Annotated in this window: 52 protein-coding genes (1 of these 52 cut by a window edge); 26 read left to right on the top strand and 26 right to left on the bottom strand. The window is 71.6% G+C overall.

Translation table 11 applies throughout. The annotated features are described in order from the left end of the window. The 4 genes from E4T13_RS19910 to E4T13_RS19895 all read right to left on the bottom strand — a co-directional run. On the bottom strand, window positions 1-152 hold the start of the coding sequence (locus E4T13_RS19910) for a TRAP transporter small permease (RefSeq protein WP_206030256.1). Its footprint begins 370 nt before the window's first position; only the first 152 of its 522 coding nucleotides appear in the window; its start codon is at window positions 150-152; its stop codon lies off the left edge, out of view. Then, window positions 152-1,135 (bottom strand): DctP family TRAP transporter solute-binding subunit, encoded by a 984-nt coding sequence (locus E4T13_RS19905; protein WP_137180103.1) that lies wholly within the window; start codon window positions 1,133-1,135, stop codon window positions 152-154. Before E4T13_RS19905 ends, E4T13_RS19910 begins: the two co-directional genes overlap by 1 nt. A 123-nt stretch (window positions 1,136-1,258) precedes the next feature. Beyond that, a complete protein-coding gene (locus E4T13_RS19900; protein ID WP_137180102.1) occupies window positions 1,259-1,870 on the bottom strand; it encodes a hypothetical protein in 612 nt (203 codons plus the stop codon). A 69-nt stretch (window positions 1,871-1,939) separates the two neighbouring features. Next, window positions 1,940-3,094 carry a M20/M25/M40 family metallo-hydrolase gene (locus E4T13_RS19895; RefSeq protein WP_137180101.1) on the bottom strand — a complete coding sequence of 385 codons (1,155 nt, stop codon included), beginning with the start codon at window positions 3,092-3,094 and terminating at the stop codon, window positions 1,940-1,942. Window positions 3,095-3,206: 112 nt separating this feature from the next. On the opposite strand from E4T13_RS19895, the gene E4T13_RS19890 reads away from it, so the two are divergent. Continuing rightward, complete coding sequence (locus E4T13_RS19890; RefSeq protein ID WP_170985103.1) at window positions 3,207-4,202, top strand: TauD/TfdA family dioxygenase; 996 nt, start codon at window positions 3,207-3,209, stop codon at window positions 4,200-4,202. Here the strand turns inward: E4T13_RS19890 and E4T13_RS19885 are convergent, their stop codons facing one another. Further along, window positions 4,203-4,925, bottom strand: a complete 723-nt coding sequence (locus tag E4T13_RS19885) for an FkbM family methyltransferase (RefSeq protein WP_137180099.1) — start codon at window positions 4,923-4,925, stop codon at window positions 4,203-4,205. 63 nt (window positions 4,926-4,988) lie between these two features. On the opposite strand from E4T13_RS19885, the gene E4T13_RS19880 reads away from it, so the two are divergent. The 4 genes from E4T13_RS19880 to E4T13_RS19865 all read left to right on the top strand — a co-directional run bounded on the left by E4T13_RS19880 (window position 4,989) and on the right by E4T13_RS19865 (window position 9,006). Further along, a complete protein-coding gene (locus E4T13_RS19880) occupies window positions 4,989-5,723 on the top strand; it encodes an aspartate/glutamate racemase family protein (protein ID WP_137180098.1) in 735 nt (244 codons plus the stop codon). An 18-nt stretch (window positions 5,724-5,741) separates the two neighbouring features. Then, window positions 5,742-6,662: a neutral zinc metallopeptidase gene (locus E4T13_RS19875; protein WP_137180097.1), complete on the top strand. Its 921-nt coding sequence runs from the start codon at window positions 5,742-5,744 to the stop codon at window positions 6,660-6,662. A 236-nt stretch (window positions 6,663-6,898) separates the two neighbouring features. Continuing rightward, a complete protein-coding gene (locus E4T13_RS19870) occupies window positions 6,899-7,882 on the top strand; it encodes a tripartite tricarboxylate transporter substrate binding protein (RefSeq protein WP_137180096.1) in 984 nt (327 codons plus the stop codon). Then, the gene (locus tag E4T13_RS19865) at window positions 7,879-9,006 is read left to right on the top strand and encodes a hypothetical protein (protein WP_137180095.1); all 1,128 of its coding nucleotides are present in this window, start codon (window positions 7,879-7,881) and stop codon (window positions 9,004-9,006) included. Before E4T13_RS19870 ends, E4T13_RS19865 begins: the two co-directional genes overlap by 4 nt. Before the next feature lies 1 nt (window position 9,007). On the opposite strand, the gene E4T13_RS19860 is transcribed toward E4T13_RS19865, so the two are convergent. The 3 genes from E4T13_RS19860 to E4T13_RS19850 form a co-directional block, all read right to left on the bottom strand. Next, the gene (locus tag E4T13_RS19860) at window positions 9,008-9,982 is read right to left on the bottom strand and encodes a tripartite tricarboxylate transporter substrate binding protein (protein ID WP_137180094.1); all 975 of its coding nucleotides are present in this window, start codon (window positions 9,980-9,982) and stop codon (window positions 9,008-9,010) included. A gap of 67 nt (window positions 9,983-10,049) precedes the next feature. Next, a complete protein-coding gene (locus E4T13_RS19855) occupies window positions 10,050-11,105 on the bottom strand; it encodes a TauD/TfdA family dioxygenase (RefSeq protein WP_240791221.1) in 1,056 nt (351 codons plus the stop codon). Further along, window positions 11,102-12,100: a tripartite tricarboxylate transporter substrate binding protein gene (locus tag E4T13_RS19850; protein WP_170985102.1), complete on the bottom strand. Its 999-nt coding sequence runs from the start codon at window positions 12,098-12,100 to the stop codon at window positions 11,102-11,104. The genes E4T13_RS19855 and E4T13_RS19850 overlap by 4 nt, the downstream gene beginning before the upstream one ends. Window positions 12,101-12,279: 179 nt before the next feature. Between E4T13_RS19850 and E4T13_RS19845 the strand changes: the two genes are divergently transcribed. The 6 genes from E4T13_RS19845 to E4T13_RS19820 all read left to right on the top strand — a co-directional run bounded on the left by E4T13_RS19845 (window position 12,280) and on the right by E4T13_RS19820 (window position 18,258). Next, the gene (locus E4T13_RS19845) at window positions 12,280-14,043 is read left to right on the top strand and encodes a glucan ABC transporter ATP-binding protein/ permease (protein ID WP_137180091.1); all 1,764 of its coding nucleotides are present in this window, start codon (window positions 12,280-12,282) and stop codon (window positions 14,041-14,043) included. A gap of 181 nt (window positions 14,044-14,224) precedes the next feature. Further along, a complete protein-coding gene (locus E4T13_RS19840) occupies window positions 14,225-14,662 on the top strand; it encodes a CBS domain-containing protein (RefSeq protein ID WP_137180090.1) in 438 nt (145 codons plus the stop codon). A gap of 205 nt (window positions 14,663-14,867) precedes the next feature. Then, window positions 14,868-15,131: a hypothetical protein gene (locus tag E4T13_RS19835; RefSeq protein WP_137180089.1), complete on the top strand. Its 264-nt coding sequence runs from the start codon at window positions 14,868-14,870 to the stop codon at window positions 15,129-15,131. A gap of 80 nt (window positions 15,132-15,211) precedes the next feature. Continuing rightward, the gene (locus E4T13_RS19830; RefSeq protein ID WP_137180088.1) at window positions 15,212-16,198 is read left to right on the top strand and encodes a TRAP transporter substrate-binding protein; all 987 of its coding nucleotides are present in this window, start codon (window positions 15,212-15,214) and stop codon (window positions 16,196-16,198) included. A 186-nt stretch (window positions 16,199-16,384) separates the two neighbouring features. After that, window positions 16,385-16,924 (top strand): TRAP transporter small permease, encoded by a 540-nt coding sequence (locus E4T13_RS19825; RefSeq protein WP_137180087.1) that lies wholly within the window; start codon window positions 16,385-16,387, stop codon window positions 16,922-16,924. A 2-nt stretch (window positions 16,925-16,926) separates the two neighbouring features. After that, window positions 16,927-18,258 carry a TRAP transporter large permease gene (locus E4T13_RS19820; RefSeq protein ID WP_137180086.1) on the top strand — a complete coding sequence of 444 codons (1,332 nt, stop codon included), beginning with the start codon at window positions 16,927-16,929 and terminating at the stop codon, window positions 18,256-18,258. Window positions 18,259-18,322: 64 nt separating this feature from the next. Here E4T13_RS19820 and E4T13_RS19815 read toward each other — a convergent pair whose 3' ends face one another. The 3 genes from E4T13_RS19815 to E4T13_RS19805 all read right to left on the bottom strand — a co-directional run bounded on the left by E4T13_RS19815 (window position 18,323) and on the right by E4T13_RS19805 (window position 25,537). Beyond that, window positions 18,323-19,300: a peptidoglycan-binding protein gene (locus E4T13_RS19815; protein WP_137180085.1), complete on the bottom strand. Its 978-nt coding sequence runs from the start codon at window positions 19,298-19,300 to the stop codon at window positions 18,323-18,325. 111 nt (window positions 19,301-19,411) lie between these two features. Further along, complete coding sequence (locus E4T13_RS30910; protein ID WP_137180084.1) at window positions 19,412-23,956, bottom strand: DUF4011 domain-containing protein; 4,545 nt, start codon at window positions 23,954-23,956, stop codon at window positions 19,412-19,414. A 6-nt stretch (window positions 23,957-23,962) separates the two neighbouring features. Continuing rightward, a complete protein-coding gene (locus tag E4T13_RS19805) occupies window positions 23,963-25,537 on the bottom strand; it encodes a Na+/H+ antiporter (RefSeq protein ID WP_170985101.1) in 1,575 nt (524 codons plus the stop codon). A gap of 64 nt (window positions 25,538-25,601) precedes the next feature. Between E4T13_RS19805 and E4T13_RS19800 the strand changes: the two genes are divergently transcribed. Both E4T13_RS19800 and E4T13_RS19795 read left to right on the top strand, forming a co-directional pair. Then, on the top strand, window positions 25,602-26,549 hold the full coding sequence (locus E4T13_RS19800; RefSeq protein WP_137180082.1) for a S1C family serine protease: 948 nt from the start codon (window positions 25,602-25,604) through the stop codon (window positions 26,547-26,549). Window positions 26,550-26,716: 167 nt separating this feature from the next. Beyond that, on the top strand, window positions 26,717-27,763 hold the full coding sequence (locus E4T13_RS19795) for a patatin-like phospholipase family protein (RefSeq protein WP_137180081.1): 1,047 nt from the start codon (window positions 26,717-26,719) through the stop codon (window positions 27,761-27,763). A 93-nt stretch (window positions 27,764-27,856) separates the two neighbouring features. On the opposite strand, the gene E4T13_RS29970 is transcribed toward E4T13_RS19795, so the two are convergent. The 6 genes from E4T13_RS29970 to E4T13_RS19770 all read right to left on the bottom strand — a co-directional run bounded on the left by E4T13_RS29970 (window position 27,857) and on the right by E4T13_RS19770 (window position 32,708). Beyond that, window positions 27,857-28,018: a hypothetical protein gene (locus tag E4T13_RS29970; protein WP_170985100.1), complete on the bottom strand. Its 162-nt coding sequence runs from the start codon at window positions 28,016-28,018 to the stop codon at window positions 27,857-27,859. After that, window positions 28,015-28,494 (bottom strand): DUF1003 domain-containing protein, encoded by a 480-nt coding sequence (locus E4T13_RS19790; RefSeq protein WP_137180080.1) that lies wholly within the window; start codon window positions 28,492-28,494, stop codon window positions 28,015-28,017. Before E4T13_RS19790 ends, E4T13_RS29970 begins: the two co-directional genes overlap by 4 nt. A gap of 76 nt (window positions 28,495-28,570) precedes the next feature. After that, window positions 28,571-29,323, bottom strand: a complete 753-nt coding sequence (locus E4T13_RS19785; RefSeq protein WP_137180079.1) for an SDR family NAD(P)-dependent oxidoreductase — start codon at window positions 29,321-29,323, stop codon at window positions 28,571-28,573. A 97-nt stretch (window positions 29,324-29,420) separates the two neighbouring features. Continuing rightward, a complete protein-coding gene (locus tag E4T13_RS19780) occupies window positions 29,421-30,923 on the bottom strand; it encodes a tripartite tricarboxylate transporter permease (RefSeq protein ID WP_137180078.1) in 1,503 nt (500 codons plus the stop codon). Window positions 30,924-30,951: 28 nt separating this feature from the next. Then, window positions 30,952-31,551, bottom strand: a complete 600-nt coding sequence (locus tag E4T13_RS19775) for a tripartite tricarboxylate transporter TctB family protein (protein ID WP_137180077.1) — start codon at window positions 31,549-31,551, stop codon at window positions 30,952-30,954. A 239-nt stretch (window positions 31,552-31,790) separates the two neighbouring features. Beyond that, window positions 31,791-32,708: a tripartite tricarboxylate transporter substrate binding protein gene (locus tag E4T13_RS19770; protein WP_170985099.1), complete on the bottom strand. Its 918-nt coding sequence runs from the start codon at window positions 32,706-32,708 to the stop codon at window positions 31,791-31,793. A gap of 182 nt (window positions 32,709-32,890) precedes the next feature. Here E4T13_RS19770 and E4T13_RS19765 point away from each other — a divergent pair, with 182 nt between their 5' ends. Continuing rightward, complete coding sequence (locus E4T13_RS19765) at window positions 32,891-34,066, top strand: M20 family metallopeptidase (protein WP_137180075.1); 1,176 nt, start codon at window positions 32,891-32,893, stop codon at window positions 34,064-34,066. Window positions 34,067-34,241: 175 nt separating this feature from the next. After that, window positions 34,242-35,228: a ketopantoate reductase family protein gene (locus E4T13_RS19760; RefSeq protein WP_137180074.1), complete on the top strand. Its 987-nt coding sequence runs from the start codon at window positions 34,242-34,244 to the stop codon at window positions 35,226-35,228. On the opposite strand, the gene E4T13_RS19755 is transcribed toward E4T13_RS19760, so the two are convergent. From E4T13_RS19755 to E4T13_RS19745, 3 genes are all read right to left on the bottom strand, one after another. Continuing rightward, window positions 35,210-35,659 carry a hypothetical protein gene (locus E4T13_RS19755; protein WP_137180073.1) on the bottom strand — a complete coding sequence of 150 codons (450 nt, stop codon included), beginning with the start codon at window positions 35,657-35,659 and terminating at the stop codon, window positions 35,210-35,212. The two genes, E4T13_RS19760 and E4T13_RS19755, sit on opposite strands and share 19 nt — an antisense overlap. Further along, window positions 35,656-36,495, bottom strand: a complete 840-nt coding sequence (locus E4T13_RS19750; protein WP_306768505.1) for a hypothetical protein — start codon at window positions 36,493-36,495, stop codon at window positions 35,656-35,658. The genes E4T13_RS19755 and E4T13_RS19750 overlap by 4 nt, the downstream gene beginning before the upstream one ends. 98 nt (window positions 36,496-36,593) lie before the next feature. Then, window positions 36,594-37,304: a TenA family protein gene (locus E4T13_RS19745; protein ID WP_137180071.1), complete on the bottom strand. Its 711-nt coding sequence runs from the start codon at window positions 37,302-37,304 to the stop codon at window positions 36,594-36,596. Window positions 37,305-37,372: 68 nt separating this feature from the next. On the opposite strand from E4T13_RS19745, the gene E4T13_RS19740 reads away from it, so the two are divergent. Then, a complete protein-coding gene (locus E4T13_RS19740) occupies window positions 37,373-37,966 on the top strand; it encodes a cytochrome b (protein WP_137180070.1) in 594 nt (197 codons plus the stop codon). 246 nt (window positions 37,967-38,212) lie between these two features. On the opposite strand, the gene E4T13_RS19735 is transcribed toward E4T13_RS19740, so the two are convergent. Next, window positions 38,213-38,440, bottom strand: coding sequence for a hypothetical protein (locus E4T13_RS19735; RefSeq protein ID WP_137180069.1), 228 nt, complete (start codon window positions 38,438-38,440; stop codon window positions 38,213-38,215). Between the two features lie 146 nt (window positions 38,441-38,586). Between E4T13_RS19735 and E4T13_RS19730 the strand changes: the two genes are divergently transcribed. After that, window positions 38,587-38,919 (top strand): DUF1491 family protein, encoded by a 333-nt coding sequence (locus E4T13_RS19730; protein WP_137180068.1) that lies wholly within the window; start codon window positions 38,587-38,589, stop codon window positions 38,917-38,919. 12 nt (window positions 38,920-38,931) lie between these two features. Here E4T13_RS19730 and E4T13_RS19725 read toward each other — a convergent pair whose 3' ends face one another. After that, window positions 38,932-40,569, bottom strand: coding sequence for a mechanosensitive ion channel domain-containing protein (locus E4T13_RS19725; protein ID WP_137180067.1), 1,638 nt, complete (start codon window positions 40,567-40,569; stop codon window positions 38,932-38,934). A gap of 139 nt (window positions 40,570-40,708) precedes the next feature. On the opposite strand from E4T13_RS19725, the gene E4T13_RS19720 reads away from it, so the two are divergent. The 8 genes from E4T13_RS19720 (at window position 40,709) to E4T13_RS19685 (ending at window position 50,487) form a co-directional block, all read left to right on the top strand. Then, on the top strand, window positions 40,709-41,077 hold the full coding sequence (locus tag E4T13_RS19720) for a CrcB family protein (protein WP_137180066.1): 369 nt from the start codon (window positions 40,709-40,711) through the stop codon (window positions 41,075-41,077). Window positions 41,078-41,366: 289 nt separating this feature from the next. Continuing rightward, on the top strand, window positions 41,367-41,750 hold the full coding sequence (locus E4T13_RS29965) for a helix-turn-helix domain-containing protein (RefSeq protein ID WP_170985098.1): 384 nt from the start codon (window positions 41,367-41,369) through the stop codon (window positions 41,748-41,750). A gap of 66 nt (window positions 41,751-41,816) precedes the next feature. Continuing rightward, the gene (locus tag E4T13_RS19710) at window positions 41,817-43,019 is read left to right on the top strand and encodes a S9 family peptidase (protein ID WP_137180064.1); all 1,203 of its coding nucleotides are present in this window, start codon (window positions 41,817-41,819) and stop codon (window positions 43,017-43,019) included. Window positions 43,020-43,061: 42 nt separating this feature from the next. Next, complete coding sequence (locus tag E4T13_RS19705) at window positions 43,062-44,036, top strand: RluA family pseudouridine synthase (RefSeq protein ID WP_137180063.1); 975 nt, start codon at window positions 43,062-43,064, stop codon at window positions 44,034-44,036. A gap of 126 nt (window positions 44,037-44,162) precedes the next feature. Next, window positions 44,163-46,751 (top strand): AsmA family protein, encoded by a 2,589-nt coding sequence (locus tag E4T13_RS19700; protein ID WP_170985097.1) that lies wholly within the window; start codon window positions 44,163-44,165, stop codon window positions 46,749-46,751. A 54-nt stretch (window positions 46,752-46,805) separates the two neighbouring features. After that, on the top strand, window positions 46,806-47,537 hold the full coding sequence (locus tag E4T13_RS19695; protein WP_137180061.1) for a DUF533 domain-containing protein: 732 nt from the start codon (window positions 46,806-46,808) through the stop codon (window positions 47,535-47,537). After that, window positions 47,534-48,772 (top strand): 3-sulfinopropanoyl-CoA desulfinase, encoded by a 1,239-nt coding sequence (acdA, locus tag E4T13_RS19690; protein WP_137180060.1) that lies wholly within the window; start codon window positions 47,534-47,536, stop codon window positions 48,770-48,772. Before E4T13_RS19695 ends, acdA begins: the two co-directional genes overlap by 4 nt. Window positions 48,773-48,948: 176 nt before the next feature. Next, window positions 48,949-50,487 (top strand): arylsulfatase, encoded by a 1,539-nt coding sequence (locus E4T13_RS19685; protein ID WP_206030255.1) that lies wholly within the window; start codon window positions 48,949-48,951, stop codon window positions 50,485-50,487. A gap of 2 nt (window positions 50,488-50,489) precedes the next feature. Here E4T13_RS19685 and E4T13_RS19680 read toward each other — a convergent pair whose 3' ends face one another. After that, entirely contained in the window at window positions 50,490-51,071 is a 582-nt protein-coding gene (locus E4T13_RS19680) for a hypothetical protein (RefSeq protein ID WP_137180059.1), read from the bottom strand. An 82-nt stretch (window positions 51,072-51,153) separates the two neighbouring features. Between E4T13_RS19680 and E4T13_RS19675 the strand changes: the two genes are divergently transcribed. Next, window positions 51,154-52,599 (top strand): alginate export family protein, encoded by a 1,446-nt coding sequence (locus tag E4T13_RS19675; RefSeq protein WP_137180058.1) that lies wholly within the window; start codon window positions 51,154-51,156, stop codon window positions 52,597-52,599. A 195-nt stretch (window positions 52,600-52,794) separates the two neighbouring features. Here the strand turns inward: E4T13_RS19675 and E4T13_RS19670 are convergent, their stop codons facing one another. The 3 genes from E4T13_RS19670 to E4T13_RS19665 form a co-directional block, all read right to left on the bottom strand. Then, on the bottom strand, window positions 52,795-54,402 hold the full coding sequence (locus E4T13_RS19670) for a DUF2326 domain-containing protein (protein WP_170985096.1): 1,608 nt from the start codon (window positions 54,400-54,402) through the stop codon (window positions 52,795-52,797). Between the two features lie 191 nt (window positions 54,403-54,593). Next, window positions 54,594-54,737 (bottom strand): ABC-three component system middle component 8, encoded by a 144-nt coding sequence (locus E4T13_RS31020; protein ID WP_368773294.1) that lies wholly within the window; start codon window positions 54,735-54,737, stop codon window positions 54,594-54,596. Window positions 54,738-54,819: 82 nt separating this feature from the next. Further along, window positions 54,820-55,732, bottom strand: a 913-nt coding sequence (locus E4T13_RS19665; protein WP_206030254.1) for an ABC-three component system protein, incomplete at its 5' end; no start/stop codon positions are given.

Here is a 55,732-nt window from a genome sequence, read left to right as displayed (position 1 = left end):
ACGACGCCGGTCATCACCGCCAGCAGCAGCGACAGCAGCAGCAGCACCGCGACGACGCGCAGCGCGCCGTCGATCGCCTTGCCTACTCCCTCCCCCGCGCCCGCGGGGGAGGGTCGAGGTGGGGGAAGCCCGTCACCCGCCCCAAGCGCCACTACAGCGCCTTCAGCGCATCGAAGGCCCCGCGGCCCCAGCGGCTCTCGAACTGCGCGGGCACCTTCGCCAGCACCGGCGCGCTCCAGGCGGCAATGTCCGGCTCCACCACCGTCATCCCCGCGCCGCGCAGCTCCGCCACTGCGCCGGCTTCCTGCCTCAGCAGCTCCTGGTCCTGCCAGGCGGCGGCGGTGGCCATGGCGGCCTGCATCGCCTCGCGGTCCGGTCCGCGCAGCCCGCGCCAGAAGCCGTCGTTCACGATGATGATGCGCGGCGTGATGATGTGCTCGGTCAGCACCAGGAATTTCTGTACCTCGAACAGCTTGGCCGACTGGATCGTCGGCAGCGGGTTCTCCTGCCCGTCCACCGCGCCCTGGCTCAGCGCCAGATACAGCTCGGGGAAGGCGATCGGCGTGGCGCGCGCGCCCCAGGCCTCGGCCATGGCGCGGAACACGTCCACCGGCGGCACGCGCAGCCGGAAGCCCTGCATGTCCGCGGGGCTGCGCACCTGCCGGCTGCCGGAGGTGAGATGCCGCTTGCCGTAATAGGTGACGTTCAGCATCCGCATGCCGCGGCGGGAGACGAGGTCGTCGTTCATCCGCGCAAACACCGGCGTGCCCGCCACCTTCGCCAGATGCGCCGCGTCGCGCCAGAGATACGGCGCCTCGATCAGCGTCAGCGCCGGCAGGAAGGCGCCGAGCGCGCCCGCGCCATCGGTGGTGAATTGCAGCGCGCCGGCCGAGACCGCCTCCATCATGTCGCGCCCGCTGCCGAGCTGCCCCGCCGGGAACACCTGGATCTGCACGCGGCCGCCGGTCTTGTCGCGCACCTCCGCCGCGATGCGCTCGACCATCTGCACCTGCGGATGGTTCGCCGGCAGCAGATCGCCCCAGCGCACCACGGTGGCCTGGGCGCGCAGCGTGGTCGGTGCGGCGAGCGCGCCCAGCGCGGCGCCGGCGAGAATCGCGCGACGGCGGATCGTCATGTCCTGGCCCTTTCCATCCCTGATCGGGGCATCAGGCGCGCCCCCGCCGTCATCGCACTCCCGCAACGGCGCCGCGTCAACGTCCGCCCGCAACCGCGGCCCGCGCCAGGGGCGACCGGCCGATCAGGCCGCCCGGACGAAGAAGTAGAATCGCACCGTGTCGGTCGGACCCATCAGCTTGCGCACGCGCCGCGCCTCGACGAGCTGCTTCAGGTCCGCCCGGTAGGCAATGAAGCTCGTGTAGCGGAACAGGCCGAAATTCGGGTCCATGATGAAATACTCGCCCGAATACGCGCCGACCCCGATGCTGTGGCCCCAGATCTCCAGCACCGCCGCCCAATGCGACGGTGTCGGCACCGCCACCGTGTTGACGTCGCTTGCTGCCACTTCCGGCAGGGCGCGCATGTTGTGCTTGGCGACCTTGTTGTAGCGCTCCGCATCCGCGACGGAGCCTGTCGCCGCGTAGTCCAGTTCCTGGAAATAGGCGCCCTGATAACGCAGCACCGTGAACACGCTCTCGAAGCCTGCCCGGTTCTTGGCCTCCTGGACGTTGTTCAGGAACATGATCACCCAGCTGATCGCGATGCCCGAGCAGATGCCGCCCACGCCCAGCGTGTTGGCCGTCTGCTCATCCACGTTCAGCCCGTTCACGGAGTTCGCGACGTTCTGTCGCGCCTCCTCCACCGCGCGCGACAACAACGGCGATGGTGAGCCATATCCGCCAGGCACCGGCATGACGCCCTCCCCATCTTCCGTCGGGGCAACCCTATCGCCCGCACGGCGGCGCTTGCAACCGGAAGTCGCCTACGCCAGCGTCGCGAACAGCCCCGCCAGCAGCCGCGCGCGCGGCACCAGGCTGCCCACGGTGATGTGCTCGTCCAGCGTATGCGCCCCCGCGCCGCCCACGCCGAGACCGTCCAGCGTCGGCACCCCCATCGCGCCGGTGAAGTTGCCGTCCGAACCGCCGCCGCTGCTCTGATGCGCGATGTCGAAGCCGATGGACTGCGCCAGCCCGCGCGCACGCGCATAGAGCGCCATCACCCCGCCATCCGGCTCCCACACCGGCCGCGTCACGCCGCGCTTCACCTCCAGCAGCACGTCCGGCACCGAGGATTTCAGCGCCAGCATCCGCTCCACGCCGGCATCCAGGTCGGCCTGGCGCTTGGCCATGCTCAGCACTTCCAGGTCGCAATGCGTGGCCACGCAGTTCACCCATTGCCCGCCGCGGATCACGCCGGCGGAGAAGGTGCAGTCCTCCGTCGTCATCGCCTCGATCGCCAGCACCTGGCGGCACATCTCGCGGATCGCGCTGCGCCCTTCCGACAGCGTCGATCCCGCATGGCTCGGTCGGCCCGTGGTGCGCAGGCTGAAGCGCGCGATGGCGTAGCGCCCGCTGACCACGCCGCCATCGGCGCGCGCCGGTTCCGGCACCAGCACGAACTTCGCCCGCGATGCCTCCGCCTCGATCAGGTCGCGGGTGGAGGGGCTGCCCACCTCCTCATCCGAAGTCAGCAGGAAGGTCACCGGCAGCGGCGTCGCCATGCCCGCCAGGCCGAGGCGCCGCATCGCCTCCACCGCCAGGTAGGTTCCGCCCTTCATGTCGAAGATGCCCGGTCCGCGCACCGTGCCGCCCTCGCGCTTCCACGGCAGTTTCTGCAGCGTGCCGACGGGATGCACGGTATCCAGATGCGCCAGCACCAGGATGCCCGGCGCGGCCTCCCCCGCGGCGTGGGGGAAGCGCGCGCGCACGCAGTCGCCGAAGCCCATCCGCCCGGCGATCCGTTCCACCCGCGCGCCGATCAGCGCCATCTCGCGCCCCGCCAGCTCCATCATGCGGTTCACCGCGGCGGCGTCGAAGGTGGGCGATTCGCACTCTACCCAGGGCCGCAACCCCGCCAGGATGGCCTCCACGTCGAAGCCGAGACCGAGCGCGGGGTGGCGGGCGGGGGCTGCGTCCATCGGGCGTCTCCGTGCGGTTCGCGGCAGCCTGCTTGCTGGCCGCGGTCACGGCAAGGGCATCGCACCCTGGCGGCTGGTGCCCTGGCGGCTGGCCCCTGCTAGCTTCCGGCCGATGAGCGCCACCTCCTCCCCTCCCGGCCCGCGTCCGCGGCTGGTGCCGCAGGCCGGCCCCTCCGCCTGGCGGGCGCCGGATCTGCGTCCGGCCGACTGGATGGTCCCCCTCGGCACCGAGGATGCGGCCGAAATCGAGGCCGTGCTCGCCGCGCTCGGCGGCCGCGCGCCCGCCACCGCGGCGGAGGCGCCGCTGCCCCGGCTGGGTGCCGTGCTGCGCCAGGCGGCCACGCGGCTGGATACCGGGCGGGGCCTCGTGCTGCTGCGCGGCCTGAATCTCGACCAGCTCGGCGAAGGGGAGGCAGGGGCCGAGGCGTTGCTGCTGGTGCTCGGCACGCATCTCGGCCGCGCCCTGCCGCAGGGCAATGCCGGGGAGGCGGTGCAGCGCCTCGACAGCCCCGCGGGCGGCGCCACGCGGTGGCGCTTCCATGCCGACGCGGCGGACATCGTCGCCCTGCTGACGCTGCGCCAACCGCCCGATGTGGACCCGGTGATGCTTGTCTCCGCCGCCTCCGTCCACAACGAGATGCTGAAGCGCAACCGCGCCGCGCTGGAACTGCTCTATGCGCCGATCCCGCATCTGCTGCTGCAGGAGGAGGGCGCGACGCCCGCGGTGGTGGCGCTGCCCGTGTTCAGCACCGCCTCCGGCGCCTTCGTCGGCCGCTACGCCCGCGACGCGATCGACGCCGCGCAGCGCCTGCCCGAGACGCCGCGCCTCACCGCCGCGCAGGTGGAGGCGCTGGATTCGCTGGATGCGATCTGCGCCGAGCCGGGCCTCGCCCTGCGGATGGAGGTGCGGCCGGGCGACGTGCTGCTGTTCAACCCGCTGCTGGTCTGGAAGCGCCGCGCGGAGGCGGTGGAGGGCGATGCCGGCGCGGTGCGCCAGGCGCTCCGGCTGATGCTGGTCACGCCGAGTTCCCGCGCCCTGCCGCATGGCCTGGCCGCGGTCGGCGAGGCACCGGCGCCCGGCGCGACCGGCGGGATGGTGGGCGGGTAGTCAGCCCGCGGCTTCCTCCGCCTCCGGCCCCGTGCCGGCGCGGTAGAGATGCACGACTTCCGCACCGGAATGCCGCAGGTCCAGCCGGAAGCCCTGGGCGACGAGATGGGCGATCATGTCGTTCGTCGCGCGCACGCCGGCCTTGCGGTAATGCGTCTCCATGATGATGGCGTCGATGCCGTCGAGCGCGGACTGGCCCAGCAGCTCGACCTCGCCGCCCTCGATGTCCACGATCATCGCCGTGGCGCCATGCCGCGCGATCTCGTCCTCCAGGCACAGCAGCGGCACCTCCACCGGACGGGACTTGCGCATGCCCTCCGCCGTCAGGGCGGAGGAGACGAGCGAGGTCGAGAGGTGGAAGGTCACGCTGCGCGCCGGGTCCGCCAGCATCCGGCGGCGCGGGGCCAGCACGCCATGCTCCAGCGCGATCGCCATCCCGTTCGCGGCGAAATGCCGGCGGGCCAGGGCGGCGTTGTCCGGATGGGCCTCGTAGCAGAAGACGTTCTCCGCCCCGACCACCCGCGCGGCCTGCATCGCCACGAGGCCGGTACAGGTGCCGAGTTCCATCACGCGCTGGCCCGGCCGCAGCAGGCCCTTCACCAGCCGCACCTCGCGCCCCTCATAGACGCCGCGCCGCAGCGCCTCCAGCGCGGGCGCGAGCCGCGGCTCCGCGGCGTCCAGCAGCAATCCGTCGAAGGCTTCCAGCTTCATCGCGCCGAGCATACAGGCTGGCTGCGGGCTGCGCGATCCGTTGCGCCGGCCGGGGCGACGGGGGAGAGTGGCGCCATGCGCATCCTCGTCGCCAACGCCAACACCACCGAGGCCATCACGGCGGCCTGCGTCGCCTCCGCCCGCCGCGCCGCCGGGCCGGGCACCGAGATCATCGGCGCCACGCCGGCCTTCGGCCCGGCGGTGATCTCGACCCGTGCGGAGAACGCCATCGCCGCCCACGGCCTGCTCGAGACATTGGCGCAGCATGCCGGGCAGGTGGAGGCGATGGTACTGGCGGTGAGCTATGACACCGCGCTGGATGCCGCCCGCCAGCTCATGCCCTGCCCGGTGGTCGGCATGACCGAGGCCGCCTGCCTCGCCGCCTGCCTGCTCGGCGGGAAATTCGCCGTCCTCACCCTCGGCACCAATGTCGGCTCCTATGAGGAGCTGGTCGCCGGCTACGGCCTGGCCGGCCGCTGCGCCGCGGTGGAGGGGCTTGCCATGACGCCGCAGCAGACCCTGGCCGAGCCGGAGGCGGCGCGAGAAAAGCTGCTCGCCGCGATCGAGGGCCTCTCGCGGCGGGCCGATGCCGTGGTGCTGGCCGGCGCCGCGCTGGCCGGGATGGACCGCGATCTGCAGCCGCGAGCGAAGGTGCCGTTGCTGGACGGCATCGCCTGCGCGGTGCGCCTCGCCGAGATGTTGGTGGCGCTCGGCCTGCCCAAGCCTTCCGTGGGCGGCTATGCCGCGCCGAGCGGGCGCGCAACCCAGGGGCTGTCGCCGGCGCTGCAACGGTTGTTGATCGGCAACTGAGCGCGGAGGGACCAGGCCATGCGGCTCGAAGGCGGGCGCGAGAGCAACAATGTGGAAGACCGCCGCGGCCGCGGGCCCGGGGGAGGCTTCCGCGGCGGCATGGGCGGCGGGCGCGGCCGGGGCGGCATGGTCGTCGGCGGCGGCCTCGGCACCATCGTGCTGGTCGTCCTTGCCCTGCTGTTCGGCGTCGATCCCGGCATGATCACCGGTGGCGGCCAGGTGGTGCAGGCGCCGGCGCCCAGCGCCGCGCCGCGCGGCGCCCCACCGGGCGCGCAGCCCGGCACCCCGCCATCCGAGGACGCCGCCGGCCGCTTCGCCCGCCGCGTCCTGGCCGAGACCGAGGATGTCTGGAACCCGATCTTCCAGAGCCTCGGCCGCCGCTACCAGGAGCCGGTGCTGGTGCTCTATTCCGGCGCGGTGCAATCCGCCTGCGGCGTGGCGCAGGCGCAGGTCGGGCCGTTCTACTGCCCGGGCGACAGCAAGGTGTATATCGACCTCGACTTCATGGCGGACCTGCAGCGCCAGGTCGGCGCGACCGGCGATTTCGCCGCCGCCTACATCATCGCGCATGAGGTCGGCCACCACGTGCAGAACCAGCTTGGCGTGCTGCAGCGCGTGGAGGCGCTGAAGCGCCAGGCCAGCCAGGCGGAGTCCAATTCCCTGCAGGTCCGCGTGGAACTCCAGGCCGATTGCCTCGCCGGCCTCTGGGCCCGGCGCGCGCATGAGGCGCGGCAGATCCTGGAGCGCGGCGACATCGAGGAAGGGCTGAACGCCGCCGCCGCGGTGGGCGACGACCGGCTGCAACGCCAGGCGCGCGGCTACGTGGTGCCCGAGAGCTTCACCCATGGCAGTTCCGCTCAGCGCGCCCGCTGGTTCCGCGCCGGCCTGGAAAGCGGCCGCCTGGAAGCCTGCGACACCTTCGCCCCCGAGCGCCTGTAGCCAATCTCCTCCCTCCCTTCTCCAGTCTCTTCCCCCTTCTTCATCCCTCTCCCCCCGGCAGGGGGGAGAGGATCGCGCAGGCTTGGCGCGCAGCGCCTAGCCGGAGCAGGTGAGGGGGGGTGCGCGCAGCGCTGACGAAGCCACCCGAAGCCGCATCCCACCCGCCACCCCGCCCCGCCCTTCCCCCTCCCGCTCCACCGTCGCATGCTTCCCCCAACAACCTCGGGAGGACCGCCATGCGCCGACGCAGCCTCGCTCTCACGCCGCTCGCCCTGCTCGCCCGCCCCGCCTGGGCGCAGGCCGATGCCGCGGCGAACTGGCCGCCGCGCCCGGTCCGCGTCATCGTGCCCTTCGCCGCCGGCGCCTCCTCCGACACGCTCGCGCGCATCGTCTGCGCGAAGCTCGGCGACGCGCTCGGCGGCTCCATTGTCGTGGAGAACCGCGCCGGCGCCGGCGGGCTCATCGCCAGCCAGACCGTCGCCCGCGCCGCGCCGGACGGCACGACGCTGCTCTGGGGCGGCGGCACCGCCATCACTGTCGGCGTGATGCAGCGCGATCCCGGCTTCGACGTGCTGAAGGACTTCACGCCGGTGGTCACCATCGCGGAGAACCCGGCGCTGCTCTGCGTTCGCCCCGCCGCCGCCTGGAAGACCATCGCGGAGCTGATCGCGGGCGCGAAGGCGGCGCCGGCGGGCGGGCTGCGCTACGGCTCGGGCGGCGTCGGCACGCCCGCCCACATGGCCGCCGCCGCGCTGCTGAAGTCGGTCGGCGCGGAAGGCACGCATGTGCCCTATCGCGGAGCCAACCAGGCGGCGCTGGCGGTGGAGCAGGGCGAGGTGGATTTCGCCTTCGCCATCAGCAACATCGCGCTGCCGCGCGCGCAGCAGGGCGCGATCCGCGTGCTGGTCACCACGGGATCGCGGCGCATGCCCGCCTTCCCCGACATGCCCACCCTGGCCGAGACCATCCCCGACGGCCCCGTCATCATCAGCGGCTCCTCGCTGGTCGGCCCCGCCGGCATCCCGCCCGCCATCACCCAGCGCATCCACGACGCCGTGCGCCGCATCGTCACCGAGGACGCCGCCCTGCGGGAGGCGCTGACGCGGGAGGGCGGGTCCATCACCCTCTCCGACTCCCCCGCCGCCTATGCCGCGGAATGGCCGAGGGAAGTGGCGCGGCTGCAAAGGCTGATCGCCTTCTCCGGCGCCCGCGTCGAATGAAGGCCGCCGAGTTCTTCGCGGCCTACGACGCCTTCGGCGAGCGTCGCGCGGGCGGGGAGGGGGATGCCGCCTCCGCCACCTGGCTGCGCGACAGGGCCGAGGAAGCCGGCGCCGCCGCGCAGCTTCTGCCGATCGGCTTCAACCGCTTCGTCCCCGGCCCGGCCTGGCTCGATATCGGCGGCGCCACCATCGAGGGCTTGCCGCTGTTCGATGGCGGCACGACCGATTCCGGCGGCCTGGTCGGCACGCTCGGCCCGCTCGGCTCGGCCGCGCGGATCGGCTTCGCCGAGTTGCTGCCCAACGCCGCCAGCCTGCCCAACGCGCCCTTCGCCGTCGCGCGGCGGGAAAGCCGCCACGCCGCCATCGTGCTGGCGCTGCGCACGAAGCCCGACAGCCTCGCCCCGATCAACGCCTTCGATGTCCAGAAACCCTTCGGCCCGCCGGTGCTGCAGGTGGCCGGGCGCGAGGCCGAGCGGCTGCGCGCCTTCGCCGAGCGCGGCGCGCCGGCGCGGCTGGTCGCGCAGGGCCGGCTCGGCGCCGCGCGCAGCGCCAATATCCGCGCGGACCTGCCCGGTGACGGACCGAAGCTGCTGTTGCTGACGCCCCGCACCTCCTGGTGGACCAGCACCGCCGAGCGCTGCGGCGGGATCTTCTGTCTCGTTGAGGCTTTGCGCGCGCTGGCAGGGGCGCAGCGCCGGCGCGGCGTGGTCGGCCTGGCCACCTGCGGCCACGAGGTCGGCCATATCGGCGCCAACCGCGCCTTCGAGGCCGAGCCGGAACTGGCTTCCGACAGCGCGCTGGCGATCCATCTCGGCGCCAATCTCGGCTGCGCGGAGGCGCCGGAGCTGACCGTGCGCAGCAACGTCGCGGGCCTCGCCGACCGCATGGCGGAGATGCTGGTCGCGGCCGGCCATCCGCGCGCCGCGCTGGAGGTGCACACCGGCGGCAAGGCCGGCGGCGAGGCGCATGAGATCGAGACGCGCGGCGGCCGCTATCTCTCGCTGATCGGCAGCAATCCCTGGTTCCACGCGCCGGAGGACCGCTGGCCCCATACGGTGGACCTGCCCCGCGCCGAGGCCATCGCGCGCGCCGTCGCCGCGATGGCCGTCGAGCAGGCGCGATAGCTCAATCCAGCTTCGCGCCGGAGACGCGCACCACCTCGCGCCACTTGGCGTTCTCCTCGCGGATGAACGCCTCGAAGGCCGCCGGCCCCAGCGGGCGCGGCTCCGCGCCGATCTCGCGCTGCCGCGCGATCACCGCCGGCTCGCGCGAGATCTCCAGGATCGCGTCGGCATAGCGCTGCACGATCGGCGCCGGCGTGCGGGCCGGCGCCTGCACGCCGAACCAGGCCACCGCCTCGAAGCCGGAGATGCCGCTCTCGATCACCGTCGGTGCGTCCGGGAAGGAGAACCAGCGGTCCTTGGACGTCACCGCGAGCAGCCGCACCTTCCCCTCGCGGATATGCGGGATGTAGGCGGGCAGGTTGTCCACGGCGACCTGCAGCGTGCCGGAGAGCAGGTCCGGCACCACCCCGCCGGTGCCGCGATAGGGGACGTGCGTGATGTCGATCCCCGCGCGCACCTTCAGGTATTCGCCGGACATGTGGCCGGAGGTGCCGTTGCCCGGCGTGCCGTAGTTCAGCTTGCCAGGATTCGCCTTCGCATAGGCGATGAACTCCTGGAAGCTGCGCGCCGGCACGGCCGGATTCACCATGATGCCGTTGGCGACCAGGTTGACCAGCGCGACCGCGGCCAGGTCCTCCGGCTTGTAGGGCAGGCGCGAATAGAGGAACTGGTTGATGCTCGCGGTGCCGATCGTGCACATCAGCAGCGTGTGCCCGTCCGGGTCGGCCTTGGCCACCGCGTCGGCGCCGACCGCGCCGCCCGCGCCGGGGCGGTTGTCCACCACCACCGGCTGGCCGAGCATCGTGCCGAGGCGCTCCGCGAAAAGCCGCGCGGTCAGGTCGGTGGCGCCGCCGCCCTGGAAGGGCACGACGAGGCGCACCGGCCGCGTGGGCGCCCAGCCCTGCGCGCGCGCGGCGCCGATGAAGGGCAGGGCCAGGGCGCTGCCCAGCAGCGCGCGGCGATCGATCCCGGTCATGGAAGTCTCCCTGTTCGTCGGAGGGGGGTAGGCAAGCGCGCCGCCGCGCGCAAGCCGCCGCCGGCCGCTATGCTGCCAGCGCGCTCCGCCCGGGCATCGCACCGCCGCGCAGCGCGCCCGCGCGCACATCGCCCCACTGCCCCGCATGCCCCGCCGGCAGCGCGCGGCTCAGCGGGCTCGACAGCCAGATGCGCAGCAGGTTGCGCCGCGATCCCGCCGCCGCCCCCGGCTCCACGTCGTCGCTGTAGGCGGTGCGGCCGTGATAGGTCACGTGCTGGTTCATCAGCTGGATCTGCCCCGGCTCGAACGGCATCTCGACGCACAGCTCCTCGGCCAGCGCGGCGAGCAGGTCCATCGCTTCTACTTGCTGCGCCGTCAGCGGCGGCACGCCGGGCATGCCCTGTGCCAGCTCCACATAGGTGCGGCTGTACTGGCTGGTGAAGCCGCCATCCGGTCCGCGCGCGAAGACCGGCATGGGGAAGGGCTTCGCCGCCATCCCCTCGCCCTCCTCGTCGGCCGGGCGGGCGCGCCAGAAATCCTGGTACAGCACCGCCAGCAGGTCCGGCCGCCGCGCCGCCATCGCATCCTGGATCGCGACGGTCGAGACGATGCGCGAGACCCCGCCCGCGATTCCGTTGGACGCGCAGAGCAGCGCCAGCAGGTCGCACTTGTCCGTGTGGAAGCGCAGCGGGCCGGTCGAGCGGCTGCGCGCCCGCGCCGTGCCGGAGGCGACGGCCGCGCCGCTGCCGGTCTCGTCCTTCACCTCGGCCAGCACCTCGCCCGTGGTGTTCTGCGGCAGCGGCGTGCCGAGATGGCACATCAGCCCCCAGAACACCCGCTTGAGGTCCGCAGCGGCATAGTGCCGGGGATCGAGCCCGGTCAGCCGCACCAGGCCGCGCCCCTCTTCCAGCTCCCGCGCCACCTCGGCCAGGAAGCCGGCGGTGCGCGGCAGCGGAAAGTGCCGGGCGTCGAAGCCCGGCACCATGCGCCACTCCAGGCCGGCCAGCGCCGCCGCGATCTCCGCCGGCGCCTCCGGCGGCAGCGGCATGATCCAGGACGGGTCGGCGGCCAGCGCCGCGCCCGTCCAGGCCGCGCGGCCGCCGATGGGCCCGGCGGCGCTCACTCCACCTTCGCGCCGGAGCGCTGCACCACCACCGCCCATTTGGCAATCTCCGCCTTGATGAAGGCGTCGAAGGCCGCCGGGCTGGTGCCGCCATCCGGCGTCAGCCCGGGCGGCATGCCGCCGAGATCGGCGATGCGGCGCTTCATGTCCTCGGTCTTCAGGATCTCGTTCATCGCGTCGGAATAGCGCTGGATCGCCGCGGCGGGGGTGCGTGCCGGGGCCTGCAGGCCGAACCAGGCGGTCGCCTCGACATTCGGGTAGCCGGCCTCGGCGGTGGTCGGCACGTCCGGCAGCGCCGGCGTACGCTCCTTCGTGGTGACCGCCAGCGCCCGCAGCCGCCCGTCGCGGATATGCCCGATCGCGGAGGGCAGGTTGTCCACACCCACCTCGATGCGGCCGGCGATGTTCTCCTGCAGCATCGGCCCGGCGCCGCGGAACGGCACATGCACCATGTCCACGCCGGCCTCCAGCTTCAGCAGCTCGCCCGTCATGTGCAGCGAGGTGCCGGCGCCGGAGGAGCCGATGTTGAGCTTGCCCGGCTGCGCCTTGGCCAGCGCCACCAGCTCCTGCAGGGTGCGCGCCGGCACCTGCGGGTTGACGAAGATCACGTTCGGCACGCGCAGCATCAGCGCGACCGCCGCCAGATCCTCCGGCTTCACCGGCATCCGCGCGCCATACAGCGCATAGTTGATCGCGCCGCCGCTGATCGTCTGCATCAGCAGGGTGTGGCCGTCCGGCTCGGCCTGCGCGACCACCGCGTTGCCCAGATTGCCGCCCGCGCCGGGCCGGTTCTCCACCACCACCTGTTGACCGATGCGCTGGCCGAGCGGCTCCGACAGCAGCCGGGCGGCGATATCCGTGGTGCCCGCCGGGGGGAAGCCCACCACGATCCGCACGCCGCGCGAGGGGGACCAGGCCTGGGCACGGGCGGCGCTGGGCAGGATGAGGGGGGCGGCGAGCGCGGCACCGAGCGCGGCGCGACGGGTGATGTTCAAGGGCGTGGTCCTCCTGGGGCGGGAACTGCCGTCCCGCTGTGGCGCTTGCCGGGCGTTCCTGCCGCAGACTGGGCTCGGCTTGCAAGATGGCGGGAATTTCGGGAGTCCTTGGCGCAGGACTTCGAAGCCGCCGGGACTCCGTCTCTCCCCGGTGCGCGAAAGTCGGAAGGGGCCGGCCGATGCACTTCTTGAGGCTCTACTGGCGGGTGCTCGCGCTGCTGGCGCCCGACCGGTGGGTGGCGATCGGCCTGGCCTTCGCGGCGCTGGCGCTCGCCGGGCTCTCCTTCCTCGAACCGGTCCTGTTCGGCCGCGTGGTGGACCTGCTGTCGCGCTCCGACCGCCTGCCCGCCGCCGCGGTCTGGCAGGAGGCCTTCGCCCTGCTCGCGCTCTGGGGCGCCGTCGGGCTTTCCGGCATCGGCGCCAATGTCGCGGTCGCGCTGCTGTCGGACCGCATGGCGCATCGCAACCGCCTGGTGGTGATGGGCCGCTATTTCGAGCATGTGCTCTCCCTGCCGCTGTCCTTCCACGGCGACACCCAGTCCGGGCGGCTGATGAAGATCATGCTGATGGGCTCGGACAACCTGTTCGGCCTCTGGCTCGCCTTCTTCCGCGAGCACCTGATCACCTTCATCGCCGCGCTGGTGCTGCTGCCGCTGACGCTGTTCCTGAACTGGCAGCTCGGCGTGCTGCTCATCGTGCTGGTCGTGGTCTTCGCCCTGGTCTCCGCCTGGGTCATCAGCAAGACCCATGTGGCGCAGAGCCAGGTGGAGGCGCTGCACACCCAGCTTGCGGGCAACGTGCAGGACGCGCTCTCCAACGTGATCGTCGTGCAGTCCTTCTCCCGCCTGCATTCCGAGGCGCGGCTGTTCGGCGACATCGTGCGGGAGGTGCTGGACCGCCAGTTCCCCGTGCTGAACTGGTGGGCGGTGGTCGCGGTGCTGACCCGCGCCGCGGCGACGCTGACGGTCATCGCCATCTTCGTGCTCGGCACGCTGCTGCACCAGCGCGGCGAGGCGAGCGTGGGCGAGATCGTCTCCTTCATGGGCTTCGCGACCCTGCTGATCGCGCGCATGGAAGGCGCCGTCGCCTTCGTCTCCCACATGGTCATGCAGGCCCCGGCGCTGGAGCAGTTCTTCAACGTGCTCGACAGCCGCTCCTCCGTGCCGGAGAAGCCGGATGCCGCCTCCCTGGGCCGGGTCGAAGGCGCGGTGCGGTTCGAGAATGTCGCCTTCGCCTATCCCGGCGGCCCGCGCATCCTGGACGGCATCGACTTCGCAGCCCCGCCCGGCCGCACCGTGGCCCTGGTCGGCCAGACCGGCGCCGGCAAATCCACGGCCATGTCGCTGCTGCAGCGGCTGTGGGACCCGGTGGATGGCCGCATCACGCTGGATGGCCACGACCTTCGCGACATCTCGCTGGAAAGCCTGCGCCGCAACATCGGCGTGGTCTTCCAGGAGGCGCTGCTGTTCAACCGCTCGATCCGCGACAACCTGCTGGTCGGCCGCCCCGACGCCACGCAGGAGGATATCGAGCGCGCCTGCACCATGGCGGAGGCGCACGACTTCATCAGCCGCAAGCCGCAGGGCTACGACACGATGGTGGGGGAGCGCGGCACCGCGCTCTCCGGCGGCCAGCGCCAGCGCCTGGCCATCGCGCGCGCGCTGCTGAAGGACCCGCCCGTGCTGATCCTGGACGAGGCGACCAGCGCGCTCGACGCCGCGACCGAGGCGCGCGTGCAGAAGGCGCTGAAGGCGCTGATGGCCGGGCGCACCACCTTCATCATCGCCCATCGCCTTTCCACCGTGCGCGACGCCGACGAGATCCTGGTCTTCGAGGGCGGCCGCGTGATGGAGCGCGGCACCTTCGAGGAGCTGGTGCGCCAGAACGGCCGCTTCGCCGACCTCGTCCGCACCCAGCTCGCCGGCACCGAGACCCCCGCCTGACCCTCGTTCAGAACCCTCTCCCCCTCAGGGGGGAGAGGGCAGGGTGAGGGGGGCACGCAGGATCATCGCGCCGCCCCCGCAACCCGCGCGCGCCCCTATCGCACCGCAGCACAGCCTTTCCTTGCGTCGTTGCGTGTCCGTTTGGCAGCCTTGTCCGGCCTACGGGAAGGGATACCGGACCATGGACATCGGCAGCATCCTGCGGAGCAAGGGCAACCAGGTCGTCTCCGTCGGGCCGCAGGACGATGCGGGCGCCATCGCCCGCATCCTCGCCCAGCACCGCATCGGCGCCGTGCTGGTGCGCGATGCCGGCGGCGACGTGCTCGGCATCGTCAGCGAGCGCGACATGGTTCGCTGCATCGCGAGCCACGGCGCGGACTCCGTCACCCTGCCGGCCGCACGCATGATGACGCGCCTGCTGCACACCGCGACGCCGCGCACCACCGTCAGCGAGGCGCTGGCGCTGATGACCGACCGCCGCGTGCGCCACCTGCCGGTGCTGAACGAGGATGGCGGCCTGGCCGGCATGGTCTCGATCGGCGACCTCGTGAAGGCGCGCATCGACGAGGCGCTGCACGAGGCCGAGGAGCTGCGCCACTACGTCGAGAGCGCCGGCTGACGCCCCGCCCCCCCGTCTCCCCCCGCATCCCATCTCCCTCTCCCCCCGCAGGGGGGAGAGGGTCGGGGTGAGGGGGGCGTGGAATGGTGGCGCCCCTCCACCACCCGCGCGCCCACCATCACCACCACCCCTTGATCCGCATCAAGGACCGCCGCCCGCCGGCCACCCCAGACTGCGCGCGTCAACCAGTCACGGACCAAGCCGGATGAACCACCGCCATCGCAAGGTGCTGCATTCCCTCTTCGCGCACCCCGTCAGCGCCAACATCGACCCGAAGCATGTCGTCGCCGTCTTCGAGGACCTCGGCGCGGAGGTGACGCATGGCGGCCACGGCCAGGTGAAGGTCACGCTGAACGGCCACACCCACGGCTTCCACGACACGCGCCACAGCTTCTCGAAGGAGGAGGTCGGCGAGATCCGCCGCTTCCTCGACCAGGCCGGCGTGAATCCCGCGGACTACCCCCTGTAGCCCGCACCCCCTTGCCCCCGCGGCGGCCGGCGGCGATCCTCTCCCCTCGGGAAAGGCATCCGACAGGGAGAATGATCGCAATGCTGAGCCGCCGCAGCCTGTTTGCCACCGCCGGTGCCGCCGGCCTCGCCCCGCTCGCCACGGGGGCCGCCGTCGCGCAGGGCACCCGCTGGCAGATGGCCACGCCCTATCCGGACAGCAATTTCCACACCCGCAACGTCAAGGCCTTCCTCGAGGAGATCCAGGCCGCCTCCAACGGCGCGCTGCAGATCCAGCTGCATTCCGGCGCCAGCCTGCTGCCGATGCCGCAGATCAAGCGCGGCGTGCAGACCGGCCAGGTGCAGCTCGGCGAGATCCTGCTCACCGCCTATTCCAACGAGGACGTCTTCTTCGACGCGGACGCCATCCCGCAGCTCGTCACCAACTTCGCCGAGGCGAAGAAGCTCGCCGACCTGCAGAAGCCCTATATCGAGCAGCGCCTCTCGCGGCAGGGACTGAGCCTGCTCTACATGGTGCCCTGGCCCCCCGCCGGCCTCTATGCCCAGCAGCCGATCACCACGATCGAGGGGCTGCGCGGCCTGCGCTTCCGCACCTTCTCCCCCGCGACCAACCGCTTCGCCACCATCGTCGGCGCGCAGCCCACGCTGGTGCAGGCGGCGGAACTGGCGCAGGCCTTCGCCACCGGCGTGGTGCAGGCGCAGATCACCTCCGCCGCCACCGGCGTCGACACCGCCGCCTGGGATTACGCGAAGGTGTTCACGCCGCTCGGCTTCTCGATGACCAAGAACGCCGTGCTCGTCTCCCGCCGCGCGCTCGAGGCCCTGCCAGCGCCCGTGCAGCAGGCTGTCCGCGCCGCCGCGGCAAAGGCGGAGGCGCGAGGCTACGAGCTCAGCGCGGAGGCGCAGCGCAGCACGGAAGCCACGCTCGGCCAGCGCGGCATGCAGATCGTGCCGCCGACGCCCGAATTCCTCGAAGGCCTGCGCCGCGTCAGCACCCAGATGACCAACGAGTGGATCGAGCGCGCCGGCCCCGACGGCAAGGCGCTGATCGAGGCCTATCGCCGCTGAACGACGCGCTGCGCGATGCGGCGGCAGGGTGGCGGCGCGCCTGCCGCCACCCTGGGCAGTCGCGTCCCGCCGCGCGACGCGGCGTCCTGCCCGGGGCTTCCCGCGCGGGCCGCGCCGCGCATGGATGGCAGCGATGTCCGCCGGAGCCCCGCCACATGACCCGCCGCCCTGTCCGGTGCGCCTGAGATGACCGCGCTGCGCCGCGCGCTCGACCTGCTCTATCTCGCCTTCGGCATCGCCGGCGGCGTCGCGCTGGCCGCCATCGGCGCGATCATCGCGGCCCAGGTGATCGGCCGGCAGTTCGGCCTGGTCTTCGAAGGCGCCGACGACCTCACCGCCTTCGCGGTCGCCGCCTCCGCCCTGCTGCCGCTCGCCTATGCCTTCCGCCATGGCGCGCATATCCGCGTGGACCTGATCATCGGCCATGTGAGGGGCCGCGCCCGCTTCGCGATGGAGGCCTTCGCCCTGGCCGCCACCGCCGGGCTCGCCGCCTTCCTGGCTTATTCGGTCGGCGACCTCGCCTTCGATTCCTGGCAGTTCGAGGATGTCGCGCAGGGCACCGTGCCCTGGCTGCTGTGGTATCCGCAGGCCGCCTGCGCCGTGGGCTGCGCGGTCTTTGCCGTCGCGCTGGCCGACGACCTCGTGGTGCATCTTGCCGGCGGCACGCCATCCTACCGGCGCGCCGCGGAAAGCTCGGCGGTGCAGCGCGCCATGGAGGAGATCTAGCCATGGACCTCGCGCAGACCGAGGCCGGGCTGCTGCTGCTCGGCGCGCTGTTCGGCATCCTGGCGCTCGGCGTCTGGATCGGGCTCGGCCTGCTCGCCACCGGCCTTGTCGGGATCGTCGTGCTGCCCATCCTGATGCCGGGGATGGCGGCCTTCCCGGCCGAGAAGGTGCTGGGCAGCGCGGTCTGGGCCTCGCTCGCCTCCTGGACCCTGGCCGCCTTGCCGCTGTTCATCTGGATGGGCGAGATCCTGTTCCGCACGCGGCTCAGCGAGGATATGTTCCGCGGCCTGGCACCCTGGGTGCAGCGCCTGCCCGGCCGCCTGATGCATGTGAACGTCATCGGCTGCGGCATCTTCGCCGCCGTCTCCGGCTCCTCGGCCGCCACGGCCGCCACCGTGGGCAAGATGTCGCTGCCCGCGCTGCTGCAGCGCGGCTACCATGCGCCGCTGGCGATCGGTTCGCTGGCCGGCGCCGGCACGCTCGGCCTGCTGATCCCGCCTTCCATCGTGATGATCGTCTATGGCGTGGCGGCAGAGGTCTCGATCGTCCGCCTGTTCATCGCCGGCATCATCCCCGGCCTGCTGCTGATGGCGCTGTTCAGCGGCTACATCGCGGTCTGGTCGCTGCTCAACCCGTCGAAGACGCCGCCGGCCGACCCGCCCATGCCGCTCGGCGAGAAATTCCGCGCCAGCGGCCAGCTCTTCCCTGTGATCGGGCTGATCGGCTTCGTCATGGGCAGCATCTATTTCGGCTGGGCCACCGCGACGGAGGCGGCGGTGTTCGGCGTCGTCGGCGCGCTCGCGCTCTCCGCCTTCGGCGGCACGCTGACCTGGGCAAGCTTCACCGCCAGCCTGATGGGAGCCGTCCGCACCTCCTGCATGATCAACCTGATCCTGGCGGGCGCCGCCTTCCTGACCAAGGCCATGGCCTATTCCGGCATCCCCGCCGCGATGGCCGCCTGGGTCGGCGCGCAGGGCTTCTCGCCCTTCACCATCATCCTGGTGCTGACGCTGATCTACCTGCTGCTGGGCTGCTTCATCGACGGCATCAGCATGATCGTCCTCACCGCCTCCGTCGTGCTGCCGATCATCGCAGCGACGGGCTTCGACCTGATCTGGTTCGGCATCTTCATCGTGCTCGTCGTCGAACTCGCGCAGATCACGCCCCCGGTCGGCTTCAACCTGTTCGTGCTGCAGGGCCTGACCGGCAAGGACATCCTGACGGTCACGCGCAACACGATCCCGTTCTTCTGCCTGATGCTGGTCGCGGTGGTGCTGGTGACGCTGTTCCCGGCGATCGTCACCTTCCTGCCGAACACCATGTTCGGCGCGTGAAAAAGAAAAGGGGAGCCGGCATTCGCCGGCCCCCCGTTCACGCCGCAGCGTTCATCCGCGAAGGTCAGCGCCGCGCGGGATCCCCGGTCTGGACCTCCGAACCGGGCGGCTGCCCCGGGGGCGTGCTTCCGATGACGTTCCCGGCCGCATCGACGGGCCGGCCGGCACTGTCCGTGCGGGTCGTGCCCGTCATGCCCGCGCCCGAGGCCGGCCGAGGCGTCGAACCGGCTGCGCCGGTTTGGATCTCGGAGCCGGGCGGCTGCCCCGGGGGCGTGCTTCCGATGACGTTCCCGGCCGCATCGACGGGGCGACCGGCGCTGTCCATCCTGGTCGCGCCCGGCGCTGCAGCGCCCGAGGCCGGCCGTGCGGTCGAGCTGCCAGCACCGGTCTGGATCTGCGCACCCGGCGGGATGCCCGGGCCGGCGCTGCCGATCGGATGGCCGGCCGCGTCGCGCGGCCGCGAATCGCCCGCCTGGCTCGTCGTCATGCCGCCGCCCATATAGGCGCGGTTGGGATCGGTCTGGCCCGTGGCGCTGCTGCCGAGGCCGAGGCTCGCCGCCATCTGCTGCGAAGGCCGCCCGGTGGCCTGCATGTTGTTCGCGCGCTGCCAGTCCATCACCGCCTGGCGCGTGCGCGGGCCATAGACGCCATCGGCCGGCCCGGCGTCGTAGCCGCGGTTGTTGAGCGCACGCTGCAGCGCGCGGGTGTCGCTGCTGGCCATGCCGCTGCCACGATAGCTGCTGCTGCCGCTGCTGCGCGCATTGCTGCCCATCTGCGTGCCCGGCACGCGCGCATCCGGGTTGCTCCAGGGCGGCTCGCCCAGGTTGAGCGTGGAGGGCTCCGTTGCCGCGCCCGTCGCCGCCCCGGCGCCTGCGCCGATCGCCGCGCCCGCCAGCACGCCCGGCGGGCCGGCCAGCGCGCCGACGCCTGCACCGGTTGCCGCGCCGGCCGCCGCGCCGCCACCCACGCGATCCTGCTGGTTCACGCCGCACGCTGCCGTGATCAGGCCGAGCGCCAGGGCGCCTAGCATCCTCGTCTTCATCGTTCCGCTCCTATGTCCCGGCCGGCCGGCAGGAAATGCCGCCGGTCCGATTGGCGCGAAACGCGCCCCTGGACCGGAAGGTTGCGGCGAGGCGACAGATGCGCCGCTGATCTACGCGCGCAGCGCGACGGCGCCCGATCCGACCAGCGCCGCGATCCGTGCCGCAACCGCTGCGGTGGCACGCGCTTCCAGCCCCAGCAGACGCACCACGCCGGCGGCGAGTTCCTCCTCCGTCGCGATCGCCATCGCACCGAGCAGCGCCCTGCACGCCGCCTCGATCTCCGCCGGCGCAACCATCGCCGCGCGTTGCAGATGCGCCGCGGCGGCGCGCCGGTCGCGCGGCGCCGGCGGTGGCGCATCCTCCGCGCTCCAGAAGCCGTTCGTCTCCTGCACGCCCTGAAGCTGCGCGGCGAGCCGCAGCGCCTGCTGCAGCGCCGCGCGATCCGCCGCGTCCAGCGCCTCCCTGCCCCAGAGGATGCGCGCGCGTTCCGCGATGGCATCCGCATGCACCGGCTGCTCCGTGCGGATGATCGCCGCAAGGATGTCCGAGAGTTTGGCGAAGGGCACCGCGGGGATCGCGCTGTCCTTCGGCACCTCCGGCGTCGCTTCCTCGTAGGGTTGCGCCAGCCCGGGATCGGGGCCTGCCGATGCCGGCGGCGCGTCCTCCTGCGCGACAGGCGCGGCACCCAGCGCGGCGCGCAGCTTCGCGCGCTCCGCCTCCGGCCGTTGCAGCCAGGCCAGCGACCAGGCGCGGTGCAGCTTCCAGCCCATCATGCCGAGCGCGCCGGGCCGCCCGCGTTCCCGGTCGCGCGCGGCATGCACGCTGGCCCAGTCGCCGGCATCGGCCTCGACGCCCAGCACGAAATCCGCGCCCTCCTTCGCCGCGACATCCAGGTAGAGGCCGGAGATGCCGATGCGCGCGACGGCTTCCTTGCCCGTCGCCGCGATCTCCTGCGCGATGACGCGCGCGAGCGGCGCCGCGGCGTCCGCGCCCTCCGCGCGGCGCTGGTCGCCGGCGGCGGCGAAGCGCAGGAAGGCCTTCAGCGCGGCAACGCCCCGGCCGCTCGCGCGGTCGAGGTCGATGTCGTCGGGCGTGATCCCGCTGAACACCACGGTGCGCTTCTTCGCCCGCGTGATCAGCACATTGAGCCGCCGCTCGCCGCCGTCGGCGGAGAGCGGCCCGAAGCGCATCGCGAGCTTGCCGTCCGCGCCGCGCGCATAGCCCACGCTGATCAGGATCGCGTCGCGCTCGTCGCCCTGCACATTCTCCAGGTTCTTCACGAAGAACGGCTCGTCCTCATGCGCGGCGAAGAATTTTTCCGCATCGGGATCGGCGCGACGAAGCTTCTCGACCTCGTCAAGGATCGCGTCGCGCTGCTTGATCGAGAACGCCGCGACGCCGAGCGTATCGCCCGGCGTCTCCTTCGCATGCGCCATCACCGCCTGCGCCACCGCCTCCGCTTCCTTGCGGTTGACGCCCGCGCCCTGCTCCCAATGGCCATCCACCTTCACCAGCGAAAGCCCCAGCTTCGCCGACCGCGCGCGCGGCGAGGGCAGCACCATCAGCCGCCCCTCGTAGAACTCCGCGTTCGAGGTGGCGATCAGGCTCTCGTGCCGGCTGCGGTAGTGCCAGCGCAGCATCACATTCGGCACGCCGCGCGCATTGGCGAGACCCAGAATGCTCTCCACCTCCCGCGCCGCCACCGGGCCTTCCGCATATTCCTCCTCCGCGCCGTCATCCTCGCTGGTCATGCGCTGGAAGAATCGCGTCGGCGGCATCTGCTTGTCGTCGCCGACCACCACCACCTGGCGGCAGCGCGCGATCGCGCCGAGCGCATCGACGGGCTCGATCTGCGAGGCCTCGTCCATCACGAGCAGGTCGAAGGTGAGGGCAGGGCGCAACCCATGCGGCGGCGCCAGGAACTGCGCGACGGACAGCGGCGACATCATGAAGATCGGCTTGGCCGCCTGGATCGCCGGCCCCGCGCGCTCCAGCAGCGTGCGCACCGGCAGGTGGCCGCGCTTCTTCTCGAACTCGCCCTTCAGGATCTCGTAGCCCGGCAGGCCCGCGCGGACCTTCGCCAGCGCCTGCGCATGGGTCCAGGCCGCCTCCCGCCGCGTGAGCTCGATGCGCGCCTTGTCGGCTTCCGCGAACTCCGCGGCGAGGCGATCGAACTCCGCCCCATCGAAGGTCGCCAACTCGGGCCGCGCGCGCATCGCCGCCTTCAGCAGCGCCTCGTCCAGCGCGAAGGCGAAGGACCCTTCGGCCGTTTCGGGCGCGAGCCTGCCATCCGCCAGGCGTTCGGCGATCGGCGCCAGTGCAGCGCCCGCGCGCTCCACCGCGCGCTGCCAGCCAAGCCAGAGCGGCAGCCCTTCCGGCGCCGCCGCCCAGTCACCGAGCCGCGCGGCGATGTCCGCGCAGGACGGGTCGTCAGCGCCGAAGGCGAGCCGCGTGTCGAGGTTCGTCGCCGCGCACAACTCCTCCCACGCTCCTACCGCTCCCTCCCCCGCGTTGCGGGGGAGGGTCGGGGTGGGGGCCGCGCCCGCTTCGGCCAATGCGCCAAACGCGTCCGCGCCCTTCTCCACCCGCCACACCACCAGCGCCGCCATCGCGTCCGCGTGGCCCCACAGCGACCCGAAGGCGCCGCGCCCCAGCGTCTCGCCCGCGCGCAGGGCGCGCTGCGCTGCCTGTCCCGCCAGCGCCGCATCCAGCGCCGGCAGCGCATTCTCCGCATCGCGCGCCACCCGCGCCGCCACCGCCTTGGCGTTGCGCAGTGAGGACGAGAGGAACCCGAAGATCCCGCCGCCCTCCGCCAGCGCCGCCCGCGCCTCCGCGATCCCCTGCACCTCCAGCGCCCCCGGCTGCAGCCGCGGATCGCGCTCCGCCGCCGCAACCGCCGCCGCGGCCTCGGCCAGCGCGCGCAGCGGCGCCGGATCGCCCTGCCACGCCGGATGCCCCATCGCCGCCGGATCGTGGCGCGGCGCCGTCGCCGCGACCGCATCGCGCGCCATCGCCGCGCGCAGCGCCGCCGGCCCGACATCGCCCCCCGCCGCCAGCGCCCGGATCAGCGCCGGCAGCCTCGCGAGGAACCGCTCCTGGTCGGTCGGCGCCAGAACCTTCGTCACGCCGCGCCAGGCGCTGCGCGGCCCGCCTTCCGCCGCCCGCGCCGCAAGCTCCGCCACCGCGTCCCGCGCCTCCGCGATCGCGGTCTCGGTCCAGTCTCCCGGCAGCGCGAAATCCGGCGCCGTCACGCCGTCCGCCCGCAGCGCCACCAGGTTCCCCACCACCGCGTGCAGCGCGCGCCCGCTCTGCCCCACCTCGCCCGCCATCGCCGCCGCATGCGCGTTCAGCCGCGACCGCAGCGCGCCCAGCCGCTGCACCAGCGCCGCGCGTTCCGGCTTCTTCACGTTGGGCAGCGCCAGCGTCGCGCGCAGCTCGTCCAGCACCGCGCGCTTCGACTGCTTCTCCGAATGCAGCTCCAGGCAGGCCGCGCCGAGCCCCACCGTGCCGAGCCGCCGCTTCACCACCTCCAGCGCCGCCAGCTTCTCCGCCACGAACAGCACGCTGCGCCCGTCCAGCACGGCCTGGGCGATGATGTTCATGATGGTCTGGCTCTTGCCCGTTCCGGGAGGGCCCTGCACCACGACATGCCCGCCCTGGCGCACGGCTTCCGCGGCGAGCGCCTGGCTGCCATCGGTATCCACGACGTGATCCAGCCGCTCCACCTTGATCGCGGCATCCACATCGGCGTCGTCGGGGAAGGGGGGCGGCGCGGAGAGCATCGCGCCCCCGACCAGCGCCTGCACCATCGGGTGCTCGACCAGCCCGGGATTTTCCGTCGCACCCAGGTCGCGCCACATCAGGAACTTCGCGAAGGAGAACAGCCCGAGCGCGAGCCCGTCCGGGTCCACGCCCCAGCCCTCGCGCTGCCCGATCGCGTCCGCGACCTGCTCGGCCCACTTCGTCGGGTCGTAGGTCTCCGCATCGAATGCCGGCAGCGTCACGCGGAACTCCGCGCCGAGCTTCTCGCGCAGCGACAGATTCTCCTGCACCTCCAGCCCGCTCCAGCGGATGCGGAAATTCTGGCCGACGCCCTCGCGCTCCAACGTCACCGGCAGCAGCGCCAGCGGCGCCAGCCGTTCCGTCCCCGGCGTGCCCGGATCGCGCCAGGCGAGCGTGCCGATCGCCAGCGACAGCGTCGCGATGCCGGTCTCCTCCCGCGCGGTGCGCGCATCCGTCATCAGGTCGCGCAGGCGCCGCGCATACTCCTCCGGCGTCATCCGCGCGCGCAGCAGGAAGTCCACCTGCCATTGCTCCCGCGTCTTGCCCGCATCCGCCGCGGCGAGCCCCTCGGCCTTCTTCGGCTTCGCCGCGCGGCGCCGCTTCGGCTTCGCGCCATCCGCCGTCGCGTCCGTCTCCGCCGCCGATGCCGCTGACGACGACGGGGCCTCCGCCGCATCCGGCGCCGGCTCGAAGCCGAAGGGCTTGCCGTCCAGCAGCGCCTTCAGCACGAAATCCGCATCCTCGTCATGGAACAGCACGACGCCGCGGGAGCGCCCGGGCTTCGGCAGCGACAGCAGCCGGTTGCGCGTGGACAGGTCCAGCAGTCCCCGCCGCGCTTCGTCCAGTCTCGCCGCCAGATCCTGCGTCGCCATGCCGCCTCAGCCTTTCGGTGCCGCGCCGAGCAGCCGCAGGAAGCGCAGCTCCTCGAGATCCATTTCCATCTCCAGCGCCGTCAGCACCTCGTCCGAGAGCCCGTCGCTGCGGTGATGTTCCAGAAGCGCCTCCCGCCCGGCGCGCAGCGCCGCCAGCCGGATGCGCAGCCGCGCCTCCAGCTCCGCCTGGGCGCTGCCTTCCGCCACGCCGTGGAACAGCCTGGCCTTGTCGCGATACTCGCCGATCAGGTCGCGCGCCACCGCGCCTTCCAGCACGTCCTCCGCACGCCGCTCGATCTCCGCCAGCGTCGCATGCGCCACCTGCCGCCGCGCCGTCGCCTCCTGCGAGGGGATGCCCGCCTGCCGTTCCTCCTGCACCTCGAAGCGCTGGATCACCCAGCCCAGCGTCGTGCCCTGCAGGATCAGCGTGGCGAGGATTGCGGTGAAGGCCAGGAACACCAGCAGGTCGCGCTGCGGGAAATCCAGCGGCAGCGCCAGCGCCGCCGCCAAAGACACGACGCCGCGCATCCCCGCCCAGGAGACCACGAGCGCCTCGCCGAAGGTGTTGTGCCCCCGCGGCAGCCGGCCGTGGCGCACCAGCTGCCAGAGATACTCGCCGGGGATGACGTAGACGAAGCGCGAGAGGATCAGCACCGCCGAGATCGCCAGCGCCAGCCCCGCCAGCTCCCACGGGCTGGTCCCCGCCAGCCGGTCCAGGATGCCGCGCAGCTGCAACCCCACCAGGATGAAGATCAGGCTGGTCAGGATGAATTCGATGAAGCGCCACACCACCACCGAGGTCACGCGCGATTCGGCCGAGATCACCCGGTGCTGCTGCTGCCCCATCACCAGCCCCGCGCTGACCACCGCGATCACGCCGGAGGCGCCGAGCGCATCCGCCGCCATGAAGGCCGCGTAGCAGGCGATGAAGCTGACGGCCGTGTCCAGCAGCGCATCGTCCAGCCGGCGGAAGGCGGCGATGGCCAGGTAGCCCACCAGCACGCCGATCGCGATGCCGCCGGCCGCGACGAACAGGAAGTCGCCCGGCGCCTCATAGGGCGTGATGCTGCCGGCGACGACCGCCACGATGGCGAAGTGGTACAGCACCAGCGCCGTCGCGTCGTTGACCAGGCTCTCGCCCTCCAGCACCACCACCAGCCGCCGCGGCACCGGCAGCCGCCGCAGCACCGCCGACACCGCCACCGCATCGGGCGGCGAGACGATGGCGCCCAGCGCGATCGCCGCCGCCCAGGGCAGGTCCGGGATCAACAGCTTGATCGTGAGGGCCACGCAGGCCGCGGTGAACAGCACCGCCCCCACCGCCAGCAGCAGGATCGGCCGCAGCGCGGAGCGGAAGGCGCGCCAATCCGTCCGCCAGGCGCTGGCCTGCAGCAGCGGCGGCACGAAGAAGGCCAGCGCCAGCTCCGGGTCGAGGGTCACATGCGGCAGGTCCGGCACGAAGGCCAGCGCGATGCCGCCCAGCACCAGGATCACCGCATAGGGCAGCTTCGCCCGCCGCGCGAGCAGCGCAAACACGACGCAGGCCGTCACCAGGGCCAGGACGGCCTGCACGATCTCCATGCCCGGAACATACAAGCCATGCGCCCGCTTGGGGGAGGGGATCGGCATTCCCAAATTGGCAGCCATGCTCGATGCCCCCATCCCCCCCGACGGCGTCCTGCTGGACGCCTACTCCGTCGCCGTCACCGCCGCCGTGGAGCGGGCCGGGCCGGCGGTGGTGAACGTGGCCATCCGCGCCGGCCGTGGCGGCGGCGCCGGCTCCGGCGTGATCGTCTCCCCGGACGGGCTGATCCTGACCAACAGCCATGTCGTGCGCGGCGCCGGGACGATCCTGGTCGCCACCGCCGAGGGCCGCCGAATGCCCGCGCGCCTGCTGGGCGACGATCCCGACACCGACCTCGCCCTGCTGCGCGCCGAGACCGAGGCCGCGCTGCCCGCCGCGACGCTCGGCGATTCCGCATTGCTCCGCCCCGGCCAGCTCGCCATCGCCATCGGCAACCCGCTCGGCTTCTCCTCCACCGTCACGGCGGGCGTCGTCAGCGCGCTCGGCCGCACGCTGACGGGCGCAGGCGGCCGGCCGATCGAGGACCTGGTGCAGACCGACGCCGCGCTGAACCCCGGCAATTCCGGCGGCGCGCTGGTGGACAGCCGCGGCCAGGTGGTGGGCATCAACACCGCGATGATCGGCGGCGCGCAGGGTCTCTGCTTCGCGGTCGCGTCCAACACTGCGCTGGTCGTGCTCGGCCAGCTGATCCGCTTCGGCCGCGTCCGCCGCGCCCGGCTCGGCCTCTCCGGCCAGCTCGAAGCCATCCCGCGCCGCTTCGCGCGGCTGCATGGCCTGGACCAGGCGACCGGCGTGCTGGTGACGGAGGTGCAGCGCGGCAGCCCGGCCGATCGCGCCGGCGTGGAGCGCGGCGACCTGCTGCTGTCGGCCGCCGGCGAGCCGATGCTGGGCGTCGATTCCCTGCTGCGCTGGCTCACCGGCGACCGCGTCGGCGAGCCGGCGGAGCTGGTCGTCCTGCGCCGCGGCGACCTCCGCCGCTTCCGCGCGACGCCCGAGGAGCGCGCCTGAGCCCCCGAACGCCTTCCCAGGCCGCCTCTCCCCTCTCCCACGAAAAGCCCTCTCCCCCCCCCCAAGGGGGGGGAGAGGGTTGGGTGAGGGGGGCAACGAGGCATCGCGCTGCCTCTGGAACCGGGAAATGCGCTACGCTCCCACACCACCCAGAAGGGAGCCCCGCCATGCCCGGCACGGTCCGCATCCTCTCCCTCGATGGCGGCGGCATCCGCGGCCTGATCCCCGCCGTCGCGCTCGGCCACATCGCGGCCGCCCTCGGCCTGCCCGGCAAGTCTCTGGCCAATGCCTTCCACCTCGTCGCCGGCACCTCCACGGGCGGCATCATGGCGGCCGGCCTCTGCGCCCCAGGCCCGCTGCGCCACGGCCCCGCGGAACTGGCCGAACTCTACACCGTGCATGGCGGCACCATCTTCCCGCCCGGCGCCTGGTCGCACCGCAACCCGCTGTCCCAATGCAAATACGAACCCGCCGCGCTGGAAGGGCTGCTCACGCAGCGCCTCGGCGAGACGCAGCTGCGGGAGGTCGCGCCCGAGCTTCTCGTCACCGCCTGGGACCTGGAGCGTGCGCGGCCCAAGCTGTTCAGCTCCTGGCGCGCGCGGCTGCATGGCAGCGAGGATTTCCGGCTGCGCGACGTCGCGCGCGCGACCTCCGCCGCGCCCACCTATTTCCCGCCCGCCATCGTGGAATCGCTGGACGCGAACTACGCGCCCGCGCAGCGGCGCCATGCGCTGGTCGATGGCGGCGTCTTCGCCAACGACCCGTCCGCGCTGGCCCTGGCGGAGGCACGGCGGATCTTCCCGAAGGCCGACCGCGCCCTCGTGCTTTCGCTCGGCACCGGCGCGCGGGTCAACCGGATCGACGGGGCCAAGGCGCAGGCCTATGGCTTCGCCGGCTGGCTGCCCGGGCTGATCGACGTCTTCATGGACGGCGCCTCCGCCGTCACCGAGCATGAGATGATGCTGCGCCAGGCGCGCGACGAACTCGCCTATTTCCGGCTGCAGGTGGAACTGGATCCGCCGCCGCCCGCCTACACCATGGACGATGTCGCGCGGCCCACCATCGGCGGGCTGCAGAAACTCGGCGAGCAGGTCTTCGCGCGCTTCAAGGCCTCGGGCGCGCTGAACGGGCTGGTCATGGAGATGCAGAAGCCGCTGGCCAGCCCCGCCGCCATGGGCTTCGACCCCGACGCGCCCGGGCCAAGGCTGTCCTAGAACCCTCTCCCCCCGCAGGGGGGAGAGGGCAGGGTGAGGGGGGCGGGCAAGATCCGCGGGCGCTTGTGCTCTTCTCGCGACCCGGTCGCCGCATCACTTCCGGCTGATCAGCGCCACCACCAGCACGACCGCGGCGAGGATCGCGACCGACGCCATCCCCTGCACGATGTCGAAATTCTCCGCATCCGGCGCCACGAACAGCGCGGCCACCGCGCCGCCCGCCAGCAGCAGGATGCGGACGATCCAGCCGATCATGCCCGCCGCTCCTCCAGCTTCTCCAGCCGCGCGAGCGTGTCGCGCAGCAGCCGAGTCAACTCCTGCACCTCCTGCTCGCGCAGCAGGTCCACCTTCTCGTGCAGCAGCGCGATCTCCGCCTCCGCGCGCAGGTTCACCTGGTAGTCCGCCAGCGCGCGGTCGCGGTCCATGTCGGATTGGCGGTTCTGGCTCATCATGATGACCGGCGCCGTATAGGCCGCCTGGAAGGACAGCAGCAGGTTCAGCAGGATGAAGGGGAAGGGGTCCCACGCCTCGCGCCCCGCCACTGCGTTGGCGACGATCCAGGCGCCGAGCAGTGCCGACTGCACCGCGATGAACCGCCACGATCCCACCGTCGCCGCCACGGCATCCGCCAGCCTTTCGCCGAGACCCGGCGGCATCGGCGCATTGCCGCGCCGCCGCTTCGCCCGCGCGATGGTCCGCCGGATGTGATTCTGCTGCGCCGCGTGCCGCATCGTCGTCCCCCACGCCGGGAGGGGCCCGGGGAGGATCATCCTCCCCGGCGGGGCGCGGGGCGGAGCCCCGCACGGTTCAATGGCTGAACCGCCTGACCCCCCCATCCACATGGATCACCTGTCCCGTGATGTAGCGCGCCCGCGGGGAGCAGAGGAATGCCACCAGCACCGCCAGGTCCTCCGGCTCGCCCACATAGCCGACCGGCACCTCGCGCTCGGCCCATTCCCGCGCGATCTCCGGCGTCGGCAGGATGCGCGTGTCGATCTGCTCGGAATGGATGCGGCCGGGCGGGATGCAGTTCACGGTGATGCCGTCGCGCCCGAGATGTCGCGACAGTGCCTTGGCCCAGATATGCACCGCGCCGTTCGGCGCGTTGGCGGCGTTGATGCTGAAGGGCTCGTCCGGCCCGGTGATGTTCACGATGCGCCCGAATTTCTGCGCCTGCATCGCGGGCACGAAGGCATGCGCCATGCGCCGCCCGGCGTGGAAATTGAGGTCGAGGCTTTCCATCCAGACCGCCTCGCTGCCGAGGTCGGACTGCGGCCGGCTGCCGCCCGCGTTGTTCACGAGGATGTCGCAGCGCCCGAAGCGGCCGAGCACCGCGTCGCGCGTGCGCTCCGCCGCCCCCTCGCTGCGGAAATCCTCCACCACGATCAGCGGCTCGGCGCCCGCCGGCAGTTCCGCCGCCAGCTCCTCCAGCAGGTTGCGCCTCCGTGCCAGCAGCGCCAGCCGGCAGCCCTCCGCGGCCAGCATCCGCGCGATGCCGCGCCCGAGCCCCACCGAGGCGCCGGTCACCAGCGCCACCTTGCCGGTCAGTTGCAGGTCCATCCGCGTTCCTCCTCCGCGCCATCATGCGCCGCGCGGCGCAAACGAAAAGGGCCGCCCCCTGCGGGGCGGCCCTGATCCGGGGTGACGCGGCCGCGCGCTACTCGGCCAGCGCCGAGTCCTTCTTCTTGCGGATGTTCGGCAGCAGCATCGTCAGCAGGGCGATGAAGCCGATGCCGAGCAGCGTCGCCGAGATCGGCCGCTCGAAGAACACCATCACGTCGCCGCGCGACAGCAGCATGGCGCGGCGCAGATGCTCCTCCATCATCGGGCCGAGCACGAAGCCGATCAGCAGCGGCGCCGGCTCCATCTTCAGCTTGGAGCAGAGGTAGCCGAAGATGCCGAAGGCCAGCATCTGGTAGACGTCGAAGACGTTGTTGTTGATCGAGTAGACGCCGATCGCGCAGAAGGTCAGGATCGCCGGATACATGAACTTGTAGGGCACCTGCAGCAGCTTCACCCACATGCCGATCATCGGCAGGTTGATGATCAGCAGCATCAGGTTGCCGACCCACATCGAGGCGATCAGGCCCCAGAACAGGTCGGGCTGCGCCTCCACCATGCGGGGGCCGGGCTGGATGCCCTGGATGATCAGCGCGCCGACCATCAGAGCCATCACCGCGTTGCCGGGAATGCCGAGCGTGAGCAGCGGAATGAAGCTGGTCTGGGACGCCGCGTTGTTCGCCGATTCCGGCCCTGCCACGCCCTCGATCGCGCCGGTGCCGAACTCATGCTTGTACTTCGAAAGCCGCCGCTCCATCATGTAGGAGCCGAAGGCCGAGAGCGCCGCGCCGCCGCCGGGCAGGATGCCGAGCACCGAGCCCAACGCCGTGCCGCGCAGCACCGACGGGATCGCGCGCATCGCCTCCTCCCGCGTCAGCCACAGGCTTTCCACCTTCGTGGTCAGCACGCTGCGCGATTCCGGGCGCTCCAGGTTCAGGATGATCTCGGCGATGCCGAACATGCCCATGGCGATCGTCACGAAGCCGATGCCGTCCGACAGTTCCGGGATGCCGAAGGTGAAGCGCTGCTGGCCGGTCTGCACATCCGTGCCCACCAGACCGAGCGAGACGCCGAGCACCACCATCGCGATCGCCTTCACCACCGAGCCCTGCGCCAGCACCGCGGAGATGATCAGGCCCAGCAGCATCAGCGAGAAGTAGTCGGCCGGGCCGAAGGACAGGGCCACCGAGGTCAGCAGCGGGCCGGAGGCGGCGACGAAGATGGTTGCGACCGACCCGGCGAAGAAGGATCCCACCGCGGCGATGGTCAGCGCCGCGCCCGCGCGGCCGCGCCGCGCCATCTTGTAGCCTTCGAGCGTCGTGACGACCGAACTGACCTCGCCTGGCAAATTCAGCAGGATGGCCGTGGTCGATCCGCCGTACTGCGCGCCGTAATAGATGCCCGCGAGCATGATGATGGCCGTCGTGGCGGGCTGACCGAAGGTGATCGGCAGCAGCAGCGAGATCGTCGCCACCGGCCCGATGCCCGGCAGCACGCCGATGGCGGTACCGATCAGGCAGCCGATGAAGCAGAAGAGCAGGTTCTCGAAGCTCAGCGCGACACTCATGCCGTGCCCGAGGTTCGTCAGCAGCAGTTCCATGGTCCGGTCTCTCCCCCCTGCGCTGCCGTTACTGCGTCAGGAACACGGGCCAGACGGGGACCCGGATGTCGAGTTCGTAGATGAAGACGAGGTAGCAGAGCACGCAGAGGAAGATGATCATGCCGATCACGCCCTTCACGCGATGCGTCGTGTCGCCGAAGGAGGCGACGATGCACATGGCGGTGATGGAGAGCATGAGACCCATCTGCTCGAGCATCAGGCCGAACACCGCCAGCCCCGCATGCACCAGCCCGATGGGCCGCCAGCCAGGCGCGATGGACAGTCCCAGGCAGCCCGCGAGGCAGCCCCAGCCGAGCGGATACCAGCCGGTGAACAGGCCGGAGGCGTCCGCCAGGAAATAGCCGACGAAGAAGGCGACGATGCCGATCGGCACGGCGGCCACTTCCAGGCTCGTCCACTTCTCCAGCTTGTCGGGTCCGTTGAAGAAACCGCCGAGGAACACGATGGCGCCGAGCGCGCCGAGCAGCCCGAAGGACAGCATCGGCATGTAGCCCGGACCCATGCGCCGGGCCGAGCCCAGCGTGTGGTCCGTGTTCAGCCACAGCCCGATCGCCGCGACGAGGATGAAGATCCCCCCGGAAATCAGGTTCTTCGTATTTGGTCGCATCGCCACCTCGTTCCTGCCCGGGCCTGCCCCCGGGAAACACGTCCATCCACAAATCGCCATGGCCGCCGGGACCATGGGCAGCAATCCAGGCACCGGGCGATCTCCGCCGCCCTGGCGCCAAACCGTGCTAGCTAGGCATCCCTCGGCGCGTCACGCAATCGCGAGCCGCGCCGGAAAGCTTCTTTCCCGCAACATGGCGCCCCCGGCAAGGCAAATCCGGTGCCATGCCCTGCCTGATCTCAGTTCACCGTGGCGCCGGAGGCACGCACCACCGGCGCCCAGCGCGCGACCTCCGCCGCAACGAAATCGGTGAACGCCTGCGGGGTCATGTCGCCCGCCGAGCCGCCGAGCTCGGCGAAGCGCGTCTGGGCCGCCGGCGTCGCGACGAATTCCCGCGTCTCCCGGTTCAGCCGCTCGACGACCGGCGCCGGCATCCCCGCAGGGCCCGACAGCGCGAACCAGGAGGTGCTGACCAGGTCGAAGCCCTGCTCCTTGAAGGTCGGCACCTCGGGGAAGGAGGGGTGGCGCTCCGCGCTGCTCATCGCGATGGCGCGCACATTGCCCTGCCGCACATGGCCCGCGGCGGAGGGCAGGCTGTCCGACATCATCGGCACCTGGCCCGCGATCACCGCCTGCATCGCCGGTCCCGCCCCGCGGAACGGGACATGCGTGTAGTCGATGCCGTTCTGCTGGCAGAAGCGCACGATCAGCAGGTGGTTGGAGGAGCCGGCGCCGGAGGAGGCCATGTCCAGCCCGCCCTGCTTCCCCTTCGCCATGCGCACGAGGTCATCGAGCGAGTTGATGCCGCTGTCCTTGTTCACCACCCACACCGAAGGATTGGTGATCACCATCGCGATATGCGTGAAGGAGCGGACCGGATCGTAACGCACGCGGTTGCCGTAGAGCGTCGGGCTGATCGCATGGCTCGCGATGTTGCTCATCACCAGCGTCTGCCCGTCCGGCGCCGCATCCGCGACCACCTGGCTGCCCGTGGTGGCGCCCGCGCCCGGCCGGTTCTCCACGATCACCGAGACGCCGAGGCGTTGCGTCAGGCCGTCGGCAAGAAAGCGCGCGGACAGGTCGGTGCTGCCGCCCGGCGCAAAGGGCACGACGATGCGGATCGGGCCGTTCGGCCAGGACTGCGCACGAGCAGCCATGGGCATCGCCAGCAACGATGTCGCGCCCAGCAGAACGCGACGCGGAATCCTCCCGGGCATGTTTCCTCCCTTGTCCGGACAAGGCCTAATGCACGCGGTTTCAGGGGCCTGCAAGCCGCCGGCAGGGCAATGACCACTTCTTCACCTGTGCAGCCGGCCGTCTGCCATGCAACGATGCCGCGATGACCGCCAACGATCCCACGCGCCGCATCCGTGACGCCGCAGAGGCGCTCGCGCCGCATCTCGTCGCGATACGTCGCGACATCCACGCGCATCCCGAACTCGCCTTCGAGGAAACACGCACCGCGGGCATCGTCGCCGCCGAACTCGCGCGGCTGGCGATACCGCATCGCACCGGCATCGGCCGCACCGGCGTGCTCGGCGTGATCGAGGGCGGCAGGCCGGGGCCCACGCTCGCGATCCGCGCCGACATGGATGCGCTGCCGATCGCCGAGGAGACGGGCCTGCCCTTCGCCTCGACCGTGGCCGGGAAGATGCATGCCTGCGGGCATGACATCCACACCGCGACGCTGCTCGGCGTCGGCGCGGTGCTGCGGGACATGGCGCCGATGCTTGCCGGCCGCGTGCTGCTGGTGTTCCAGCCCGCCGAGGAGATCCTGGAAGGTGCCGCCGCGATGATCGCCGATGGCGCGGCGGACGGCATCGACCTCGCGCTCGGCTTCCACAACCAGCCGGACATGCCGGTCGGCAGCTTCGGCTACGCGCGCGGCGCCTGCCTGGCCGCCGCGGACCGCTTCGACCTGATCGTGCGCGGCAAGTCCGGCCATGCGGCGCACCCTTACGCCGCGGTCGATCCCATTGTCGCCGCCAGCGCCTTCGTCGCGCAGGTGCAGACGGTGGTCAGCCGGGAGATCAAGCCGATCCATCCGGCGGTGGTGACGATCGGCATGATCCAGGCCGGCACGACCTACAACATCATCCCCGAGCGCGTGCACCTGAAGGGCAGCGTGCGCACGCTGCACGAAGATGCGCGCGACCTGGCCGAGGCCGCGATCCGCCGACTGGCCGCAGGGCTCGAGCCGATGATGCGCGTGCGCTGCGAGATGGACTACCAGCGCAAGGTGCCGCCGCTGCTGAACGACGACCGCGTGCTGGAACCCACGCTCGGCGCCGTGCGCGCGCAATTCGGAGAGGTTCTGGAGGAAGGCGAGCCCAGCATGGGCAGCGAGGATTTCTCCGAGTTTGCCGCGCGCGCGCCGGCCTTCCAGCTGCGCATCGGCAGCGGCGCCCCCGGCCGCGACGACCGCCTGCACAACGCCGCCTACCAGCCCGACGAACGCTGCATCGAACTCGGCGTCCAGGCCCTGAGCCGCGCCGCATTGGAGCTTCTTGGATGATGGAGAGCTGGCGGCCCGCGCAGCGGGCCGAGGCCGCGACGGGTTCCCGCCAGCGTTGCTTCGCAACGCGTGCGGGGTCCCGGAATGCGGCCCGCGCACAAACTGGCATCGCAACGCGCGCCGCAGTGGCCTGCGCGCAAGCCAAGCCCGCGGAGCGGGCGCCGGCGCCTGAGGCATGAAGAAGATCTGTGTCTACGGCGCCGGCGCCATCGGCGGCCAGGTCGCCGCCCGTCTCGCGCGCGGCGGCGCCGAGGTCTCCGTCGTCGCGCGCGGCGCGCATCTCGCCGCGATCCGCGCGAACGGCCTCACCCTCGAAGCCTTCGACGGCACGCATCACTGCCGTCCGCAGGCGAGCGACGATCCGCGCGACCTCGGCCCGCAGGATGCGGTGATCGTCACCGTGAAGACGCCCGCGCTGCCCGACGTCGCCCGCGGCATCGCGCCGCTGCTGAAGCCCGATACGCCCGTCGCCTTCATCAAGAACGGCATCCCCTGGTGGTATTTCGACCATGAGGGCGGACCGCATGACGGCCTACGGCTGCCCGAGGCCGATCCCGGCGACGCGCTGCGCAACGCCGTCGGCATCCACCGCACCATCGGCGGCGTGGTCTATGCCGCGAGCGAGGTCGTACGCCCCGGCGTGGTGCATTCCGAGCATGGCAACATCCGCGTCATCCTCGGCGAGCCCGATGGCCGCGTCAGCGACCGCGCGCAGGCCATCGCCGCGCTGATCGCCGCCGGCGGCATGCCCTGCCCGGTGACGCCTGAGATGCGCAAGGAAGTCTGGGCGAAGCTTCTGGGCAATCTCGGCAATGCGCCGATCTGCGTGCTGACCGGGCTTGGCGTGCGCGACAGCTTCGCCGAGCCCGCGCTGCGCGCGGCGGCGCGGCAGAGCGCCGAGGAAGGCCGCGCCATCGCCGCAGCCTATGGCTGCCCGCTGCCCGATTCCGCGGTGGAGCGCGTGGCGACGGCGAACATGGCGCACAAGCCCTCGCTGCTGCAGGATTTCGAACTCGGTCGCCCGATGGAGATCGCGACGATGCTCGACCTGCCGCTGAAGCTCGCGCGTCTGGCCGGCGTGCCCACGCCGCAGCTCGACCTCCTCGTCGCGCTGGTCAGGCAGGCGGCGCGGACGAAGGGACTCTACCCGCCGATCGGATAGGGCAGCGGCGCCAGGTCCGGCGGCACCCAGCCACGTCGCGCCTGCACCGAGAACAGCAACGCCTCCGACCAGTAGGGCGCCAGCGCGCGCTTGCCGGTGCCGAGCATGCCGGCATCCAGCAGCGCGTTCACCCGCGCATGTGCCGGCCGCATCGCGTCGTCCTTCGCCAGCGCATCGCGCAGCGCCAGCAGGAAGAAGCGCGTGATCGTCTCGTGATAGCCGCGCGTGTCGCTGTTCGGCACGCCATGGCTGTCATTCAGCCGCATGATCAGCCCGCGCAGGTCGCGCGCGAGGTCGATCTCTGGATGCAGCAGCATCAGCCCTGCCGTCGCGGCGATGTGCCCCTCATGCGTCCAGCGCGCCTTGGTCAGCGTGGCGTCAAGCAGCCCCTGCACATGCGCGGCGAGCGCGGCGTCGTCGGCGAATCTCATGCGTCGTCCCGCGGCATGTCGGCCGGCATGTCCGTTTGCCCCAGCACCCAGCCTTCCCAGCGGCGGATCCAGGGATCCGCCGGCACGTAATCCTCGCGCGCGCCATCCAGCACCGCAATCAGCGCGAGCAGCCCGAGCACGCAATCCAGCCGGTCCTCCCCCGCCGCATCCGCGCCGAACCCCGCCGCGATCATCCCACCGAGATCATTCGACGGCGCCACACCAAGCCGCGCCATCGCATCGCGCAGCGCTTCCGCCAGCGCGATGCGCGGGGCCTGCGCACGCTTGCTGCCCGACAGGCGCAGGCCAAGCTGCCGCAGCGCCTCCGCCGGATAGACCTCGGCGATCGCGACACGCCCCGGCGCGAGCAGCCCGTGCAGCGCGCCCTGGAACGGCCAGAGCGAAACCGGCGCCTCCGCTGCCAGCGAGGGCGCCAGCCAGTCCCGCCAGGCCGCGATCGCCGCCTTGCCCGACTGGTTCGCGCCGAGTGTCCAGAACACCGGCGCGCCCGCCGGCCGCGTCGCCGTCGCCCGGTCGCACAGCCGCGACAGGTCGCGCGCCGAAGCCAGCCCGAGCGCGGCGGCATGCGCCGCCCGCGTCATCCCCTTCACGCCGCGCGCCGGATAGAACGGCCGCGCCGGCGACACGCCATCCAGCGTCGCACTGACCGCGAAGAAGCCGGCATCATCCGCGAGCCCCCGCAGCATCGCCGGAAAGTCCTGCTCGTCGCGCCGCGCCGCCCAGCCCCGCGGCACGCCGAGCGGCAGGTCGAGCCCGAGCGCCACGGGCGCGCCATCCGCCATCAGCGCGGGCAGCAGCGCGGCCGTATCGCCCACCAGACGCGGCGCCTCGGCCCGCCAGCCGCGCGCATCGCGCCGCGCCACCGCGATCCACCGCTTGCGCGGATCGATGCTCCAATCCGCATGCGCCGCGATCAGGCGGGCAGCCCTTCGTCATACGCGCTGTCGAAGAACGCCCGCTCCAGCGTCGCCGCGCGCGTGAACAGCGCCCGCACCCGCGCGCGCCCCGCCGGGTCGAGCGACGTCACTTCGCGATCCAGCGCCGCACGGAGCCCACGCACGAAGGATTCGAAATACGGCGAGGCATGCAGGTCCACCCATTCCGCGCACCAGAAGGGCTCCGGTGGCCGCGTGTCCCGCGCCGGCAGCGCCCAGCTCAGATACACCCACTCCGCCACGCAGAGCACCGCGAGCTGGTCCGCATGCACGGCGCTCTCCGCCGCCTCCACCATCAGCGCCCGGAAGTCCTGGGCCGCATCCGACAGCGGCGGATCGCGCCGCAGATCTTCCGGCACGCCCAGCGCATCGAAGGCCCGCACGAAGAACGTATTCTCCTCCGAGCAGAGCAGACCCATGAAGCGCCCGAGCGGCAGGCGCGCGGCCAGGTCCGGCGCGGTGTGGATCGCGCGCCCGAGCAGCGCGCAGAAGGCGCCGATGAACTGGTAGTCCTGCACCAGGTAGCGCCGCATCGCCGCGGGCTCGACGCGCCCGGCGTTGCACTCCCGTGCGAAGCGATGCCCGATGGCCGCGCTCCAATCCGGTTCGGCGCAGGCCCGCAGCCAGTCCGTCGGCGCCGCCGCCGGATGCGCGGCGCGGAATTCCGACCAGTCCGGGACCTCGCTCATTCGGCTTTCGCTTCCATCTGCCCGGCGCGGTCATGCCATAGTGGCGCCAGCCGCGGGAGACGCGAGAGATGGACCAGACCACACCGGTGCCCACTGCCAGCGTCCGCATCCGCGGCGTGGATGCGCTGCACCCCGACGGCCAGTATTCGCGCCTGGCGAAGTGGTTCCACTGGACCACCGTGCCGCTGCTGTTCCTGGCGCTCGCGACCGGCGTGACGATCCGCTTCATCAAGGACGACGCCAAGATGGATTTCTACGCCCTGCATGAGAGCACGGGCCTGATCATCCTGGTTCTCGCGCTGGCCCGCCTGGCGTGGCGAGGCTTCAGTGCTCCGCCCGCCCTGCCGGACCACCTGCCGCCCCATATGCGGCTGGCGGCGCATGCCGTGCACCACCTGCTCTACGCCGCGCTGATCGTCCAGCCGCTGCTCGGCTTCTTCACGACCAACGCCTACGGCTTCCCCCTGGCCGGCGAGACCGCCTTCCTCGGCTTCATCGACTTTCCGAAATTCATGGAGGCGCACGAGACGCTCGCCTTCGTCCTGCACTGGGCGCACAGCCTGATCGGCTGGGCCTTGCCCGTCCTCATCGCCGCACATATCGGCGGCGCCATCTACCACCACGCCCTCCGCAAGGACGGCACCCTGCTCCGCATGCTCTGAGCGCCGACGCCCCGGATCACGCCAGGGCCGCAAAGCGGCCCCGCGCGGCTTGAGCCCGCGCCACCCGGCGCCCCATGTCTGAGGCGCGCAAGCCAAGCCGGCGGAGCCGGCGCCCGGCGCCTGAGGGCCCCCGAACGACCGGGCCGCGCAGCGGCCCCGCGCGGGTTGAGCCCGCGCCACCCGGCGCCCCATGTCTGAGGCGCGCAAGCCAAGCCGGCGGAGCCGGCGCCCGGCGCCTGAGGGCACCTATTTCAACGGCTGATGCGCCTTGTCGAGCAGCCGCCCCAGCCAGCCCTTCTTCGCGGGCTGCGCCGCCTTGGCGGCCTCCTCGGCCTCCTTCGCCGCCTCGGCGGCCTCGGCCTTCGCCCGCTTCTCCTTCTCGGCGAGCCACTTCTCCAGCGTCATGCCGGCCTTGGCGGCCCGTCGCGCCTCATAGGCGCGCTGCCCGTCGGTGAGGTCCTGGTGCTTGGCCATCGGGGAGGTCCTCTGGATCGGATCGCGCCGAGGCACGGCCCCGTCGCGTGGATCCGATCCCGCAATCAAGAGCAAGGGTGAATGGACCCGGCCGCGACGGCAGGCAAGGGCTTGCACGCCCGCTCAACGACGCCGACCTTCGCCGCATGGAACCCCGCGTCAAGGCCGGCATCTGGGTGAGCATGGCCACCCGCCTCTCCGACATGGCCGGCCGCCCCGCCGTCATCATCCGCAAGGGCGATCCGGATGCCGGCGGCGTGCTGTGCCTGCTGCGCGGCCGCGAAGGGCTGGTCGTGCTCTCCCAGGTGCGCGACGCCGAGGGCCGCCCCGCCTGGCTGCGCGCCACCGGGGAGGCGCCGGTGGATGACCAGGCAGCGGATGCCTATGTCGCGCGCCAGGTCGGCCGCGACCCCGATCTCTGGGTGGTCGAGTTCGAGGCACCGGACTTCAAGCCGCCCTTCGAGGCGAAGCTCCTCTGACGCCGGCCCCGGTCACTCCGCCAGCGCGTCGGCGGTGGCCCGTGCCGGGGCCTCGTCCTCGGTGATCTCGGCCACCGTGTTCATCAGCACCAGCACCAGCGCCTCCTGCACCTCCATGAACTCGGCATCCGTGCGGGCGTGGACGCGCGCCTCGACCTCGATCTGCACCGCATCGCCGGTGAATCCGACCAGCCGCGCGCGCGGCATGTCCGCGCTCTGCTCCACCACCGGCAGTTCCGCCATGCGGGTGCGCAGCAGCCGCAGCAGCGCGGCGAGGCGTGGCCGCGGCGTGGTCGCCGGGAGCGCGAAGCGGTGGCGGAACAGGCTGCCGGTGCGCGCCGTGATGTTGGTGACCTGCATCTTCGCCAGGTCGGAATTCGGCACCGTGGTCAGCGTGCCGTCCGCCCCGCGGATGCGCGCCGAGCGCGGCCCGATCGCCTCCACCTGGCCGGACGCATCGCCGAAGCGGATCACGTCGCCCACGCGGAAGGGCCGGTCGGCGAAGATGGACAGGCCGCCGAACAGGTTCTCCACGGTGGATTGCGCCGCCAGCGCCAGCGCGATGCCGCCGATGGAAACGCCCGCCAGCAGGCCCACCGCCGGCACGCCGACATCGCTCGCGCCGAAGATCAGCACGGACGCCGCGGCCAGCGGCGCACCGACCCGGGCCAGCATGCGCAAAAGGTTCGCATCCAGGCTGTCATCCGGGATGGCCGGCGTCGCGATCGCCGCTTCCACCAGCAGCCAGCACAGCAGCCAGACAGCCCACGCCGCCGCGGCATAGAGGCCGACGGTCACGACGATGGTGCCGGTATCGGCGGCCATGCCCGTCGGGATGATCTGCGACACGACGATGGCGTGACTGATCGTGAGCAGCACGGCCAGCGCCAGCGGCACGGTCAGCCAGAGCAGCCGCCGTCGCACCGGCGGCAGCAGCGGCGCGCGCCGCGCCACCCAGCCGCGCCAGGACAGCATGGCCAGCACCACCAGCAGCAGGCCGGTCACCTGCGTCAGCGCCTTCCAGACCGGCGTGCCGAGCATGGTCGCGCGCAGCCAGTGCGGCAGGTTCTCCAGGCGCCAGCGCGCCAGCAGCGGCCCGGTGGCGTACATCTGCGCCTGATGCCAGTTCACCCCGACATCGGGCTGCAGCACCGGCTCGGCGATGATCTGGGCGTGGAATTCCGGGAGCCGTTCCAGCGTGTCGGCCGCGAACAGCCACTCGCCCATCCGCGGTCCCTGCGTCACCTTGCGCAGGCGGATCTGCGTGCCCGGCACGCTCCACCGCGTCGCATCGCCCAGATGCGCGATCGAATCCGGCGACGGCGCCGGCAGGCGGTGCAGGATGTCCGCGAGGTAGCCCACCGCGAAGGTGCCGTCCTTGGTGCGGGTCGCCGGCGGGTACTCGCTGAGGTCGAGCAGCCCGTCGGCCATGCGGTTCATCGCCCGCCCCACCGCGATCTCGCCGTCGACCGAGGGCGCGGCGCGATACGTCTCGTAGAGCCTTTGCAGCCGCTGCGCCTCGCTCAGGAAGGTGCGATAGGTCGCGAGCGGGCTGGAGGTGTCGAGTTCCGGCAGCAATCCCGTGGCGCCGGCGTGGTGGAGCGGCAGCGCCATCAGCACCGCCAGCAGCGCCATGCGCAGGATCGCCATGCGTCTCGCTCCCCGGCCGCCGGTCGCAGCCGCCCCCGGTGGGAATCGGCCGGGCGATCGGACCCGATGCTGGCGGCCGCCGCAAGCCGTAGCATAGTCGCATCGGGAAAGACTCGGGCGGCGAAGGGGACTTGCCGGGGTGAACACCATCTCGCCGCAGGCGCTGCTGCTGGTTGCCCTCGGCGGCAGCCTCGGCGCCGTGTCGCGACACCTGGTCTCGGTGGCTGCGCTGGAACTGCTCGGCGCCGGTTGGCCCTGGGGCACGCTGACGGTGAACGTGCTGGGCAGCGCCGCGATCGGCATCGCGGCCGGCGCCGGGCTGGAGGGGCCGGGGCGGCTGCTGCTGGTCACCGGCTTCCTCGGCGGCTTCACCACCTTCTCCGCCTTCAGCCTGGAGACCGGCACGCTCTTCGCCCGCTCGGCGCCGCTGGCGGTGCTCTACGTGGCGGCTTCCGTCGCGCTCGGCCTCGGCGCCTTCGGCCTTGGCCTGTGGCTGATGCGCCGCTGAGCATGCCGCCCCAAACCCGGGGTTGAGAAGCCGCCCCCGGATTTTGAACCCGGTTTTCTGCGTCGCGGTGATGGACTTGCCACGGTCACGACAAGTAAAAACCCCGCGGCCTCCGGAGGTCCCCCACATCAGCGGGACCCGATTTCATGATGTATTCAAGCGGAATATTCTGGCATGGCGCGCATCCGGCCATGCCTCCCCGCGGGAACTTGGCTCGGACTTGTCCAGAACATGGCGGCACTGTGGCAGGCCGCGCGGCTGCGGCCGGGCGCGGAGCGGCCTTCCGGCCATGAGCGCCCCGGCACCCTCCGTCACCGGCCTCGCGGACCGTCATGTCGGCCGCCGCGTGCGCGAACGCCGCGTGCAGCGCGGCCTGTCGCTCGCGGAGCTTGCCCGCGCCCTCGGCGTCTCCGCCCAGCAGGCCCGCAAATACGAGGCCGGGCTGAACGGCATCCCCGTCGCGCGCCTGCCGGTGCTGGCCGCCCTGCTCGGCGTGCCGACCGCCTGGTTCTTCGAGGAATTGCAGGCCGGCGCGATCTACCGCCCGCACCTGCCCACCCGCCCGCGCATGCTGCTCGACCTCGTCCGCGCCACCGACACCCTCCCCGACAGCGGCCTCGCCGCGCTCTGCGAAGCAGCGCGCGCGCTCGCGGCCCTGCGCGCCACGAGTTGACCTTGCCACGGGGGCAGGGCGCGCCTCTGATGCGCGCCGCAACCTCGGCATCGGCGCGGCAGCTTCATGGGCCTGTTCTTCCACGACGCGCTGCAGGACGAGTTCGCCTGCTGGGCGCTCGGCTACACGGCGAGCGGCGGCATCGATGTCGGCCTGCTTGCCGCGGTGGGGCGGCAGGTCGGCAAGGGCGACAGCGCCGCCTATTGGCAGGCCTGGATGGCGGCCGGCGAGCGCCTGCGGGCCGAGGCCGCCGAGGCCGAGGCCGAAGGCCGCCGCCGCGCTGCCAGCGCGGCCTACCTCCAGGCCGCCTGCGCCTATGGCCTGTCCTATCATCCGCTCTACGGCGCGCCGGTGGATCCGCGGTTGCTGCAGGCCTTCCGCGCCCAGATGGCCGCGCTGGACCGCGGCCTGGCCCTGCTGCCCGAACCCGCCATCCCGCTCCGGATCCCCTATGAGGACACGACGCTGCCTGCCTGGCTGCTGCCGGCCGCCGGCCGCACCGCCGAGGTCCGCCCTCTGGTGATCCTGACCAACGGCTATGACGCGACGGTCGCCGACCTCTACTTCTCCAGCGCCGTCGCCATCGCGCGCCACGGCTACAACTGCCTGTTCTTCGACGGTCCGGGCCAGGGCGAGGTGCTGTACGAGCAGGCCATCCCCATCCGCCCGGACTGGGAGGCGGTGATCCGGCCGGTCTTGGACTTCGCCCTGGAGCTCCGGCGCGTGGACCGCAGCCGCATCGCCCTCTGGGGCTGGAGCCTTGGCGGCTATCTCGCGCTCCGCGGGGCCAGCGGGGAGGACCGCCTGGCCGCCTGCGTCGCCGATCCCGGCCTCGGCGCGCTGCTGGCGCCCGAGCTCCTCGCCGGCCTGCCCGGCCGCATCGCCGCCGCCGCGACGCAAGGCTCCGCGGCGGAAGCCGGGCTGGAGGCGCTGACCCGCACCAGCCCGGGCATGCACTGGAAGTTCGTCCAGCGCGGCTTCTGGGTGCATGGCGTCTCCAGCTTCGCCGCCTACGTCGCGAGCGCCCGGCAATTCACCCTCGACGGCCGCGAGGCGCTGATCCGCTGCCCGACGCTGCTGACCGCGGCCGAGGAGGACAAGCTGTCCGCCGGCGCGCCCGCGCTGCTCGACCGGCTTCGCTGCCCCGCCACGCTGCTGCGCTTCACCGCGGCGGAGGGCGCCGGCGATCATTGCGAGATGGGCAACCGCTCGCTCGCCAATCGCCGCATCCTCGCCTGGCTCGACGGCGTGTTCGGCGAGGCGGGCTGACATAGGAGGGCGCGGCAAGGCGGTGCTACCCTCCGCCGCGCCATGTCCGTCCATCTCCGCAAGGTCGCCGCCGCCGATGGCGAGACGCGCCTCGATCGCTGGTTCCGCCGCCACTACCCCGCTTTGACCCAGGGCGCGCTGCAGAAGATGCTGCGCACCGGCCAGGTGCGGGTGGATGGCAAGCGCGCCGAAGCCAATACCCGCCTGATCCCCGGCCAGGAGATCCGCATCCCGCCCATGCCGGATGCGCCCGCGCCCAGGGCCGCCGCCAAGCCGATCGACCCGCGCGAGGCCAAGGCGCTGGAGGCGATGGTCATCCATCGCGACGACCACGTCCTGGTCCTGGACAAGCCGCATGGCCTGCCGGTGCAGGGCGGGCCGGGGATCGCGAAGCACCTCGACGGCATGCTGGATGCGCTGCGCTTCGGCGCGGAGGACCGCCCGCGCCTGGTCCACCGGCTGGACAAGGACACCTCCGGCGTCCTGGTCCTTGCCCGCACCCCCGCCGCCGCCGCGCATCTCGCCGCCGCCTTCCGCGGCCGCGACGTGCGGAAGACCTACTGGGCCGTCACGGTCGGGGAGCCCACGCCGCAGGCCGGGCGCATCGACCTGCCCCTGGTGAAGCAGGGCGGCCCGCGCGGGGAACGCACCGCCCCGGCCGAGGATGGGGAGGGGGCCCGCGCCGTCACCGATTTCCGCACCCTCGACGCCGCCCGCCGCCGCGCCGCCTGGCTGGAGCTGAACCCGATCACCGGCCGCACCCATCAGCTGCGAGTCCACTGCGCCGAGGCGCTGGGCTGCCCGATCCTGGGCGACGGCAAGTATGGGGGCGCCGGTGCGCATCTTGAGGGCCTGCCCGGCCAGCTTCACCTGCATGCCCGCGCGCTGCGCTTTCCGCACCCGGCCGGCGGCACGCTGGAGGTCTCCGCGCCGCTGCCGCCCCACATGAAGGAAACCTTCGTCTTCCTCGGCTTCGAGGCGCCGCGGACGCCCAAGCCCCGCCGCGTCGCCGGCTGACACCGGCGCCATCCGCCACCATCTCCCGACCCCGTGCGTTCCCCCGGCATGGAGCCGCATCGCATGCCCGCCGAGCCCACCTTTCCCCCCCGCCAGGAGCCCTCTCCCCCCTCAGGGGGGAGAGGGTTGGGTGAGGGGGGCACCCCCGCTGCACGCCGCCGCCGCTGGCCCTGGATCCTCCTCGCCGTCCTCGTCGTCCTGCCGCTCGCCGGCTTCGTCGCGCTGCGCGTCTTCGCCAGCCCTGAGTCCCTGCGCCCGCGTCTCGTTGCGGCCGTCGAACAGGCCACCGGCCGCAACTTCTCGGTCGGTGACGTGGAACTCGGCCTCTCGCTCCGCCCCACCGTGATCCTGCGCGACGTGGCGCTGGCCAATGTCGAGGGCGGCAGCCGCCCGCAGATGCTCACCGCCGACCGGGTCGAGGTGCAGGCCGCGCTGCTGCCGCTGCTGTCCCGCCGCGTCGAGATCGCCCGGATCGAGCTGGACCGCCCGGACCTGCTGCTGGAGACCAACGGCGAAGGCCGCGGCAACTGGCAGTTCCGCCCCGCCGCCCCGCCCGCCGCCACCCCCTCCACCTCCGGCGCGCCCGCCGCCCCGTCGCAGCCGCTCGCCATCTCGCTCGACAGGCTGGACATCGAGGAGGGCCGCGTCACCTGGCGCGACGCCCGCTCCGGCCTCACCGAGACCATCGCGATCGCGCGCCTGCAGGCCGCCGCCCCGAACTCCGGCGCGACCACCGCCCGCGGCACGCTGCGCCTGCGCGACCAGCCGGTGGAGCTGGTCGCCGAGACCGCCCCGCTTTCCGCTTTCGGTGGCGCCGCCCCGATCCCGGTGCAGGCGACGCTCGCCAGCCAGGGCGCCGAGGCAAGGCTGCGCGGCACAATCGCCCCGGACGGCGCCTGGGAAGGCGAAGTCGCCGCGACGATACCGGACATGGCGCGCCTCGCCCCGCTGCTGCCCGGCACCACGCTGCCGCCGCTGCGCGAGCTTGCCGCCTCCGCGACGCTCGCCGGCAGCGGTGGCGAGATCGGCTCTGCCCGCGACATCGTGCTGCGCCTGGGCGCCGCCGATCTCGGCGCCTGGCGCCCCGGCCTGGCGCTGACCCGGCTGGAGGCGACGGCGCCACGGCTCGACGCGCCGCTGCAACTCGCCGCCGAGGCGCGGCAGGGCAACATCCCGGTCAGCCTCGCCGGCACCGCCGGCACGCCCGCCCTGCTGCTTGGCCGCGCCGCCGGGCCGCTGCCGGTGGATCTGGGCTTGCAGGCCGCGGGTGCGACCGCCACGGTCAAGGGGCAGGTGCGCGACCCGCTGGCGCTGGCGGGCGTGGAGCTTGCGCTGGCCGCGCGGGTGCCCGACCTCGCGGCCCTGTCCCCGCTCGCCGGCACGACGCTGCCCGCCATCCGCGACCTCAGCGCCGAGGCGCGGCTGGCCGAGCGCGGCCCCGGCTTCCGCAACGGCGCGGTGCTGCGCGGCATCGCGCTCACCGCCCCGCCGATCCAGGCGAGCGGCGAGCTGACGCTGGCCACCGGCGCCCGCCCCGCGGTCAACGGCCGGCTGGATGTTGCCCGCCTCGACCTCGACGCGCTGCGCAGCGCCGCCCCGGCCGCGCCGCAACCCACCCCGGCGCAGCCGGCCCCCGGCGCCTCTCAGCCCGCGCCGCCACCCGCGCCCGCTTCCGGCGACGGCCGCGTGATCCCCGACATCGCCCTGCCGGTCGCGGCGCTGCGCGGCTTCGATGCCGATCTGCAGCTCCGCGTCGTCTCGATGACCGCCGGCGGCGCCACCTGGCGCGACCTGCGCCTGCCGGTGAAGCTCGAAGCCGGCCGCGGCCGCGTCGCGCCCTTCGCCGTCACCGGCCCGGGCGGCCAGGTCACCGGTGAGCTGTCCGCCGATGCCGCGGCGAACCCGCCCACCCTCGGCCTGACCCTGCGCGCCCCCGGCCTGGACCTCGCCCCGCTGCAGCAGGCGCTGGGCCAGCCGGTGCGCGTCGCCGGCCGGGCCGAGATCGACGCCCAACTGCGCGGCAGCGGCGCCGGGCTGCGGGCCGTCGCCGCGACACTCGACGGCCATCTCGGCCTGGCGATGGTCGATGCGACGCTGGAGCCGGCGCTGATGAACCCCGTGCAGCAGGCGCTGCGCAGCCGCGTGCCGGTCCCGCTGGACCTGCCGAACCGGCTGCCGGTGGAATGCGTGGCGCTCCGCGCCCAGGCGAGGGACGGCACGCTCGCCATCGGCACGCTGCTGGTCGATGCGCCCGCCGCGAAGGTCGCCGGCAGCGGCACCGTCAGTCTCGGCACGGAGCAGATCGCGCTGCGCCTGCTGCACGATGTCCGCGCGGCCGGGCAGACGGTGCGCGTCACCGCCGATCTCGGCGGCACGCTCGCCGCGCCCGAATATCGCGGCGTGCGGGCCGAGAACCTCGCCCAGGTGCTGGGCGGCCTGGCGGGGCGCGTCGGCGGCGATGCCGGCGCGCTGCTCGGCGCGCTCGCCGGCCGTTCCAACACAAGGTCGGAGCCGCTGCCGGAATGCGCCCCCGCGCTGGCCGCCGCACGCGGCGGGCGCGAAGGCTCGGTCCCCGCCGCCCGCCCAGCCGAGGCCGCCGCGCCGCAGCCGGCCCAGCCCGCGCCGCAACAGCCCGCCGAGCGCGCCATTCCCGGTGTTCCGCCCCAGCTCCAGGGCCCGGCCAGCGACCTGCTGCGCGGCCTGCTGCGCCGTTGACCCTTCCCCAAACCGCACGCGGGGCTTAGCTCTGCACGGGTTGGGAGGGTGGCGATGGACCTGAACCGCGTGTTGGGGGCGCTGCTGCAAGGCGCCGTGCAGCCGCCGCGCCGGCGCAGCACAAGGCGCAGCCCGGCCAGCGGCGGCGCGCTCGGCGCATTGCTCGGCGGTGGCAGCAGCCGCAGCACGGAGGCGCGCGCCGCCCGCGCGATCGGCGCGCTCGCCGCCGGTGCGCTGGCCGGCTGGATGCGCGGCTCCGGCCAGCCGGAGCCCGCCTCCGCGCCCGCGCGCGCCCCGTCCCGCAGCGCCCCCCGCGACGTCGCCCCGCCGCCGCCGCGCGACGCCGCCGGCCCCGCCCGGCGCATCCCCGACACCGGCGCCTCGCCCTGGGGCAAGCCGCCCCCCGCCCCGCCGCCCGAGCCCGAGGGCCCCGACGCCGAGGAGGCCGAGGCGCTGCTCATGGTCCGCGCCATGATCGCCGCCGCCAAATCCGACGGCAGCGTGGACGCCGCCGAGCGCGCCGCCATCGCCGGCCAGCTCGACGCCGCCGGCCTCTCGCCCGAGGAACGCGACTTCGTCCTCAACGATTTCGACCGCCCGCTGACGCCCGAGGCCCTGGCGAAGGAGGCCCGCGACCCGATGCTCCGCGCCCGCCTCTACGCCGCCGCCTTCGCCGCCTGCGGCGACGTCACCCCGCCCGAGCGCGCCTGGCTGGATGCGCTCGCCAAGGCGATGCGGCTCGACAAGGCTGCCGCCGCCGCCATCGAGGAGCGGCTTTCCGCATGACTGACGCCCTGCTCACCCCCGAACAACGCGCGCTGCGTGACCGCGCCCGCGAACTCGCGCAGGAGGCCGCCGCCCAGGCCGCCGAGACCGACCGCTCCGGCCAATACCCCTGGCCGATGGTCAAGCGCATGACCGAGGCCGGCTTCATGGGCCTGACCATCCCCACCGAATGGGGCGGCGGCGGCGGATCGGTGATGGACGCCGCCCTCGTCGTCGAGGAATTCTCGCGCGCCTGCGCGGTCTGCGGCCGCATCGCGGTCGAGGCCAACATGGGCGCGGTCGGCGCGATCATGGCCTATGGCACGCCCGCCCAGAAGAAGCTCGCCGCCGGCCTCGTCCGCGCCGGCGACAAGCCCGCGATCTGCATCACCGAGCCCGGCGCCGGCTCCGCCGCGACCGAGATGACCACCACCGCCGTGCGCAAGGGCGACCGCTGGATCATCAATGGCCGCAAGACCTGGATCACGGGCGGCGGCGTCTCCCGCCTGCACCTGATCTTCGCCCGCGCCATCGAGGACGGCGAGTTCCGCGGCATCGGCGGTTTCATCGTCGGGCGGAACGGGGAAGGGGACCCGCCGGGCCTGATCGTCTCCCGCCGCATCCCCTCCCTCGGCCTCTGCGGCATGCCGGAAGCCGAGCTGGAGTTCCGCGACCTCGAAGTGCCGGACGACATGGTCCTCCGCGCCCCAGGCGGCTTCCAGCGCGGCTTCGCCCGGCTGATCGACGCCTATAACGGCCAGCGCGTCGGCGCCGCGACGGTCGCCATGGGCCTGGCCGCCGGCGCCCTCGACCACGCGCTGTCCCGCGCCAGCACCCGCCGCCAGTTCGGACGTCCGATCGCGGAGTTCCAGGGCCTCGGCTGGATGCTCGCCGACATGTCCATCGAGGTGGAGGCATCGCGCGCCCTGATCCACCGCGCCGCCCGCAGCGCCGGCCCGGCCGGCTTCCCCGACCGCCTCGCCGCCGCGCAAGCAAAAGTCTTCGCCAGCGAGATGGCGATCCGCGTGACGAACGCCGCGCTGCAGGTCTGGGGCGCCGAGGGCTATTCCAAGGACAACCCCGTCGAGCGCTACCTGCGCGACGCCCGCATGTTCGCCATCGCCGGCGGCACCGCCCAGGTGCTGCGCACCCAGGTCGCCGAGCAGATCCTGGGCCGCAAGCTGCCCCAGACCCGCGACGGCTGGCTGAAAGTGATCGCCGAGGAAGGTGCGGCCGGCAAACTCGCCGCCGACTGACCTGTTCGCGCGCCCCGCGTGAGCCGGGGGCGATGCCGGTGCCCGCGCGGTTGCCGCCCAAAATGGGCAGGCAGTCATGCACGCGCAGGCTGCATCTCGCCGATAACGTCATGGCCGATGGCTGAGTGAGATCGACACGCGTCGAGCAGCCACGTGCCATGGAGGAACAGGCCGGTATGCTTCTGCGCAAGCTGCTTCTCGGGACGACCCTGGCCCTCTCGACGCTGCTGGGCGCGGCGATCCGCCCCGCGCCCGCGGACGCCCAGACGCCTCCGCCGGCGCGGCCGAACATCCTCATGATCATGGCCGACGACGTCGGCTACTGGAATGTCGGCGCCTACAGCCACGGCATGATGGTGCCGACGCCGAACATCGACCGCATCGCGCGCGACGGGATGCTGTTCACCGACCACTATGCGGAGGCGACCTGCACGCCCGGCCGCGCCGCCTTCATCACCGGCCAGTACCCGGTCCGCACCGGGCTGCACACCGTCGGCCTGCCAGGCTCGCCGATCGGCATCGACCAGCGCGACCCGACGCTCGCCGCCGTGCTGCGCGGCCAGGGCTACATCACCGCGCAGGTCGGCAAGAACCATCTCGGCGACCTCAACCGCCACCTGCCGACGGTGAACGGCTTCGACAGCTTCTTCGGCAACCTCTACCACCTCAACACCGAGGAGGAGCCCGAGGACCCCGACTGGCCGCGCGACGCCGGCTTCGACGCGCGCTACCGCCCGCGCGGCGTGCTGGATTGCGTGGCGCTGCCGGCCGACAACCCGGAACCGCCCGGCGATGCCCGCTTCGGCCCCTGGGGCGCGCAGCGCTGCACCGACACCGGGCCGCTCACGCGCGAGCGGATGCAGACCGTTGACGACGAGTTCCTCGACCGCTCGCTCTCGATCATGGAGCGCGCGGCGCGCGAAGGGCGCCCCTTCTTCCTGTGGCACAACCCGACGCGGATGCACATCTACACGCATCTGCGCCCCGAGAGCCGCCTGCTCGCCCGCCCCTACTCCTCGGGCGACGACATCTACGGTGCCGGCATGATGGAGCTCGACGCGCATGTCGGGCGCATCCTCGACCGGCTCGACGCGCTCGGGCTGCGCGACAACACCATCGTCATGTTCACCTCCGACAACGGCGCGATGGCCGCATGGTGGCCGGATGGCGGCACCACGCCCTTCCGCAGCGAGAAGGCGACGACCTGGGAGGGCGGCGTGCGCGTGCCGATGCTGCTGCGCTGGCCCGCGCGCATCCGCCCGGGCAGCGTCTCCAACGGCATCCAGTCGCACATGGACCTGTTCACCACGCTCGCCGTCGCCGCCGGCGTGCCGGACCCGCGGGCCAGCCTCCGCGCCAGCCACAACGTCATGATCGACGGCCTGGACAACCTGGCGCACTGGACGGAAGGGCGCCCCTCCGCGCGCGAGAGCTTCTTCTACTACAACGAGGGCCGCATGACCGCGCTGCGCTTCGGCCCGTGGAAGACGCATTTCGAGGAACGCAACGGCTTCTTCGACTACTTCCGCCAGAGCTCGCTGATGTTCAACCTCCGCATTGACCCCTTCGAGCAGCGCGACGGCCACCGCTCAAACCTGCTGGCGATGCGCAAGGCGTTCCTCGGCGGCGTCATCCGCGATCTCCTGGCCGAGCACCAGGCGAGCCTGGCGGCGTTCCCGCCGCGGCAGGAAGGCGGCACGCTGCGCCCGCGGTGATGTCAGGACGCCATGGCCGTGGCGGGCTCCACCGCCTCGGCCCGGCTCGCTTCGGCCAGGCCTGCGAGCCGGCCGAAGAGCCGCGCGAGCTCGCCGATCGCGGCGTCGGTGACGTCCTGCAGCTCTTCGCGCGCGCGGGCGCCGCCGCCATCCGACGGCGTCAGGCACCACGCACCGTCCGGCAGCTTCCGGATCAGCCCGGCCCTGGCCAGCGCCGCCAGCTTGCGCCGCACGGTCTCCCGCGGGATGCCCGTGATGTCGGCGAGGCTCTGCGCGTTGATCGCGCTGCCCGGCGGCACCTTGTCCGCGTAGTGGTCCGGCGCCGCATCGGCCGAAGCCTGCCGCAACTCCCGCCGCGCGGCGTCGAGCGCCGAAAGCCCGAGCACGCCGAGCACCACGACCGAGTCGAGATCGCCGAGGCGCTGCCGGCAGAGCACCAGGTGATCGAGCAGCATCGCCGTCCAGGCGTATTGCGCCTCGACGAAGCGATGCGCGAAGGCCTCGCGGACCGTGGCTTCCGCCAGGCGGGCCGGTGTCGCCGCCGTCCTGGACGGCCTTCGCGACGGGTTGGGTTGGCGCCCCATTCTCCGAGGGTATCAGCGCCCTCCGCGAGGCGGAACCTGTGGCGCGGCGCCGGTCCCCGGCTTCAGGTGGGGATTGCCGATCATGGTTGAGCGGATGGCCGGCGGCGTCGGACGCGCGCTCGCGGCATGCCGCATCGCGGCGCTGGGCGTGCTGCTGGGCGCGCCGCCCGGCGCCGCCCTTGCCCAGGGCGCGCCCGAGCCGACCGTGCTGTGGGAACGCGAAGGGCTGCGCGTGACCGGCAGCGTCGAAGGCATCGCCTCGGGCCAAGCGCATCGCGGCGCCTGGAACGGCCTCGCCGCGCGCTACGGCCCGCCCGGCCTGTCGGACCGGGCGAACTGGGGCGAGTTCGTCCTGGCACCCGGCCTCGACGCCACCTGGCAGGCCGCGCCGGAGCTCGCGCTCTATGGCGGGGTCAGCCTCCTCGCGGCCGGCACGCTCGGTCTCGACGTCTACGGCTCCGGCGACCGCGGCGCCGTGCTGCTCGAACGCGCCTTCATCGGCCTGCGCACCAGCCATCCCGACACCTGGAACCTCGACATCTCCGCCGGCGCGCAGCCCTACATCGTCGGCACCGGCATGCTGATCGCGCAAGGCGCGGGCAACGGCTTCTCCCGCGGCGCCGTCTCGCTGATGCCCCGCCGCGCCTTCGCCAACACCGCCATCGCGCGCGTCTCGAACGGCGGCTTCTCGGCCGAGGCCTTCTGGCTCGACGCCAACGAGGTGCCCTCCGCCGACACCGCGACGCAACTCGCGGGCGGGCTGGTCCAGTATCGCTGGGATTCTGGGACGCGGATCGGCTTCACTGGCTTCCAGGCGATCCAGTCGACGCTGCCCTATCCGCTGGCACCGGCCGGCCTCGTCGAGAATGGCCGCGAGGGCCTCGTCTCCTGGCACGGCTTCGGCGAGCTGGACGGCACGCGGCTCGGCCTGCCCGGCGCCTCCGTCCGCGGCGAGTTCGCCGTGCAGCGCAACGACCGCATCGACCTCGCGGCGAGCGCCTGGTTCCTGGAAGCGGCCTACCGCTTCGCCTCGGTGCCGTGGTCGCCGCGCCTGTCCTACGGCTATGCCAGCTTCTCGGGCGACCGCCCCGGCACGGCGCGGGTGGAGCGCTTCGACCCGCTCTTCTACGGCAACGGCCTGGAGAACTGGTTCTTCGGCGCCAGCGGCGGCTATTCGGTGCTGAACACCAATGTGGACGTCCACCGCGTCGCGCTCGACCTGATGCCGAGCCAGCGGGACTTCGTGAAGCTGCTCTACCTGCGCTCCTCGGCCAACCAGACCAACAGCCCGATCCAGTTCGGCCAGGCGACGCAGGTCGCGGTGCAGGACGGCAACATCACCGTGACCTCGGGCGTGCCGACGGCGCATCTGCTCGACGAGCTCTATGTGCAGTGGACCCGGCTGCTGACGCCCGCGGTCGCGCTGACCGGCTGGGCGACCTCCGGCTGGCCCGGCGCGGGGCTGCGCGCGATCGGCGCCGATCAGACCTGGCAGGCGGTGGGACTGACCCTGTCCGTGCGCTTCTGAGCGCGCGCCGGCCCCGGATGGGGCGCCTTGCCGGGCAGGCGGCGTACTGTCACCGGCATCCGGGACCCCCGGGAGGGCTCCGCCCTCCCGAACCCACCCGCCGAGGGGCAGCGGCCCCTCGGAACCCGTTCGGGATGGCCTGAGCGGCGTCACTCGGGCCACATTTAAAGGCGGTCTCCCTCGACCATAGATTCATCAGAACTCTGGCATCTTGAATAAACGGCCGTCATCACCCTCGTCATGCAGGCGCAGGACAATTTCATCTTCGGGGAATGGCCGCCGTTTTCCTGCGGCATTGCGGGGCATGTCTGCATCGATAAGTGTCATAATGTACTGCGTCTTGCCTTGAGCAATTTGCTCACGAACAATTTTCAGGAGCGCTTCCTTTTTGCGGTTATCCAGAGCTTCAAGTACACCATCATGGTAAACGAAATGGAAGAATGGCGCGTTCTCGTACACCTTCAGGAGTGCTAGGTCGAACAGCGCGCAGATAAGCTTCTTGTAACTCGTGCCATCGCTCTGGCTCGATGTCTTTCCGAGCTGCCCCTTTTCTTCAAGTCCTATTTCATAGACCAAATTATGGTTGATATTGAGTCGGAAATAGAACAGGCCGTTGTGGTCAAGCACTTGTTGGCAGTAGCGGTTAAAGATGGCGCGGAAACTCTCGACTATAGGCGTATGCCGTGCGAGAAGTACCTTCAGCTCATCCACTACGCGTCCGCGCTCTCGCTCAAGCTCCCTGACTTGGCGTGCGGTCTCGGCCACCAACTCGAGCTTCTTGCGCTGCTCGTCGCGATAGACCAACTGAGCACGTCGGTCGACAAGCAGCTTTTGCAGGTCTTTGAACTTCGCGAAGGTGTCCGTGTTACGCAGGGTGGAGAGGCTCCGCTGGCGGTCGGCATCGAGCTTGACGCGCCGGGCCTCCAACTTCTCTGCGCGGGTTTCCAATTCCTTACGGCGGCTTCGCAGCGCGACATCGCGCTCGTGCGTCACCTTCTTGTTGAAAGCAATGAGCTCCTCATACTTACGCCTGAGCGCATCAGGAAAATGTAATTTTGTCTCCTCAAAAACCTGCGTAATCTCCTTCAGGTCAAATTTGTCCTGCTGCTCCAACGCGACCGAAATTTGCCGGATATCGTACCGGACATCATAGAGCTCGGCGTTAATCGCTGCGATCTCTGCCTCAACGACATTGACCAGTTCTTCCATGAGGCGGCGTTCTTCAGAATCGAATTGGAATGCGTCGAGCTGGTCGCCAATCCCCTCGATTTCCTGGCGTAGCGCGCTGATTTCAGCCATGAGTGCAGGAAGATAAAATTGAACCTCGGCTTGCTGATCGCGCAGTTTCTGATTGCCTGCGTCAATCTGGTCGTCTAACTCATATTTGCGCACGAAGATGTTATTGCTAAATCCGAATAAGTGCGCGACAAACGGCTTCCACGTGGAATCCTTGCCCTGCATGAATTTTCGAAGCTGGAGTTCGTCACCCCAATCATCCTGCGATCGCAGAAAGTAGGTTATCGCTTTTCGATAGTCGTAAGGCTTAAGAATGCGGAGATCGAGCCAGGCGTCGAGCAACTCACGCGCAGCGTCAAAGCCTAGGGCACGATGACCCCATGCGTCATCTGCTACGTCCGAGAAGTCCTTGCCGCCATCCGCATGGCGTACCATCCAGATCTCAGATGGTTCTGCTACAGATCGGCGGATCGTGGCAAAGTCGCCGGCATTAAGGGCTATTTCAATGAAAAATACGAATCCCTCGAAACGCTCCTTGCGCTTCACAAGAAAAAAATCTGGCGACATGCCCCGAAGCATCATAAAATCTATCAAGTGAAGCAGCATCGTCTTGCCAAGATTATGCGAATCTCTCTTGCGATCAGTTGGCCGCCTAACCTCACCAATAATAACGTTAAGATGCACGGCCTGAGCGCCGAAATTGAAGTCAATCGGGAAAAATATCTTCGGCCTGTTTGATTATATACGACTGATCTGTATTATTTGCCCACGTATTCGAGTGTGTCGTTCTGAGCGTGGTATTCGACTTGGCCAAGAAGAAAGAGAAAGCTTAACGCGGGAAGAAACATTATGTCGCCATTCATGCCAATACGTCTCACAACGCGCTGCTTGAGTGTTGTCATCTCAACAACGCCGCGCCGATGAAGTTCCTTTAGCATGATCGAAGCTACACGCAACAAGGAAGAGTTCAGGTCGAGATGTTTCCTAGGCGTCAGCATCGGCGACCTCCGGCGCAACTTCAGTTGATTTTGAACCAATATCGCAATGAAAATACATGTAGTGCAGGAGCACGCTTACGAGGCGACGCCGGCCGCGCAGACTCTCGCGCTGAGCCTGAATCTCCTCATATAAGAAACCAAATACATGATCAAAGCTCGGGAAGCGGCTGCGATACAAAAGGATCTTTTCCTTTAGTTCGCCAGCCGCATCGGCATACAGATCGGCAAACATTCTATTGCGTGGATTCGCAAGAAAATCCCATATTTTCGGGAAATGCGGAATAGAGTCAGCCTTTATGACCTGTTCAAAATATCCAGCGGTCAGGCCATTGATTGCGTTTTTGTCCTTGATTTTTATCGATTCAAAATCGTAGGCGCTAGAGAAAGCGGCTTCGCTACCGGTATTTGTGTATTCGTGAAATGCGTGAATTACTTCGATTAATTCGCTTGGATCGAAGCGGAACGGCGAGACGTCCTGCCGCGTGGGAAGGTGTCTCTGTAGCGGTACCTGCTGTTCGAGTAGCTTATGCATATACTCTGTCCCGAGGATGTGCGCGCTTTTTAATCCGAGCGCCCGAAGCTCCTTGGTAAGCTTTTCATCTGCGCCACCTGTGCACTTGCGATTTGTAAAAACGATGTAGTGGTCGCAAATGCCTTCCTTGATCAGCCGTTTGATCTTTGGGTGTTCTTTTTTTATTAGGCGAGCGAAATCACTATCCGAGCAAGATTTGTCAGGGGTATTCACGTGCTTGGCCTGCAACACCACATGGCCCACCAGTGGGACACCTCCAGAAACGTCATCTTTCGGCGGGCGTGACTGTAGAGTGGTGCACGGTCGCCTGCTGGGCGACGGGATGACCGGGATGACGCTGCTGGAGGACGGCCGGTGCGGCGCTGAT

The organism is Roseomonas sp. AR75 (assembly GCF_005222815.1).
Classification (GTDB): Bacteria; Pseudomonadota; Alphaproteobacteria; order Acetobacterales; family Acetobacteraceae; genus Falsiroseomonas.
The sequence above is the reverse complement of the archived record's forward strand: the minus strand, read 5'-3'. Positions and strand labels throughout refer to the sequence as shown.

Bases quoted from the DNA above. Each gene is read 5' to 3' on its own strand.
- E4T13_RS19905 (WP_137180103.1), bottom strand. From the start codon at position 1,135: ATGACGATCCGCCGTCGCGCGATTCTCGCCGGCGCCGCGCTGGGCGCG.
- E4T13_RS19900 (WP_137180102.1), bottom strand. From the start codon at position 1,870: ATGCCGGTGCCTGGCGGATATGGCTCACCATCGCCGTTGTTGTCGCGC.
- E4T13_RS19895 (WP_137180101.1), bottom strand. From the start codon at position 3,094: ATGGACGCAGCCCCCGCCCGCCACCCCGCGCTCGGTCTCGGCTTCGAC.
- E4T13_RS19890 (WP_170985103.1), top strand. From the start codon at position 3,207: ATGAGCGCCACCTCCTCCCCTCCCGGCCCGCGTCCGCGGCTGGTGCCG.
- E4T13_RS19885 (WP_137180099.1), bottom strand. From the start codon at position 4,925: ATGCTCGGCGCGATGAAGCTGGAAGCCTTCGACGGATTGCTGCTGGAC.
- E4T13_RS19880 (WP_137180098.1), top strand. From the start codon at position 4,989: ATGCGCATCCTCGTCGCCAACGCCAACACCACCGAGGCCATCACGGCG.
- E4T13_RS19875 (WP_137180097.1), top strand. From the start codon at position 5,742: ATGCGGCTCGAAGGCGGGCGCGAGAGCAACAATGTGGAAGACCGCCGC.
- E4T13_RS19870 (WP_137180096.1), top strand. From the start codon at position 6,899: ATGCGCCGACGCAGCCTCGCTCTCACGCCGCTCGCCCTGCTCGCCCGC.
- E4T13_RS19865 (WP_137180095.1), top strand. From the start codon at position 7,879: ATGAAGGCCGCCGAGTTCTTCGCGGCCTACGACGCCTTCGGCGAGCGT.
- E4T13_RS19860 (WP_137180094.1), bottom strand. From the start codon at position 9,982: ATGACCGGGATCGATCGCCGCGCGCTGCTGGGCAGCGCCCTGGCCCTG.
- E4T13_RS19845 (WP_137180091.1), top strand. From the start codon at position 12,280: ATGCACTTCTTGAGGCTCTACTGGCGGGTGCTCGCGCTGCTGGCGCCC.
- E4T13_RS19840 (WP_137180090.1), top strand. From the start codon at position 14,225: ATGGACATCGGCAGCATCCTGCGGAGCAAGGGCAACCAGGTCGTCTCC.
- E4T13_RS19835 (WP_137180089.1), top strand. From the start codon at position 14,868: ATGAACCACCGCCATCGCAAGGTGCTGCATTCCCTCTTCGCGCACCCC.
- E4T13_RS19830 (WP_137180088.1), top strand. From the start codon at position 15,212: ATGCTGAGCCGCCGCAGCCTGTTTGCCACCGCCGGTGCCGCCGGCCTC.
- E4T13_RS19825 (WP_137180087.1), top strand. From the start codon at position 16,385: ATGACCGCGCTGCGCCGCGCGCTCGACCTGCTCTATCTCGCCTTCGGC.
- E4T13_RS19820 (WP_137180086.1), top strand. From the start codon at position 16,927: ATGGACCTCGCGCAGACCGAGGCCGGGCTGCTGCTGCTCGGCGCGCTG.
- E4T13_RS19815 (WP_137180085.1), bottom strand. From the start codon at position 19,300: ATGAAGACGAGGATGCTAGGCGCCCTGGCGCTCGGCCTGATCACGGCA.
- E4T13_RS30910 (WP_137180084.1), bottom strand. From the start codon at position 23,956: ATGGCGACGCAGGATCTGGCGGCGAGACTGGACGAAGCGCGGCGGGGA.
- E4T13_RS19805 (WP_170985101.1), bottom strand. From the start codon at position 25,537: ATGGAGATCGTGCAGGCCGTCCTGGCCCTGGTGACGGCCTGCGTCGTG.
- E4T13_RS19800 (WP_137180082.1), top strand. From the start codon at position 25,602: ATGCTCGATGCCCCCATCCCCCCCGACGGCGTCCTGCTGGACGCCTAC.
- E4T13_RS19795 (WP_137180081.1), top strand. From the start codon at position 26,717: ATGCCCGGCACGGTCCGCATCCTCTCCCTCGATGGCGGCGGCATCCGC.
- E4T13_RS29970 (WP_170985100.1), bottom strand. From the start codon at position 28,018: ATGATCGGCTGGATCGTCCGCATCCTGCTGCTGGCGGGCGGCGCGGTG.
- E4T13_RS19790 (WP_137180080.1), bottom strand. From the start codon at position 28,494: ATGCGGCACGCGGCGCAGCAGAATCACATCCGGCGGACCATCGCGCGG.
- E4T13_RS19785 (WP_137180079.1), bottom strand. From the start codon at position 29,323: ATGGACCTGCAACTGACCGGCAAGGTGGCGCTGGTGACCGGCGCCTCG.
- E4T13_RS19780 (WP_137180078.1), bottom strand. From the start codon at position 30,923: ATGGAACTGCTGCTGACGAACCTCGGGCACGGCATGAGTGTCGCGCTG.
- E4T13_RS19775 (WP_137180077.1), bottom strand. From the start codon at position 31,551: ATGCGACCAAATACGAAGAACCTGATTTCCGGGGGGATCTTCATCCTC.
- E4T13_RS19770 (WP_170985099.1), bottom strand. From the start codon at position 32,708: ATGGCTGCTCGTGCGCAGTCCTGGCCGAACGGCCCGATCCGCATCGTC.
- E4T13_RS19765 (WP_137180075.1), top strand. From the start codon at position 32,891: ATGACCGCCAACGATCCCACGCGCCGCATCCGTGACGCCGCAGAGGCG.
- E4T13_RS19760 (WP_137180074.1), top strand. From the start codon at position 34,242: ATGAAGAAGATCTGTGTCTACGGCGCCGGCGCCATCGGCGGCCAGGTC.
- E4T13_RS19755 (WP_137180073.1), bottom strand. From the start codon at position 35,659: ATGAGATTCGCCGACGACGCCGCGCTCGCCGCGCATGTGCAGGGGCTG.
- E4T13_RS19745 (WP_137180071.1), bottom strand. From the start codon at position 37,304: ATGAGCGAGGTCCCGGACTGGTCGGAATTCCGCGCCGCGCATCCGGCG.
- E4T13_RS19740 (WP_137180070.1), top strand. From the start codon at position 37,373: ATGGACCAGACCACACCGGTGCCCACTGCCAGCGTCCGCATCCGCGGC.
- E4T13_RS19735 (WP_137180069.1), bottom strand. From the start codon at position 38,440: ATGGCCAAGCACCAGGACCTCACCGACGGGCAGCGCGCCTATGAGGCG.
- E4T13_RS19730 (WP_137180068.1), top strand. From the start codon at position 38,587: ATGGAACCCCGCGTCAAGGCCGGCATCTGGGTGAGCATGGCCACCCGC.
- E4T13_RS19725 (WP_137180067.1), bottom strand. From the start codon at position 40,569: ATGGCGATCCTGCGCATGGCGCTGCTGGCGGTGCTGATGGCGCTGCCG.
- E4T13_RS29965 (WP_170985098.1), top strand. From the start codon at position 41,367: ATGAGCGCCCCGGCACCCTCCGTCACCGGCCTCGCGGACCGTCATGTC.
- E4T13_RS19710 (WP_137180064.1), top strand. From the start codon at position 41,817: ATGGGCCTGTTCTTCCACGACGCGCTGCAGGACGAGTTCGCCTGCTGG.
- E4T13_RS19705 (WP_137180063.1), top strand. From the start codon at position 43,062: ATGTCCGTCCATCTCCGCAAGGTCGCCGCCGCCGATGGCGAGACGCGC.
- E4T13_RS19695 (WP_137180061.1), top strand. From the start codon at position 46,806: ATGGACCTGAACCGCGTGTTGGGGGCGCTGCTGCAAGGCGCCGTGCAG.
- acdA (WP_137180060.1), top strand. From the start codon at position 47,534: ATGACTGACGCCCTGCTCACCCCCGAACAACGCGCGCTGCGTGACCGC.
- E4T13_RS19685 (WP_206030255.1), top strand. From the start codon at position 48,949: ATGCTTCTGCGCAAGCTGCTTCTCGGGACGACCCTGGCCCTCTCGACG.
- E4T13_RS19680 (WP_137180059.1), bottom strand. From the start codon at position 51,071: ATGGGGCGCCAACCCAACCCGTCGCGAAGGCCGTCCAGGACGGCGGCG.
- E4T13_RS19675 (WP_137180058.1), top strand. From the start codon at position 51,154: ATGGTTGAGCGGATGGCCGGCGGCGTCGGACGCGCGCTCGCGGCATGC.
- E4T13_RS19670 (WP_170985096.1), bottom strand. From the start codon at position 54,402: ATGTCGCCAGATTTTTTTCTTGTGAAGCGCAAGGAGCGTTTCGAGGGA.
- E4T13_RS31020 (WP_368773294.1), bottom strand. From the start codon at position 54,737: ATGACAACACTCAAGCAGCGCGTTGTGAGACGTATTGGCATGAATGGC.